Annotated in this window: 51 protein-coding genes, 1 tRNA gene and 2 rRNA genes (1 of these 54 running past the window's edge); 44 read left to right on the top strand and 10 right to left on the bottom strand. The window is 63.4% G+C overall.

The window, feature by feature from the left end:
• A 23S ribosomal RNA gene (locus FURADRAFT_RS07355) occupies window positions 1–146 on the top strand; the annotation flags it as partial.
• A gap of 118 nt (window positions 147–264) precedes the next feature.
• Window positions 265–378: ribosomal RNA gene (gene rrf / locus FURADRAFT_RS07360) — 5S ribosomal RNA — on the top strand.
• A gap of 494 nt (window positions 379–872) precedes the next feature.
• Here rrf and FURADRAFT_RS07365 read toward each other — a convergent pair.
• Complete coding sequence (locus tag FURADRAFT_RS07365; RefSeq protein ID WP_008953502.1) at window positions 873–2192, bottom strand: NAD(P)/FAD-dependent oxidoreductase; 1320 nt, start codon at window positions 2190–2192, stop codon at window positions 873–875.
• A 186-nt stretch (window positions 2193–2378) separates the two neighbouring features.
• On the opposite strand from FURADRAFT_RS07365, the gene gcvA reads away from it, so the two are divergent.
• Window positions 2379–3287 (top strand): transcriptional regulator GcvA, encoded by a 909-nt coding sequence (gcvA, locus tag FURADRAFT_RS07370; protein ID WP_008953503.1) that lies wholly within the window; start codon window positions 2379–2381, stop codon window positions 3285–3287.
• Between the two features lie 135 nt (window positions 3288–3422).
• On the opposite strand, the gene FURADRAFT_RS07375 is transcribed toward gcvA, so the two are convergent.
• Entirely contained in the window at window positions 3423–4097 is a 675-nt protein-coding gene (locus tag FURADRAFT_RS07375; protein WP_008953504.1) for a glutathione S-transferase family protein, read from the bottom strand.
• Between the two features lie 136 nt (window positions 4098–4233).
• Between FURADRAFT_RS07375 and FURADRAFT_RS20695 the strand changes: the two genes are divergently transcribed.
• Together FURADRAFT_RS20695 and FURADRAFT_RS07380 are read left to right on the top strand one after the other, a co-directional pair.
• The gene (locus tag FURADRAFT_RS20695) at window positions 4234–4404 is read left to right on the top strand and encodes a hypothetical protein (protein WP_160165313.1); all 171 of its coding nucleotides are present in this window, start codon (window positions 4234–4236) and stop codon (window positions 4402–4404) included.
• Window positions 4405–4675: 271 nt separating this feature from the next.
• A complete protein-coding gene (locus tag FURADRAFT_RS07380; RefSeq protein WP_008953505.1) occupies window positions 4676–4903 on the top strand; it encodes a hypothetical protein in 228 nt (75 codons plus the stop codon).
• 305 nt (window positions 4904–5208) lie between these two features.
• Here FURADRAFT_RS07380 and FURADRAFT_RS07385 read toward each other — a convergent pair whose 3' ends face one another.
• Entirely contained in the window at window positions 5209–5445 is a 237-nt protein-coding gene (locus FURADRAFT_RS07385) for a hypothetical protein (RefSeq protein ID WP_008953507.1), read from the bottom strand.
• Between the two features lie 546 nt (window positions 5446–5991).
• On the opposite strand from FURADRAFT_RS07385, the gene FURADRAFT_RS07390 reads away from it, so the two are divergent.
• The 15 genes from FURADRAFT_RS07390 to FURADRAFT_RS07460 all read left to right on the top strand — a co-directional run bounded on the left by FURADRAFT_RS07390 (window position 5992) and on the right by FURADRAFT_RS07460 (window position 24614).
• Window positions 5992–7575: an ABC transporter substrate-binding protein gene (locus tag FURADRAFT_RS07390; protein ID WP_008953508.1), complete on the top strand. Its 1584-nt coding sequence runs from the start codon at window positions 5992–5994 to the stop codon at window positions 7573–7575.
• Window positions 7576–8332: 757 nt separating this feature from the next.
• Window positions 8333–11323, top strand: coding sequence for a non-ribosomal peptide synthetase (locus tag FURADRAFT_RS07395; protein ID WP_008953509.1), 2991 nt, complete (start codon window positions 8333–8335; stop codon window positions 11321–11323).
• A gap of 17 nt (window positions 11324–11340) precedes the next feature.
• The gene (locus FURADRAFT_RS20130; protein ID WP_236261564.1) at window positions 11341–12330 is read left to right on the top strand and encodes an alpha/beta fold hydrolase; all 990 of its coding nucleotides are present in this window, start codon (window positions 11341–11343) and stop codon (window positions 12328–12330) included.
• A 144-nt stretch (window positions 12331–12474) separates the two neighbouring features.
• Window positions 12475–13608 carry an HlyD family secretion protein gene (locus FURADRAFT_RS07405; protein WP_008953511.1) on the top strand — a complete coding sequence of 378 codons (1134 nt, stop codon included), beginning with the start codon at window positions 12475–12477 and terminating at the stop codon, window positions 13606–13608.
• 8 nt (window positions 13609–13616) lie between these two features.
• Window positions 13617–15215, top strand: coding sequence for an MDR family MFS transporter (locus FURADRAFT_RS07410; RefSeq protein ID WP_236261556.1), 1599 nt, complete (start codon window positions 13617–13619; stop codon window positions 15213–15215).
• A gap of 31 nt (window positions 15216–15246) precedes the next feature.
• Window positions 15247–16671 (top strand): efflux transporter outer membrane subunit, encoded by a 1425-nt coding sequence (locus FURADRAFT_RS07415; RefSeq protein WP_008953513.1) that lies wholly within the window; start codon window positions 15247–15249, stop codon window positions 16669–16671.
• A 68-nt stretch (window positions 16672–16739) separates the two neighbouring features.
• Window positions 16740–16949: a YgaP family membrane protein gene (locus FURADRAFT_RS07420; protein ID WP_008953514.1), complete on the top strand. Its 210-nt coding sequence runs from the start codon at window positions 16740–16742 to the stop codon at window positions 16947–16949.
• 53 nt (window positions 16950–17002) lie between these two features.
• On the top strand, window positions 17003–18244 hold the full coding sequence (locus FURADRAFT_RS07425) for an NAD(P)-binding domain-containing protein (RefSeq protein ID WP_008953515.1): 1242 nt from the start codon (window positions 17003–17005) through the stop codon (window positions 18242–18244).
• Between the two features lie 76 nt (window positions 18245–18320).
• Window positions 18321–19061, top strand: a complete 741-nt coding sequence (locus FURADRAFT_RS07430; RefSeq protein ID WP_008953516.1) for a 4'-phosphopantetheinyl transferase family protein — start codon at window positions 18321–18323, stop codon at window positions 19059–19061.
• Window positions 19062–19195: 134 nt separating this feature from the next.
• Window positions 19196–19345, top strand: coding sequence for a hypothetical protein (locus tag FURADRAFT_RS07435; RefSeq protein WP_236261557.1), 150 nt, complete (start codon window positions 19196–19198; stop codon window positions 19343–19345).
• A gap of 122 nt (window positions 19346–19467) precedes the next feature.
• On the top strand, window positions 19468–20358 hold the full coding sequence (locus tag FURADRAFT_RS07440; protein WP_008953518.1) for a LysR substrate-binding domain-containing protein: 891 nt from the start codon (window positions 19468–19470) through the stop codon (window positions 20356–20358).
• A 186-nt stretch (window positions 20359–20544) separates the two neighbouring features.
• A complete protein-coding gene (locus tag FURADRAFT_RS07445; protein ID WP_236261558.1) occupies window positions 20545–21297 on the top strand; it encodes an SDR family NAD(P)-dependent oxidoreductase in 753 nt (250 codons plus the stop codon).
• 80 nt (window positions 21298–21377) lie between these two features.
• Window positions 21378–22706, top strand: coding sequence for an MFS transporter (locus tag FURADRAFT_RS07450; RefSeq protein WP_008953520.1), 1329 nt, complete (start codon window positions 21378–21380; stop codon window positions 22704–22706).
• Between the two features lie 54 nt (window positions 22707–22760).
• Window positions 22761–23615: a transketolase gene (locus FURADRAFT_RS07455; protein WP_008953521.1), complete on the top strand. Its 855-nt coding sequence runs from the start codon at window positions 22761–22763 to the stop codon at window positions 23613–23615.
• A complete protein-coding gene (locus FURADRAFT_RS07460) occupies window positions 23616–24614 on the top strand; it encodes a transketolase family protein (protein WP_008953522.1) in 999 nt (332 codons plus the stop codon). It abuts the gene before it with no gap.
• Between the two features lie 103 nt (window positions 24615–24717).
• On the opposite strand, the gene FURADRAFT_RS07465 is transcribed toward FURADRAFT_RS07460, so the two are convergent.
• Window positions 24718–25671 (bottom strand): LysR family transcriptional regulator, encoded by a 954-nt coding sequence (locus tag FURADRAFT_RS07465; protein WP_008953523.1) that lies wholly within the window; start codon window positions 25669–25671, stop codon window positions 24718–24720.
• A 136-nt stretch (window positions 25672–25807) separates the two neighbouring features.
• Between FURADRAFT_RS07465 and FURADRAFT_RS07470 the strand changes: the two genes are divergently transcribed.
• From FURADRAFT_RS07470 to FURADRAFT_RS07485, 5 genes are all read left to right on the top strand, one after another.
• On the top strand, window positions 25808–26353 hold the full coding sequence (locus FURADRAFT_RS07470; protein ID WP_008953524.1) for a flavodoxin family protein: 546 nt from the start codon (window positions 25808–25810) through the stop codon (window positions 26351–26353).
• 13 nt (window positions 26354–26366) lie between these two features.
• Window positions 26367–26771, top strand: a complete 405-nt coding sequence (locus FURADRAFT_RS07475) for a carboxymuconolactone decarboxylase family protein (protein ID WP_008953525.1) — start codon at window positions 26367–26369, stop codon at window positions 26769–26771.
• Window positions 26772–26881: 110 nt separating this feature from the next.
• Entirely contained in the window at window positions 26882–27052 is a 171-nt protein-coding gene (locus FURADRAFT_RS21355; RefSeq protein WP_008953526.1) for an alcohol dehydrogenase catalytic domain-containing protein, read from the top strand.
• A 6-nt stretch (window positions 27053–27058) separates the two neighbouring features.
• Window positions 27059–27931 (top strand): NAD(P)-dependent alcohol dehydrogenase, encoded by an 873-nt coding sequence (locus FURADRAFT_RS21360; RefSeq protein WP_008953527.1) that lies wholly within the window; start codon window positions 27059–27061, stop codon window positions 27929–27931.
• Entirely contained in the window at window positions 27928–28260 is a 333-nt protein-coding gene (locus tag FURADRAFT_RS07485; RefSeq protein ID WP_008953528.1) for a hypothetical protein, read from the top strand. The genes FURADRAFT_RS21360 and FURADRAFT_RS07485 overlap by 4 nt, the downstream gene beginning before the upstream one ends.
• 70 nt (window positions 28261–28330) lie before the next feature.
• Here the strand turns inward: FURADRAFT_RS07485 and FURADRAFT_RS07490 are convergent, their stop codons facing one another.
• Entirely contained in the window at window positions 28331–29305 is a 975-nt protein-coding gene (locus FURADRAFT_RS07490) for an AraC family transcriptional regulator (RefSeq protein ID WP_008953529.1), read from the bottom strand.
• A gap of 173 nt (window positions 29306–29478) precedes the next feature.
• Here FURADRAFT_RS07490 and FURADRAFT_RS07495 point away from each other — a divergent pair, with 173 nt between their 5' ends.
• From FURADRAFT_RS07495 to FURADRAFT_RS07555, 12 genes are all read left to right on the top strand, one after another.
• Window positions 29479–29937 (top strand): (2Fe-2S)-binding protein, encoded by a 459-nt coding sequence (locus tag FURADRAFT_RS07495; protein WP_008953530.1) that lies wholly within the window; start codon window positions 29479–29481, stop codon window positions 29935–29937.
• 13 nt (window positions 29938–29950) lie between these two features.
• Entirely contained in the window at window positions 29951–32161 is a 2211-nt protein-coding gene (locus FURADRAFT_RS07500; RefSeq protein WP_008953531.1) for a xanthine dehydrogenase family protein molybdopterin-binding subunit, read from the top strand.
• Window positions 32162–32163: 2 nt separating this feature from the next.
• Window positions 32164–33168: an XdhC family protein gene (locus FURADRAFT_RS07505; RefSeq protein WP_008953532.1), complete on the top strand. Its 1005-nt coding sequence runs from the start codon at window positions 32164–32166 to the stop codon at window positions 33166–33168.
• Window positions 33165–33779 (top strand): nucleotidyltransferase family protein, encoded by a 615-nt coding sequence (locus FURADRAFT_RS07510; RefSeq protein WP_008953533.1) that lies wholly within the window; start codon window positions 33165–33167, stop codon window positions 33777–33779. Before FURADRAFT_RS07505 ends, FURADRAFT_RS07510 begins: the two co-directional genes overlap by 4 nt.
• 476 nt (window positions 33780–34255) lie before the next feature.
• Window positions 34256–34331: transfer RNA gene (locus tag FURADRAFT_RS07515), tRNA-Ala, on the top strand.
• Between the two features lie 603 nt (window positions 34332–34934).
• A complete protein-coding gene (locus FURADRAFT_RS20515) occupies window positions 34935–35294 on the top strand; it encodes a hypothetical protein (protein ID WP_150105034.1) in 360 nt (119 codons plus the stop codon).
• Window positions 35295–35681: 387 nt separating this feature from the next.
• A complete protein-coding gene (locus FURADRAFT_RS07530) occupies window positions 35682–39434 on the top strand; it encodes a nitrate reductase subunit alpha (RefSeq protein WP_008953534.1) in 3753 nt (1250 codons plus the stop codon).
• On the top strand, window positions 39431–40990 hold the full coding sequence (narH, locus tag FURADRAFT_RS07535) for a nitrate reductase subunit beta (protein ID WP_008953535.1): 1560 nt from the start codon (window positions 39431–39433) through the stop codon (window positions 40988–40990). The genes FURADRAFT_RS07530 and narH overlap by 4 nt, the downstream gene beginning before the upstream one ends.
• On the top strand, window positions 40980–41648 hold the full coding sequence (gene narJ, locus FURADRAFT_RS07540) for a nitrate reductase molybdenum cofactor assembly chaperone (protein ID WP_008953536.1): 669 nt from the start codon (window positions 40980–40982) through the stop codon (window positions 41646–41648). The genes narH and narJ overlap by 11 nt, the downstream gene beginning before the upstream one ends.
• Window positions 41649–41670: 22 nt before the next feature.
• Window positions 41671–42381, top strand: a complete 711-nt coding sequence (gene narI / locus FURADRAFT_RS07545) for a respiratory nitrate reductase subunit gamma (protein WP_008953537.1) — start codon at window positions 41671–41673, stop codon at window positions 42379–42381.
• A 13-nt stretch (window positions 42382–42394) separates the two neighbouring features.
• A complete protein-coding gene (locus FURADRAFT_RS07550) occupies window positions 42395–43129 on the top strand; it encodes a peptidylprolyl isomerase (protein WP_008953538.1) in 735 nt (244 codons plus the stop codon).
• A 125-nt stretch (window positions 43130–43254) separates the two neighbouring features.
• Entirely contained in the window at window positions 43255–43818 is a 564-nt protein-coding gene (locus FURADRAFT_RS07555) for a YIP1 family protein (RefSeq protein WP_008953539.1), read from the top strand.
• A 388-nt stretch (window positions 43819–44206) separates the two neighbouring features.
• On the opposite strand, the gene FURADRAFT_RS07565 is transcribed toward FURADRAFT_RS07555, so the two are convergent.
• Complete coding sequence (locus FURADRAFT_RS07565) at window positions 44207–44692, bottom strand: adenosine-specific kinase (RefSeq protein WP_008953540.1); 486 nt, start codon at window positions 44690–44692, stop codon at window positions 44207–44209.
• A 473-nt stretch (window positions 44693–45165) separates the two neighbouring features.
• Here FURADRAFT_RS07565 and FURADRAFT_RS07570 point away from each other — a divergent pair, with 473 nt between their 5' ends.
• Entirely contained in the window at window positions 45166–45996 is an 831-nt protein-coding gene (locus tag FURADRAFT_RS07570) for an SDR family oxidoreductase (RefSeq protein ID WP_008953541.1), read from the top strand.
• A gap of 201 nt (window positions 45997–46197) precedes the next feature.
• Here the strand turns inward: FURADRAFT_RS07570 and FURADRAFT_RS07575 are convergent, their stop codons facing one another.
• Window positions 46198–47424: a diguanylate cyclase gene (locus tag FURADRAFT_RS07575; RefSeq protein WP_008953542.1), complete on the bottom strand. Its 1227-nt coding sequence runs from the start codon at window positions 47422–47424 to the stop codon at window positions 46198–46200.
• Between the two features lie 194 nt (window positions 47425–47618).
• On the opposite strand from FURADRAFT_RS07575, the gene FURADRAFT_RS07580 reads away from it, so the two are divergent.
• The 3 genes from FURADRAFT_RS07580 (at window position 47619) to FURADRAFT_RS07590 (ending at window position 51929) form a co-directional block, all read left to right on the top strand.
• Complete coding sequence (locus FURADRAFT_RS07580; RefSeq protein WP_008953543.1) at window positions 47619–50435, top strand: valine--tRNA ligase; 2817 nt, start codon at window positions 47619–47621, stop codon at window positions 50433–50435.
• A 194-nt stretch (window positions 50436–50629) separates the two neighbouring features.
• On the top strand, window positions 50630–51301 hold the full coding sequence (locus tag FURADRAFT_RS07585; RefSeq protein ID WP_008953544.1) for an EcsC family protein: 672 nt from the start codon (window positions 50630–50632) through the stop codon (window positions 51299–51301).
• A 349-nt stretch (window positions 51302–51650) separates the two neighbouring features.
• A complete protein-coding gene (locus FURADRAFT_RS07590) occupies window positions 51651–51929 on the top strand; it encodes a hypothetical protein (protein WP_008953545.1) in 279 nt (92 codons plus the stop codon).
• A gap of 100 nt (window positions 51930–52029) precedes the next feature.
• Here FURADRAFT_RS07590 and FURADRAFT_RS07595 read toward each other — a convergent pair whose 3' ends face one another.
• Together FURADRAFT_RS07595 and FURADRAFT_RS07600 are read right to left on the bottom strand one after the other, a co-directional pair.
• Complete coding sequence (locus FURADRAFT_RS07595; RefSeq protein ID WP_008953546.1) at window positions 52030–52764, bottom strand: peptidylprolyl isomerase; 735 nt, start codon at window positions 52762–52764, stop codon at window positions 52030–52032.
• A gap of 215 nt (window positions 52765–52979) precedes the next feature.
• Window positions 52980–53195, bottom strand: coding sequence for an alkylphosphonate utilization protein (locus tag FURADRAFT_RS07600; RefSeq protein ID WP_008953547.1), 216 nt, complete (start codon window positions 53193–53195; stop codon window positions 52980–52982).
• A 243-nt stretch (window positions 53196–53438) separates the two neighbouring features.
• Between FURADRAFT_RS07600 and FURADRAFT_RS07605 the strand changes: the two genes are divergently transcribed.
• On the top strand, window positions 53439–54122 hold the full coding sequence (locus FURADRAFT_RS07605) for a hypothetical protein (protein ID WP_008953548.1): 684 nt from the start codon (window positions 53439–53441) through the stop codon (window positions 54120–54122).
• 79 nt (window positions 54123–54201) lie between these two features.
• Here the strand turns inward: FURADRAFT_RS07605 and corA are convergent, their stop codons facing one another.
• On the bottom strand, window positions 54202–55173 hold the full coding sequence (gene corA / locus FURADRAFT_RS07610; protein WP_008953549.1) for a magnesium/cobalt transporter CorA: 972 nt from the start codon (window positions 55171–55173) through the stop codon (window positions 54202–54204).
• A gap of 257 nt (window positions 55174–55430) precedes the next feature.
• Here corA and FURADRAFT_RS07615 point away from each other — a divergent pair, with 257 nt between their 5' ends.
• On the top strand, window positions 55431–55982 hold the full coding sequence (locus tag FURADRAFT_RS07615; RefSeq protein ID WP_008953550.1) for a TetR/AcrR family transcriptional regulator: 552 nt from the start codon (window positions 55431–55433) through the stop codon (window positions 55980–55982).
• Window positions 55983–56026: 44 nt separating this feature from the next.
• Window positions 56027–56324 carry the 5' portion of a DMT family transporter gene (locus FURADRAFT_RS07620; RefSeq protein ID WP_008953551.1) on the top strand. 20 nt of this gene lie beyond the right edge of the window, so the window shows 298 of its 318 coding nt (coding positions 1–298); it begins with the start codon at window positions 56027–56029; the stop codon falls past the right edge of the window.

The following is a 56324-nucleotide window of genomic DNA, read 5'->3' on the forward strand; positions in this document are numbered from 1 at the left end:
AAGCATCTAGCGGGAACTCGCCTGAGATGAGACTCCTGAGGGCTTGACCCTCTGAAGAGTCGTCGAGACAGACGTTGATAGGTCGGGTGTGGAAGCGCTGTGAGCGTGAAGCTAACCGATACTAATTGCTCGTGAGGCTTGATCCTATCATTTGAGTGGCTTGGGCCACGCGGTGAATAGAGAGTGCGACGTACGATCGATTACCCAATTCGAAATGGAAGCCAGCTGGCTTCCAGGCTTCTTCTAGTTTGTTGACAGTTTATGTCTGGCGGCCTTAGCGAGGTGGTCCCACCCCTTCCCATCCCGAACAGGACCGTGAAACGCCTTAGCGCCGATGATAGTGCGGCATTGCCGTGTGAAAGTAGGACACCGCCAGACTCCCCTTATAAAAGCCCAGCTCATCCGAGCTGGGCTTTCTGTTTTTATGGCGCCGCCATGCCGCCATGCCGCCATGCCGCAATGGCTCCCCTGGCTGATGCATTACGGGTGTTTGTGGCTGGGGATGGCACAGATGCCGCTTTTAGTTGTACATCCTTAATCTTCCCGACAATTCGATCGGCCTGTGCCTTGGGGAGAACCCGTATGCCGCAGGCTTGCTGAACATGCAGACCCCCAGTGCACATGCACTGGGGGTTTTTGTGTTTACAACCCGAACCGCCCGTCGGGGCGCCGACGAGCTGGCGCTTGTCGGCGGCGCTGGCTCCGCGTTCTCCCTCTCCCACTGACGGCTTGGCTGAAGAGCTGGCTGTGGCGTCCTAGCCTACTCCCCACAAGTCATATCATTCGGAAGTAAAGAGAAGCCCGTCACTGAAGGGGAGTGACGGACATGGGGAAGGACAGATGATCGGCCCCCTCACGCCGATCGGGGGATGTCAGTGCAACTTCACTTGGGGTTCGGCGCGCTTGGAAAGCAGCCGGCCTATCGTCGCCAGGCACGTTCTTCCCAGCCCATACAGGGCCATCTTGTGCTTGCTGTAGAGCGACAAGTACATCAGGCGTGCGAACTGCCCCTGGATAAACAGGCTCTTGCGGGACAGGGAGCTCATCAGGCTACCCACCGTGCTGTATTTGCCCAGCGAGATCAGCGAGCCCAGGTCGCGATAGGCAAATGTCCGCAGCGGTTTGCCCTGTAGTTGCCGTTTCAGGTTCGCGAGCAACAGGGTGGCTTGCTGGTGGGCTGCTTGGGCGCGAGGCGGTACCCAGCCTTGCTTCTCTTCCCACGGACAGGCAGCGCAATCCCCAAGGGCGAAAATAGCCGGATCCAAGGTGGTCTGCAGGGTGGGGGTGACCACCAGTTGATTGAGCCGATTGGTTTCCAGGCCGTCCAGCCGGGAGAGGAAGTCGGGTGCCTTGACTCCCGCGGCCCAGACCACCAATTCCGACGGGATGAGCTTGCCACTCGCGGTTAGCACGGATGTCACGGTCACCTCGGTGACCTTTTCTCCGGTCAACACCGTGACATTGAGGTTTTCCAGCAGGCGCCGGGCATTGTGCGACAGTTCAGGGGGCAGGGCAGGGAGGATGCGATCCCCGGCTTCGATCAGGGTCAGGCGGATATCCCGGTCGGGATCGATACTTTCCCGCCCATACGCCACCAGCTCCCGCGTGGTGTTGCGCAGTTCTGCCGCCAGTTCGACACCGGTGGCCCCGGCACCAATGATGGTGATTTGCAGTTGTTCGGGGCGCAATGGCGCATTTTGCAGGCTGGCCCGAACGCAGGCGTTGACCATGCGCTGATGGAAATGCGTGGCCTGTTCCGGGGTGTTCAAACTGATGGCATGCTGAGCAACGCCTCGGGTACCAAAATCGTTGGTGCCGCTGCCGACGGCCAGCACCAGGGTGTCGTAGGAAATCCGGCGGCGCGGAATCAGCTCCTGTCCGTCGGCATCCAGGGTGGGGGCGACATGGATGACCTTCTCGCTACGGTCCAGTCCATCCATACGCCCCAGGCAGAAACGGAAACCGTGCCACCGGGCTTGAGCCAGGTAGTCGAGTTCTTCTTTGGCCGGCGTCATGCTTCCGGCGGCAATTTCGTGCAGCAGGGGTTTCCAGATATGGGTGCGGGAGCAGTCGACCAGGGTGATCTCGGCTTGTTGCCGGCGTCCCAGGGTGTCACCTAGCCGCGTTGCCAGCGCCAGCCCGCCGGCGCCTCCTCCCACAATGACGATTTTCTGCATGTTGGACGTGGGCATCGGTGTCTCCTGAGGTGCGTTTGCCTGGCCATGCTTCCTCGCATGCACAATTTGCCTTGTTGGCGGCAATGCGAAAGGGCCGTTAGAATGGCCTGAAATTAGGCCGTTAGCGGCCAATTTGCCCGGTGTGTGCCACCTTCGGCAAACGATATAAATTCAGCACATTGTGAGTGATGGGAACAATAGGTGAGACGGAAGATACCGAGCATCGAGGCGCTGCAGGCGTTTGAAGCGGCGGCACGGCACCAGAGCTTTACCCGGGCCGCGGAAGAATTGGCTTTGACGCAAAGCGCCGTCTGCAAGCAGATCGCGACGTTGGAGGAAATGCTGGGGATCGCCCTGTTTAATCGCATCAAGCGACGCGTCAGCCTGAGCGAGGCGGGCCAGGTCTATGCCCGGGAGGTGCGGGAGCATCTCGACCGACTGGAGCGCAGCACCTTGTCCATCATGGCGCATCAAGGTTCGGGCGGCGTTATCGAACTGGCGGCGATCCCCACCTTCGCCACGCGCTGGCTGATTCCGCGCCTGCCCGGGTTTTACGCCGAGCATCCCAATATCACGATCAATATCACCACCCGTTCCGATACCTTCATTTTTGCCGACACCGTTTTCGACGCCTCCATTCATTTCGGGACGGGGGTCTGGCCCGGCGCTCATGCCGATCATCTGTTTGGTGAGGAAATGATCCCGGTTTGCAGCCCGCAGCTGCTGGCGCGGCATCCCTGTCCGCAGCCGCAGGACCTGGTCAAGCTGAAGCTCCTGCACCTGTCGGCACGGCACGATGCCTGGCATAAATGGTTCGCCGCGGCCGGGGCCAGCGACCTGAATGCCATGGTCGGCCCGCGCTACGAGCTGTTTTCGATGCTGGTGGAGGCGGCCCGGGCGCAAATGGGGGTCGCCTTGGTGCCGCGTTTTCTGGTGCAGGAAGAAATCCGCTCGGGTTCGCTGGTGACGCCCTTCGATATCCCGATGCAGAGCGAGATGGGCTATTTTCTGGTCTACCCGGAAAGCAAGCAGGAGGCCAAAGTCCTTCAGGCCTTTGTCAGCTGGTTGCTCGAGCAAGCCGAGCAGTATCGTTCACAGCTTCAGCCGTAGCGCCGGCCTGCGTCCACGGCGAGCCCGCCAGGTGCCAACAGACAAGCCCACTGCGCCGGCACGCTTCTGATCGGAGGACGTGTGATGCAGGGGGTGTTGGAGGGCCTTGGCGACACGCCTTGCCAGGATGCAGGGTCAGATCGATATGAAGGGCCGGTCTTTGAGCGAGGCTTTGAACCCCTCGACGACCTCGTGCACCTTGCCCCAATTCGGCAGGGCCTTCATTCGGTTTAACCAGCGTCGCACGTTGGGGTAGTCCAGATATTCGCAGCGTACCAGTTCGCCCACCGCGACCATCTCGGCGCCGACGTAGTCGGCGAGGGTGATCGTGTCTCCGCAGAGAAACCGTCTATCGGGGCCGATCAAGTCCTTGTCGAGGATGCCGAGCCAGTGCTGGGCTCTTTGCTTGCCCCAGGCGATGGTCCCGGCGTGGGCCTCCTCGGTTGGACGTCTGTGGTGAGGGAACAATTGCGGGTAGACCAGACCGTAGCCATGGTCCTTGTAATAGTTGCTGTAGAACCACTCCATGGCCTCGTCGACGCGTGCCCGTTGCTTCAGGTCGGCTGGGTAGGCCAACGACTGGGTCATGCCGGCAAGATAGCGAATGATGGCCCCGCTTTCCGTCAGTACAAAGCCGTCGTCGTCCAGCACCGGTACCAGGCAACTGGGGTTGATGGCCTGGAACTCGGGCTTGAGGTGTTCGCCGGTCATGAGGTCGACCAGCTGATAGTCCAGGGGGATTGCTTCTTCAGCGGCGAACATCATGATGATGCGGCTCGTGGTCGAGGCGGGGTGGTAATAGAGTTTCATCGCGAATTCTCCAAAGGCGGACGTGGGCGTCTCAGGGCCTGGTTCTAGGCGCATTCACCGCAGGGCATGCCGGTTGCTGCTGGAGGATGACGCCACGGAGGCGGGCAACCCCCATCAAATGCGCAGGTGATCGATCATGCGCGATTTGCTGCGCGGCGTGGCCGAACCTCCTGTCCGTGCCGCCACTGCGCCGGCATTTAGCCCGGCCAGCCAGGCGACGATCTCGTGCGCCGATCCATCCTGCCGGAGCGTTGTGGTGTGTTTTTTCGATGCGGTCCGCCGTGGTCGGTATGCCCTGGAAAAATGACATGGCCGAGGGTGCCGTTTCATCCTGATTGGACGCTAGTTGCTGGTGGGGTGGATTGCAAGAAAACGGTCCTCGTCTTTCTCTCTGTCCGGTGTTGGGATGGGAGGTTAGGGCGAGGCAGGTCGTGCCTGGATGCTGCATTGTTTACCGAGAGTAAACAAATTCTTTCTCATAGCATGGTTTTTCAAAATACTCCGAAGCGATAAATTTTACATATGAAATTTGCAAAGAGGGGATTTCCCTCCTGGCTTATTAACACATCGGAGTTCACATGAAAAAAGTTGCATTCGTTGTTGCCGGGCTGCTGGTGGCCGGCTCGGTTTTCGCCAAGGATAGCTACGTTGCGCCCACGGACGCCCAGGTTCAGGCCTGGCAGGCGGAACAGGGTAAAATCAAGGCCAGCTACGCCCAGCTGTCACCAGCCGAACAAGCCCGCCTCAGCCAGCAGAATGCCTACTGGGTGGCACGCTGGGTCAAAGAGAACCAGGCCAGTCGTTAAGCTTTCCTCGGGGCGTCAGTCCCCGCTGCCTGTCTCCAGGCTCGATGGTCGGGCCGCGCGTTGTCAAAAGGCTGAGCCGCACGGCTCAGCCTTTTCCATGTCGGGCAGGGAAGATTCAAGCCCGCCGGCAAGCCCGACGAGCCGGGTCATGGCGCAGTCTCTGGTTGCTTGGGTTTCATTTCCTTCATCAAGGCGAATGCCTCGTCCTGTCCGACGATCTTGATCGTCATCGGGTCCCCCGCAAAAGGGAATGCCCAGGAGCGTCCCGGGCTGTAACCCACCATCAGGTAGTAGGTTTTGCCCGATTAGGCTTCCAACGTGGCGACCCGTTTCCCTTGTGGGAAGGCCTTGAATCGGAATTCGTGATGGCCTGCTCCGATCGGCAGGGTTTTGTAGGTGAGGCGTGGCAGGCTGGCGATTTCTGATCCGTTGTCGGAAATATCCTGGTTGCTGGACACCAGGGTTGGGCCACTGATGTTCATGACCACCAGCGTGGCGGATTCGGCGACCTCCTCCGGGGCGGGCGGTGTCTCTGCCGACATGTCAGTCTGCGCCCAAAGCGCCGTGCTCAGGCCCAGCCCGCAGGCGGCAGCAAACCAACGGCAGTTCCTTCTCCAGTTGTTTATTCCTCCTCCTCGTCAAATCGGTTGCGCCTTAAAACTTTTATTTGCCGCTCCCGTGCTTGTCAACCTCGGAACATCAACATGGCAGGGGTGCCATGTCGCGCCCGGTAAGGCCTGTCGGCGTATGGCATGTCGAGTGAGTGAGCTGCGGCTGCTCTTGCGTTAGGATCGGACAAAAACAGGAGCGTTACATGCCCACATCCATTCCCTCTGCGCACACGGTTTCCAATCGGTATGCGGTGCGTACCGCCTATTCATGAAACGCGTGCTGCGGCGCTTCGGTTGGTGGGCGGCGAGGGTAGGGGATTACGCGGTGAAGACCAAGGCTGTTAAGCTCGCTTTGAAGCACGAGCCGGATTCGAGGCTATGCCGGACTGACCACCATTCATTGGCCCTGGAGATGGCTTTCCGTAAATCGATTCAGCGGCGACCAGTGGCCACCAAGAAAACATAAGGAGAAATCGGATGAAGCGTCGCTTTGCCACCCTGATGGCAGCGTGTGTTGTCAGCATGGCCGCCCCCATGGCCATGGCGGCCAAACCGCTGGTGTTCTGTGCCGAAGCGGCACCCGAGGGTTTCGATCCGGCGTTGTGGGACAGCGCCTTGACCTATAACGTCACGCGGCAGATTTTCCAGGGCCTGGTGCGATTCAAGCACGGCGGCACGGCGCTGCAGCCGGCCCTGGCAACCGGCTGGGAGGTGTCGGACGATGGTCTGGAGTACACCTTCCACCTGCGCCGCGGCGTCAAGTTCCACCGCACCGACTACTTCCAGCCCAGCCGCGACTTCAACGCCGATGACGTGGTGTTCACCATCACCCGCTGGATCAATCCGGAGGCGCCGTTCAACAAGGCGTTCCGAACCCAGCTACTGGGCCCCAACGCCAACGGTATCGCGCAGAGCGTGGCCGCGGTGAAGAAGGTCGACCCTTACACCGTCATGCTGCGGCTGAAGGAGCGCAACTCGACCTTTGTCAATTTCCTGGCGATGGGGTTTGCCGGCATGCAGTCTGCCGAGTATGGCGCCAAGCTGTTGGCCGAAGGGCGAGCCGCCGACATCAACCTGAAGCCGATCGGCACCGGCCCCTTCCTGTTCAAGGGCTATGCCAAGGACGCGGCGGTACGCTATGCCGCCAACCCTGGCTACTGGGGCAAGAAACAGAAAACCCAGAGCCTGGTGTTTGCCATCGTCACCGACCCGCAGGTGCGGCTGCAGAAGCTGAAGAGCAACGAGTGCCAGGTGGCGGCGGCGGTGCGCGAGGCCGACCTGGACGGCCTCAACGGCGCGCCGGGGGTGAAGGTCACCTCCACCGGGGCGATGAACATCTCCTACCTCGCCTACAATCTGCAGCGGCCGCAACTGGCCAATCGCGATGTGCGCGTGGCGCTCGACATCGCCATCGACCGTGATGCGTTGTTCCGCGTGATGTTCCCCAAGGGCGGGGCCATCCAGGCGATCAACCCGTTCCCGCCGTCGGTGTGGAGCTGGAACGGCAAGAACCGGAACGAGTACAACCCGGCGAAGGCGCGGCAGTTGCTGGCCAAGGCCGGCTATCCGGACGGCTTCGCCATCACGTTGTGGGCGCTGCCGGTGCAGCGGCCGACCAATCCCAACGGCAAGTTGATGGCGCAGATGATCCAGCAGGATTGGGCCAAGATCGGGGTGAAGACGACCATCCAGAGCTTCGAGTGGGGCGAGTACCTGAAGCGCGCCGCGCAGGGTGAGCACGATGTCTACATGAGCGGCTGGACCAGCGACGCCGGCGATCCGGATGACTTTTTGTGGGGCACGCTGTCGTGCAGCGTGAGCAAGAATGGCCAGCGCTTCTGCAACAAGGAGTTCGACGAGCTGCTGTTGAAAGCGCGCCAGACCAGTGACCAGCGCCAGCGCAGCGCCTACTACCTCAAGGCACAGGAAATCTTCAAGCGCGAACGGCCGTGGATCACCGTCGCCCATTCCAAGATCTACATTCCGCTGCGCAACGACGTGGAGGGCTTCGTGATGAACCCCAATGGCTCGTTCGACTTCGAGGACGTCTACCTCAAATAACCCCGGTCACGACGCGCCGCGGTCCTCCGTACCCGCCGCCGGCGCGGCGGGTCATGCCCGCTTCATTCTGCTCCGGCCCGCCACGGTGGCGGGCTTTCTCATGCGCCTTCGGCCGTGGCTTCCGAGGGCGACAACGCTTGGGCGAACGCCCCGACCTCGGAGGTGGCAACAGGACCTCCACGCCCAGCGCCGGCGCGTCACGCCGGCCGCTGATCCCGCCCCCAGGCAGACCTTTTCCTCCCAACACCCAGGTCCAAGCTGGCGGCAATCGCTAGGCCGGCCGCTACTGCGGCCGCTATCGGCATCCGTCTTCATCCTCCCGTTGTCGGCCACCTCTGCTCGTAAGCCGCCGCGCGCCATCCGTTGGTGGGCCGTGTCATGAAACCCACCTGCTCTCGAGGTAGGGTGGGGCGATGGTCGGCGGTGGCGGGCAATGACGCTTACGTGTCGCTTCCGTCGAAGACCGTCATTTTGCCGGAGAGGCACAATGCCGGGCGATTGGAGGCAGCCCCGCTGCGTTGCCACACGCCATGGTACCCGGCAGGCCCTGGCGCTGGGGCGATAGCCGGATCGGGCGTCCGGCATCGCGGTGATACTAGATGTTGAAATGTTATAGGTTGAGCTAGATCAAGCTTCATAAGGATGGCATAATCCGGCGCCGGCTTATAAGTGTTACAAGCAAATAATGGCAAATACATTGGCTGTAACTTACAAAATGCATACTGAATAAACCAGCCCACCCGGAATCGCTTAAGTCATGACACACCTGCCAGACCATCAGCCCGATACCTGTCACTCCCCTGTTTCCGCATTTCCCCTGACCGAACTGCAGCACGCCTACTGGCTCGGTGAGCAGGATGCCTACCGCCTGCATACGCCGGCCTTCCTGCATCGCTGCTTTTTCACCGCGACACTGGACGTTCCCTTGCTGGAGCGATCGATTCTCGCGGTGGTGCGCTCGCAGCCCTCGCTCACGGTCGAAATCCTGAGCGACGGCACCCAGCGCCCGTTGCCGCCGCCGGAGCGCATCGCGCTGCCGCTCAACGATTACCGCCATGTATCGCCGGACGGGGCCAGGACCTACCTGGCCGAGCGCAAGGCCACGCTGGAGTCCGAGCTGCCGCCGTTTGGGCGCGGTCTGCAGTTTTCCTGTTTCATCGACCAGGTGGCCGACGGCTACTACGTCCACTTCCTGTTCCGCCTGATCGCCTTCGACGCGATGTCGATGTGGCTATTCCTGAACGATATGTGCGGCGTCTACCTCGGGCGTCCCGCTCCCCAGCCGCAAGCGGCGAGCTTTGCCGATTTCGTCCAGCTGCGCCGCCAGCAGACGCGCACGCTGGGCTATCAGCGTTCGCTGCAGTACTGGCAGGAACGCGCCAAGGAACTGCCCAACGCGCCGGAGCTGCCGCTGGTCGATCACGACGCGATTCCGGAGAAGTCGGAGTTCCGCCGCATCCGCATCAGCCTCAACGCCCGCCAGGTCGAGGCGCTGTACGAGCAGGCGCGCCGCTGCGGCGTCAGCGTCAACAGCCTGTTGTGCACCATGTACGCCGACGTGCTGCGGCTGTGGTCGAAGAACCCGAACTTCATCATCAACATGCTGGCAACCCACCGGCCGAACGACGACGACCGCTTCGCCCACGTGTTCGGCAACTTCGGCAGCACCATGCCGGTCGAGGCGGTGGAGGTAGAGGGCGGCCTGCGCGAGCGCGCTCGTGCGCTGCAGCGCAAGATGTTCCGCGACCTGAAACACATGCAGGTCTCCGGCGTCGAGGTGATCCGCGCCATGGGCCGCAGCGGCAGCGTCGTGCCGGCCATGCCGGTGGTGTTCGCCAGCTCGTTGGGCCTGCCGATGGGCAAGCTGCTGAGCCCGGTCGACCTGGGCTGGGAAATTCGTGCCGGCGGCCTGCAGACCCCGCAGGTGCTGCTCGACTGCCAGGTCTACATGGACGGCGAGCAGCTGACCCTGAACTGGGACTACGTGGTCGAGGCCTTCCAGCCGGGCGTGGTGGAGGACATGTTCCAGTCCTTCGGCGATCAGCTGCTGGATCTGATCGATGGCAGCTCCGCCGACACCCCGCAATTGCCGCTCGTGCCGCCGCGCAACCTCGCCGCGCGCCAGACCGCCAACGCCTCGGCAAAGCCGCTGCCGACCGGCCTGCTGCACAACTTCTTCGCCGCAGCCTGTCACCAGTACCCGCAGCGCCCAGCCATCATCAGCGAAGCGCGCACCCTGTCGTACGACGAGCTGTGGCGCCTGACCACCCGCCTGGCCGCCCAGTTGCGCGACAACGACGTTGGCCGAAACGATCTGGTCGCCATCGTCGCGCGGCGCGGCTGGCGCCAGGTGTCGGCGGCGATGGCCACGGTGCAGGCCGGCGGCGCCTACCTGCCGGTTTCCAGCGAACTGCCGGCCGAGCGCAAGGCATGGCTGCTCGGCCAACAGGGGGTGAAAGTGGCGCTGGTCGAGCGCGATCTGGCCGACGGCTTCGAGCTGCCGGCCGGCGTCACCATGCTGATTCTGGAAGACGTGCTGCCCGACGGTGAACCCGGCCCGGCGGTGGACCTGCCAGCGGTGCAGGGCGAGCTGGACCTGGCCTACGTGATCTTCACCTCCGGTTCCACCGGCCAGCCCAAGGGCGTGATGATCGACCACCGCGGCGCGGTCAACACCATCCAGGACATCATCGATCGCTTCGGCCTGACGCCGGAAGACCGCGTGATCGGCATCTCGGCGTTCAACTTCGACCTGTCGGTGTACGACATCTTCGCCAGCCTGGGCACCGGTGCCGCGCTGGTGTTGCCGCCGTACAGCGAAACGCCGTCGCCGGACGACTGGGCGCGCATGGTGCGCGAGCACCAGGTGTCGGTATGGAACACCGTGCCGGCGCTGCTGGAGATGCAGATCGAGTACCTGGGCGCGCGCGCCGCCAGCGAGCTGGCGTCGCTGCGCCTGGTGATGCTCAGCGGCGACTGGATTCCGGTCAGCCTGCCGGGGCGCCTGGCCGCGCAGCTGCCTCACACCGTGCTGATCGGCATGGGCGGCGCCACCGAGGCATCGATCTGGTCCAACTACTTCGTGGTCGACCGCGTCGACCCGAGCTGGAAGAGCATTCCCTACGGCTGGCCGCTGGCCAACCAGCACTTCCATGTGCTGACCCGCGACCTGCGCCACGCGCCGACCGGCGTGCCGGGCGAGCTGTACATCGGCGGCATCGGCGTGGCCAAGGGCTACTACAACGACCCGGAACGCACCGCCGCCAGCTTCATCACCCATCCGCAAACCGGTGAGCGGCTGTACCGCACCGGCGACATGGGGCGCTACCACGACAGCGGCTACCTCGAATTCCTCGGCCGCAACGACGACCAGGTGAAAATCCGTGGCTTCCGCATCGAGCTGGGCGAAATCGACGCCGTGCTCGACCGCTGTCCGGGGGTGCGCAGCGCCGCCACCATCGTGCGGCAGGGCCACAGCCAGGACCGCCAGCTGGTGACGCTGTACGTGCCGGAAAACGACAGCGTCGCGAGGCGGCGCTGCGCGAGCATCTGGCGCGCACGCTGCCCGACTACATGGTGCCGGCGCAGTTCATCGCACTGGAGCAGATTCCGGTCACGGCCAACGGCAAGGTCAACCGCAAGGCGCTGGCCGACATCGCCGCCGCGCTGCCGCCGGTCGAACGCGAGAAGCGCGCGCCGCGCAACGCCGACGAACAGCGCCTGGCCGGCATCTGGCAGACGCTGCTGAACATCGACGCGCCGGGCATCGACGACAACTTCTTCGAGCAGGGCGGCACCTCGCTGTTGGCGGTGCGCCTGCTCAACGCCATCGCCGCCGAGTTCGGCAAGAGCCTGCCGCTGGCGTCCCTGCTGCGCCACGGCACCATCGCCGCCCAGGCAGAGCTGTTGGCGCAGGACGCGGCGGCTTCGTCCGGGCGCAGTCCGCTGGTCGTGCTGCGCGACGGCAGCGAGAGCACGCTGGTGGTGGTGCACCCGGTGGGCGGCAACGTGCTGTGCTACCGCGAACTGACCGCCCTGGTGCCGGATGGCATGGCCGTGCTGGCGCTGCAGTCGCCGGGCGACGGTAGCGAACGCGAGGTCGGCGAACTGGCCGCGCGCTACATCGAAGCGCTGTCCGGCCAGCTCGGGGCGTGGCGGCCGCTGCATCTGCTGGGGTGGTCGATGGGCGGTGTCATCGCCCAGGAAATGACGCGCCAGCTGGAAGCCCGCGGCATCGCCCCGCTCGGCCTGACCCTGATCGACAGCTGTCAATCGGCCGACAGCCGCACGGCCAGCCGTCTGGAAGGCTACGCGCTGCTGCGCAACTTCGTGCGCGATCTTCTGGGCAGCACCCCGGTGCCGGAGGCCTTTGCCGCCATCGAAACCCTGGACGCGGGCCGGCAGCCCGAGGCCGCCCTGGCCGTGCTGCGCGACACCGTGGCGAGCGCAGGCCAGCTCTCGCTGCCGGAGTTCGTCACGCTGCTCGGCGAATACCAGGCCAACTACAACGCCCTGGTACGCCATGCGCCGCACGCGATCAGCACGCCGACGCGCCTGTTCCGCGCCACCCGCAAGCAGCAGTTCCCACTGCTGACCCCCTTCGCCATGCCGGATGGCGGCCACCTGGAGGTGGTGGCGATGGACGAGGATCACTTCTCCATCGTTCAGGGCGAGGCGCTGCGCGCGATCGTGGCGCAGGTGCTGCGCCAGGGCAGCGGAGCGGACCAAACGTTGGCCGAACAACCGCTGCGTTGAGCATACCCCCGATCAACCACGCGATACGCCCCCGGCCGCTCAATCCCGGCGTCCGCCACTGGTGGCGCCGGGGTGTGACCGTGCCGGACACGGCTGCCCGCCGCTCTGGTGGGCGGCACACCGGATACCCTACGGAGTTGTTGCATGACCAACAAAACTGAGCTTTCTCCCGGCTCGCCCCTGCCGACGGGACAGGCCCCGTCCCACCCCGCGGCTTCCGGCCGCGGCGCTCGCAAGGGGCGCCTGATTCTGGCCCTGATCCTGCTGGCGACGGCGGCGGTGGCCGGCCGCATGTGGTGGCGCAGCCATTACTTCGAAGAAACCGACAACGCCTACCTGGCCGGCCACGTCAGCACCATCTCGCCGCGCATTGCTGGGGTGGTGCACCAGGTGCTGGTGAGCGACAACCAGCTGGTACGCGCCGGCGATCCCTTGCTCGAACTGGATGCGGCCGACCAGGAGGTGAAGATCGCCCAGATCAAGGCGCAGATCGCCCAGACCGACGAGCAGGTGCGCCAGATCGCCGAACAGCTGGAACAGGCCCGTGCCGAAGCGCAGGCCGCGCAGGCGCTGGTGGCGCGCGCCGCGGCGCAGTTCCAGCGCAACGACGCCGAAGCCAAGCGGGTGAGCGCACTGCACGACGTGCAGCTCAAGTCGGTGTCGAAGTCCGAGCTGGAAGGCGCCATCGCCGCGCGCGACAGCGCCGCAGCCGAGGCGCAGGCGCAGCAGTTCCAGGCCAAGGCCGCCAGCGCCAAGAGCGGATCGGTGGCAGCCGCCCGCGCCGCCGCCCTGGCGCAGAAAAAGGTGCTCGCCGCCCAGCTGCGCGACGCCGAACTCCAGCTCAAGTACACCCGCATCGTCGCCCCGGTCGACGGTCGCATCGGCAAGAAGAGCGTGGAGGTGGGTACGCGGGTGCAGGCCGGCCAGCAGTTGCTGGCGATCGTCCAGGACGGGGTCTGGGTGAACGCCAACTTCAAGGAAACCCAGCTGCACGACCTGTACCCCGGGCAGCAGGCGACGGTGAGGATCGACGCCTTCCCGGGGCGGACGTTCAGCGGCAAGGTTGACAGTTTCGCGCCGGCGTCGGGCGCGCAGTTCGCGCTGCTGCCGCCGGATAATGCCACCGGCAACTTCACCAAGATCGTGCAGCGCATCCCGGTGAAAGTGCTGCTCGATCCCAACGACGTCAAGGCGATGGGCGGGCGTCTGGCGCCCGGCATGTCGGCGTTCGTGGAAGTCGACCTGCGCCAGGGTGCCCCAGCCGGCACGGTGCGCTGATGGCGGCCATGGCTGAAAAAACCGCCGTTGCCGCGCGCCCCATGCCGCCGCCCGCCGCCGTGCTGCCGTTGCCCGAACCGGCGGTCGACGCGCGCACCTGGATCGCCATTTTTGCCGCGATCCTCGGCGTGTTCATGGCGATTCTGGATATCCAGGTCACCAACGCGTCGCTGCGCGAGATTCGCGGTGCGCTGTCGGCCACGGTGGAGGAGGGGTCGTGGATGACCACCTCTTACCTGGCGGCCGAAGTGGTGGTGATTCCGCTCACCGCTTTCTTCGTGCGGGTGTTCGGCGCGCGCGCCTACATGCTCGGCAATGTCGTGCTGTTCCTGGTGTTTTCCACGCTGTGCGGCTACGCCTGGAACCTGCCGTCGATGATCGTGTTCCGCGCGCTGCAGGGCTTCACCGGCGGCGCGCTGATCCCGACGGCGATGACGCTGATCCTGACCCGGCTGCCGCCCTCCAAGCGCACCATCGGGCTGGCGTGGCTGATGCTGTCGAGCACTATGGCGCCGGCCTTCGGCCCGACGCTGGGCGGCGTGCTGACCAACTTCTACGGCTGGCCGTCGATCTTCTTCATCAACTGGGCGCCGGGCGTGCTGATGCTGGCCGGGCTGGCCTACGGCCTCAAGCGCGAGCCGCTGCAGTTGAAGCTGTTGCGCGAGGCCGACTGGCTGGCGATCACGGCGATGACGGTCGGGCTGGGGTCGCTGATCGTGTTCCTCGAAGAAGGCAACAGCAAGGACTGGTTCGCGTCCGATCTGATCCGCGCCTGCGCGCTGGCGGCGCTGCTGGGCATCGTGGCGTGGGTGGCCATCCTGCAGAGCCGCGGCAAGCCCTTCGTTAACCTCGCGCTGTTCGCGCGCCGCACCTTCGGCGTGTCGTCGCTGGTCGGCGCGGCGGCCGGCATGGGGCTGTACGGCTCGACCTTCGTGCTGCCCTTGTTCCTGTCCGAGATCGCCGGTTACAACTCGCTGCAGATCGGCGAGGTGATCATGTGGATGGGGTTGCCGCAGATCGTGATGATGCCGCTGGCCGCGGCGTTCGCGAAGCGCTTCGACAACCGCGTCATCTGCTCGCTCGGGCTGCTGCTGTTCGCCAGTTCCTGCTTCATGAATGCCACCATGGACGCCACCACCGGCTACGACCAGCTGGTGTTCTCGCAGGTGCTGCGTGCGCTCGGCCAGCCGCTGATCGTGCTGACCTTGTCGAACTTTGCCATCCACCGTATCGAGGCGGCCAACCTGTCGTCGGCGTCCGGCCTGTACAACATGTCACGGATTCTCGGCGGCGCGGTCGGTACCGCGGTGCTGGCCACCACCATCACCTGGCGCGAGCACTTCCACTCGGCGCGTATCGGCGAGTCGGTATCGCTGTTTTCCGACGCCGTGCAGGAGCGGCTGGGGCAGCTCGGCAGCCAGTTCCTGGCGGGCAGCGGCGACCCGGTGGCCGCCCAGCAGCAGGCGCTTGCCGCCCTCGACCACCTGGTGCGCCGCGAAGCCTACGTTTTGGCCTACACCGACAGCTTTTTCATTCTGGGCTGCGTGCTGTTGGCCTCGATTGCCGTGATGTGGCTGGCCGACCGGGTGGTCGCCGGCGGCAAATGACCGCCTGGCGTAACGATTCAAGAGAAAGACCATGTTGAAAAAAACCATGATCTGCACGGTGCTGGCCTCGCTGCTGGCGGGCTGCGCCACCCCGGCGCTGCAACCGCCGGCGCCGACCGAGCTGGTGCCGGCGAGCTACCAGCACGCCGGCGCGCCCGCGGCGCACGACCTGCCGCGCCAGTGGTGGCGGCTGTACCACGACGCCACGCTGAACCAGCTGGTGGAAACCACGCTGCGCGACAACCCCTATACCCAGGTGGCGCACCTGCGCCAGATCGCCGCCGAGGCGCAGACCCGGCTGGCCAACGCCGACCGCTTGCCGCAGCTGAACGCCGGCGTCGGTTTCAGCAATTCGCGCACCTCGACCAATACCGCGCTGGGCCAGATTCTGGGCCATCAGACCATCAGTGGCGACAAGATCACCGCCGGCTTCGATGCCGCCTGGCAGATCGACGTGTGGAACCGGGTCGGCTACGCCGTGGCGGCGGCCAAGGCCGGGGTGGAGGCGGAGCAGGCCTTCGCCCGCATGGTCGAGCAGACGCTGAGCTGGGAGGTGGCGACCACCTATTGGCAGTACCGCCTGGCCGAATCCGACCTGACGCTGTTGACCGACATCCGCCAGCAGCGCGCCGAAGCCGAAAGCGTGCAGGCCGGACGCTTCGATGCCGGGCTGAGCAGCGAGCTCGACCTGGCGCGGGCGCGCCTCGAACTCAAGAATGCCGATGTCGAGATCGAGGACGCCCGCAAGCGCCTGAGCCTGGCCGAGCACGAGCTGGCCACGCTGACGGTCAAGCCGGTGGCGGAATTCAGCGTGCCGCGCGATGCAGCGTACCGTCTGCCGGATGTGCCCGCGATCAGCCCCGGCCTGCCGGCGTCCATCTTGCGCCAGCGCCCGGACCTGGCGCAGTCGGCGCAGAACATCCGCGCCTTGCTGGCGCAGAAGGAAATCGCCGACACCGCGTTCTACCCGTCGATCAGCCTCACCGGCAACTTCGGCTTCGCCTCGATGGAGCTGCGCAACCTCACCAACAGCGATTCGCGCCAGTTCACCCTGGGGCCGCTGGCCATCTCGCTGCCGATTCTCGACGGCGGCCGCATCCGCGCCAACCAGAAAATCGCCGACGCGCGCTACCAGGAGGCGCTCAACGTCCACAAGGTGCAGCTGTTGATCGCGCTGCGCGAAGTCGACGATGCGCTGACCGAGGTGGAATCGTGCCGCACCCAGGCCGGGCTGCTCGACGCGGCGCTGGAATCGGCGCGGCGCGTGTCCCTGCTGGCCAAGGCGCGCTACGACAAGGGCGCGGTCAACTACCTGGAAGTGACCCAGGCCGAGCGCGACCTGTCGACGGCCGAGCTCAAGTTCCGGCGCAACCAGCTGAAGGGGCTGCTGGCCTCGACCCAGCTGGTGTACGTGCTGGGCGGCGGCTGGAAAGACGAGGCGGCGCCGACGCGCTGAGCGGCGGCGCCCTACAGGAATCCGTACCCAAACTACTTGCTTGTGTTCATTTTTTAACGGGTGAAACCATGTTCTATCAGAAAAATCTGCCGCTCTGGGAGCGGGTGCTGCGCGTCCTCGCCGGGATCGTCGTGATTGCCGTGACCCTGTCTCTGCCGCTGGTGGGCTGGCTGCGCACGCTGATCATCGCCAGCGCCGCGGCCTTCCTGTTCTTCGGCTTCATCGGCTTCTGCCCGGCTTGCGCCCTCGTCGGCCGCAAACTGGACGCAAAGAAATAACCGTCGGCTACCGGGCCGATGCGGCCCGTTACCCTCATATAGAGCAACACACCATGATTCAAACCATCGACACCATCATCATCGGCGGCGGGCAGGGCGGCCTTGCCACCAGCTATTACCTGAAGCAGCAGGGCCGCGAGCACCTGATCCTCGAGCAATCCGACCAGGCCGGTGCGGCCTGGCGCGACGGGCGCTGGGATTCCTTCACACTGGTCACCCCGAACTGGGCGTTCCGCCTGCCGGGAGCGGAGTACAGCGGCGACGCGCCGGGCGGCTTTCTCCATCGCGATGAAGTGGTCGACATCTTCGCCGGCTACGCCGGGAAGTTCGACCTGCCGCTGCGGCTCAACACCCGGGTGAGCGCGGTCGAAGCCTGCCCGGAGGGCGGCTTCTGGGTGCGCACTGCGGACGCCACCTACCGGGCCCGCCACGTGGTGGTGGCCACCGGGCTGTTCCAGACGCCGCGCATCCCAAGGTTGGCCGAACACGTTCCGGCCGGCGTCGTCCAGCTGTATTCGGGCGACTACCGCAACCCGGCCCAGCTGCCCGAGGGTGGCGTCCTGGTGGTCGGCAGCTCGCAGTCGGGCTGCCAGATCGCTCAGGAGCTGCACCAGAGCGGCCGCCCGGTCTACCTGTGCACCAGCGGGGCGGGGCGCATTCCACGCACGTATCGCGGCCGCGACATCTTCGCCTGGGCGGCGCAGATGGGCTTTTCCGACCGCACCGTCGACCAGTTGCCGAGCCCCAAGGCCAAGTTCGCCGCCAACCCGCACATGGCCGGCAAGACCGACGGCGGCAGCCTCAACCTGCACCAGTTCGCGCGCGACGGCATCCGCCTGCTGGGGCGTCTGCAGGATGTGCAGGACGGCAAGGTGCTGCTGGCCGGCGACCTGCACGACAACCTGGCCAAGGCCGACAAGTTCGAGGCCGACATGCTGCAGGGCATCGACGCCTACATCGCCCAGGCCGGCATCGAGGCGCCGCTGGAAACCGTGCCGCACTGGCAGGACGGCTATGCGCTGGAGGCGCTCCGCGAGCTCGACCTCGCGGTGAGCGGCATCCGCACCATCATCTGGGCGATTGGCTACGATTTCGACTTCAGCCTGGTGAAATTCCCGATCTTCGACGAGGACGGCTACCCCATCCAGCAGCGCGGCCTGACTGCGCAACCGGGGCTGTACTTCGTCGGGCTGCCGTGGCTGCACAAGCAGAAATCGGGCCTCCTGGCCGGCGTGGCAGAGGACGCTGCCCACATCGTCCAGAGCATCTGCACCGAGCCGGTCTGCTCCGCGTGAGTCTCGCCGTCGGTCGGGCCTCCTGCGGCCTGGCCGACGGGCTGCGCGGCAAGCTTGAGCCGAAGGGGGCGGGGCGATGCTGATCGACGACACCCCCGTCAGCCTGCGCCTGGAGCGGCTGCGCCCGGGCATCGGGCGGCAGTTGTTCGCCGGGCCGCAGCCCGTAGCCGTGCCGGCCTGGCCGGGAACCGTGTTGCGTCAGCTGCCGCTGCGGCTGCTGGATACGCTGCTGGACGGGCTGGCGCTGGCCGGCGTGGTGCCCGCCTGCGCGCAGGCCATCCGCCCCCGCCAACTGGCCCATCTGGCCGGGCGGCTGTGCGCCGAAGCGGCGCTGTATGCGCTCACCGGTCGCTACCACTCGGTTGGCCGGCAGCCTGACGGCGCGCCCTGCTGGCCGGCAGGCGTGCTGGGCTCGATCACCCACGACGTGCACGGCGCGCTGGCTCTGTTGGCATACCGGAGCGACTACCGCTGGCTGGGCATCGACGTGGAGCCGCTGCTCGATGAGGCCAGCTGCGAGGCGGTGCGCCATGCCTGTCTGACACCCCGCGAGCGCCGCTGGCTGGCGGCGGCCCGGCGGCCGGCGGCAGAAGCAACGCTGCGCTTCTCGGCCAAGGAAGCCTACTACAAGGCCGTGCACCCGGTGCTGGGCGGGCCGATGGGTTTTCTCGACGTCGAACTTGCCCCGCTCGAGCCCGGTCGCCAGACGTTTCGCGTCGAGCCAGCGGCCAACCCCGTGGCACGCGACTGCCTGCCCGTTCTAGAAGGCCGCTTTGTGGAAGAGAGCGGCCGCGTGGTGGCCGTCATCGCGGTCTAGCTGCCGCGAGGCGGAAACCTCCGCTGCGGTTGCCGAAACATGCGCCGGCGCGGGAGCGTTCCGAGCGCTTGCGGGAAGGGGAAACGTCCTACCGGCGTTCGGCCTACCAACCGGGGCGCGCCAACGAGCCGCATTTGGATGCCTACGCCCGTCTGCTGCGCGCCGTGCATGGCGACGTATCCCGTGCGGAAGCGCTGATGAATTATGAAATCAAGCGCGGATCGAAGCGTTCCCGTGCCGCCCTGGATGCGCTCGATCGTCTCATCCGGGATCGTGGCTATTGAGGGCATCCGTTGCGTCGTTCCAAGGTGCGAGGGCTTCGTCTGGCGATACCCAGTCGCTGGTTTGTTCGCTAAAGTGAGCCATTGACCGAAAAATTGCCTCAATCAGGCCTCCGTTAAGCCCTATGCGTATCCCACCGCTGAAAAGCATTATTGCGTTCGAGAGCGTTGCAAGAACAAAAAGCGTCAATCGCGCGGCCGAAGAGCTGGGCCTGACGGCATCCGCCGTGAGCCATCAGATTGCCAACCTCGAATCGAAGATTGGTCGCCCCCTGTTTACCCGCATGGGAAGAGGCCTGGTATTGACCCCCATCGGTGAACAGTATCTCTCCGAGGTAACGGGGTCGCTGGCCGACCTCAGCCGCGCCACGGAACGCGCGGCCAATCAGAGTGAGGTCGACATTCTGCGGGTGCATTCCAGTCCCAGCTTCGGGCTGATGTGGCTGCTGCCGCGCCTGACTTCGTTTCAGGAGATGAACGGCGACATCCAGTTGAACCTGGCCTGCTCGTACGAGGATGTCTCGTTCACGGGCGGCTATTACGACGTCGATATCCGTTATGGCTATGGGTACTGGAAAGACGTCGAAGTCAGGACGCTGCGCAATGAATACATCACTCCGCTGGCCTCGAAGGATTACCTCGCGAAATACCCGATCAAGACGCCGGAGGACTTGCTCGGCCAGCGCCTGATTTTTTCCGAGACACCGTTAGTGAAGTGGCAACAATGGTTCGGCCGCCACGGCGTAGCGGCGGCGCATACCGCGTTCGACTTTTCATTCGACCGCTCCTACATGTCGCTGGAGACGGCCGCGCTGGGTATCGGCATCGCGCTGGAGAGCACGCTGCTGGCCTCGGTGCACCTGCAGCGCGGCACCCTGGTCCCCGTGTTTGACGAACTCTATGCCGTCGAAGTGGGTGCGCACCATCTGGTTTGTCCGCCGCAGAATGCCGATCTGCCCCGCGTGGCCCGATTCATCGAGTGGATTGAAAAGCAGTTGGGCCCCAAAAAAACCTGAGCTTTCGCCTTTTCCGCTCTTTTCTGCCATAACACGCTTCCTGGCCGGGGGCGTGTTTTCTGTCGCGAGCAAATCCGACAACCGATTTCACACCTGAAAATTTCTCAGCAATAGTTGAACGGGACTGCGTTGATCCTCCTCGTTGCCGGATGCAAAGTTGAGCCACAACAAAGTCACCAGGAGACAATGATGTTGCTCGAAAACAAGGTAGTGATCGTAACTGGCGCGGCTTCTCCGCGTGGCATCGGCAAGGCGACCGCCAGAGTGCTAGCCGCCAACGGTGCGCGCGTCGTGATTCTGGATCTGCGCGAAGAGGATGCCGTGGCGGCGGCGCGTGACCTGGGCGAAGGCCACCTCGGCCTCGCCTGCAACGTCACCCGCAAGGAAGACTGCCTGGTGGCCGTGGAGGGCGTGCTGCAGAAGTATGGCCGGGTGGATGGCTTGATCAATAATGCCGGCATTACCCAGCCGCTGCGGGTGATGGACATCGCGGCGGAGAATTTCGACGCCGTGGTCGATGTGAATCTGCGCGGCTCCCTTTACATGTCGCAGGCCGTGATCCCGCACATGAAGAAGCAGAGCAGCGGCAGCATCGTCTGCATGTCGTCGGTGTCCGCGCAGCGTGGCGGCGGCATCTTCGGCGGCCCGCACTACAGCGCCGCCAAGGCCGGCGTGCTGGGCCTGGCGCGCGCGATGGCACGCGAACTGGGAGGCGACAATGTACGCGTCAACTCCATTACTCCGGGGCTGATCCAGACCGATATCACCGGCGACAAGCTCACGCCGGAAATGCGCGCGGAGATCATCAAGGGCATCCCGCTCAACCGATTGGGCAACGCCGAGGATGTGGCCAATGCCTGCCTGTATCTGATCAGCGATCTCTCTTCCTATCTGACCGGGGTGACACTCGACGTCAATGGCGGCATGTTGATCCACTAAAACCGATAACGAGCCCGTCGCTATGAACGGCGGGCCGCTATGCCCGGAATGAAACCGGAGCATCTCTGGAGGAGAAAACCATGAAGTCAAAAAGCATCGCCGCGCCCAGCGCCGGCGGCATCACGATGCCTTATCAATCGGCGGATGCCGAGGCCAGGCTGTACGCCAAGGTGCAGTGGCGGCTGATCCCGTTCCTGATGTTGTGTTACCTGGGCGCCTATCTCGATCGTGTCAACGTCGGCTTCGCCAAGCTGCAGATGCTCAACGATCTGAAGTTCAGCGAGACCATTTATGGCCTAGGCGCCGGCATCTTCTTCCTGGGCTATTTCTTGTTCGAGGTGCCCAGCAACATCATTTTGCATCGAGTGGGGGCGCGCAAATGGCTCGCCCGCATCATGCTCACCTGGGCGTTGATCTCGGCAAGCTTCGTGTTTGTCAAAACCCCGACCTCGTTTTACGTCATGCGCTTCCTGCTCGGCATGGCCGAGGCGGGTTTTGCGCCAGGGGTCATCCTCTACCTGACCTACTGGTTTCCGTCGGTACGCCGCGCCAAGGCCTTGTCGATGTTCTTCATGGCCATTCCGCTGGCGGGGATCGTCGGTGGCCCCTTATCCGGCTATATCATGCAAGCCTTCCAGGGCTATCATGATTTGGCCGGCTGGAAATGGCTGTTCATGCTGGAGGCACTGCCGTCCCTGGTGCTCGGCGTGGCGATCCTGTTCTATCTGGAAAACGGTATCGATGAGGCCAAGTGGCTCAACGACCAGGAAAAGGCGCTGCTCAAGCACAATGTCGCCAGCGAGGGCGCGCACAAGGTCGAGCACCTGTCGATTGCCGCCTTTGTGCAAGACCGCCGCTTGTGGCTGATGGCGGCCATCTACTTCTGCGTCGTGCTCGGCCAGTACGGGCTCACCTTCTGGCTGCCCACCATCGTCAAGAAAGCCGGCGTGCAAGACCCGTTCTGGGTCGGCGTGCTCACCGCGCTGCCGTACATCTGCACCATCATCGCGTTGCCGCTGATCGGCATGAGCGCGGATCGTCGCCGCGAGCGTCGCCTGCATCTGGCGGTTCCCATGATCTTGTCCGCCGCGGCGTTCTTGCTGCTGCCCCAACTGTCTTCCGTCAGCGCCTCGATTGCCTGCCTGAGCGTGGCCGCCGCGGGGATCCTGTCCGCCTCCTCGATGTTCTGGGCCTTGCCGAGCGCCATGCTGGGGGGCGTATCCGCTGCCGCCGGCATTGCCGCCATCAACTGCATCGCCAACCTGGCGGGCTTCTTTTCGCCGGCCATCGTCGGCTGGCTCAATGATCTGACCGGTCATTCCACCGCGGGCCTGGTGTTTATCTCGCTGGTCGTCTTCTTCGGTGTGACCTTGGTGTTCCGCGTCCCTGCCAAGACCGTCAACCGCTAATCACTCGAACCCAAGGCGGGCATTCGCCCGCCTCCTCAATCACTGGAGACCAACATGGACAGTCCGTCGCATAAGCCGACGCCGACTCTGGCTGATCGCGCCTATCGAATTCGCCGTTACGCCCTGCAGATGGGGGAAGTGCAAGGCCAGGGCTACGTGGGCCAGGCCCTTGGCTGGGCCGACGTGCTCGCCGTCGCCTACGGCCACGCCATGAATTACCGGCCGGAAGAGCCGGAATGGGAAGGCCGGGACCGCTTCCTGCTTTCGCATGGCCACTACGCCATTGCCCTTTACGCAGCCTTGATCGAAGCCGGCATCATCCCCGAATCCGAGCTGGAAACCTACGGCAGCGACGATAGCCGCCTGCCCATGTCCGGCATGGCCACCTACACCCCCGGCATGGAAATATCCGGCGGCTCGCTGGGGCAAGGTTTGCCCATCGGAGTGGGGATGGCACTGGGGCTGCGGTTCAAGAACAACCCGGCCTTCGTCTACAACTCGATGTCCGACGGCGAGCTGGACGAAGGCTCGACCTGGGAGGCGGCGATGTCCGCGGCCCATCACGGCCTGTCGAATCTGATCTGCCTGGTCGACATCAACAACCAGCAGGCCGACGGCCCCTCCAGCAAGGTGCTGGGCTTCGAGCCCTTGGCAGACAAATGGGCCGCCTTCGGCTGGCACGTGCAGCGCATCGACGGCAACGATCTGCCCGCCGTGATCGAGGCCTTCGATACCGCCCGCAACCTGCAAACGGCCCAGCCGCGCGTCATCCTGTTCGATACCCTCATGGGCAAAGGCATTCCGTTCCTGGAACAGCGCGACAAGAACCACTTCATCCGGGTGGAGGCCGCCGAATGGCAGCAGGCCATTGCGATTCTCGACCAATCCCAGCAACAGGAGGCCGTATAAATGAACACCGCCGAAAAGAAACCGCGTCTGACCACCTCGGCGATGATTGCTTCCATTGCCGCCGAGGGCCAGCGTGTCAAAAGCGCACCATTCGGAAACGCCCTGGTCGAGCTGGCCGCCTCTCGCCCCGACATCGTCGGCATGACGGCCGACCTGGCCAAGTACACGGATTTGCACTTGTTCGCCAAGGCCTACCCGCAGCGCTTCTTCCAGATGGGCATGGCCGAACAACTCCTGATGGCCGCCGCTGGTGGCATGGCCAAAGAAGGCTTGTTGCCGTTTATCACCACCTACGCGGTATTCGGCACCCGGCGCGCCTACGACTTCATCCATCAGGTCATCGCCGAGGAAAACCTCAACGTCAAACTCTGCTGCGCGCTGCCTGGCCTGACCACCGGCTACGGTCCCAGCCACCAGGCTACCGACGACCTGGCCATGATGCGCGGCGTCCCCGGCCTCACCATCGTCGACCCCTGCGATGCGCTCGATGTCGAGCAGGCCGTGCCGGCCATCGCGGCGCACAACGGGCCGGTGTACATGCGCCTGCTGCGCGGCAATGTGCCGCTGGTGCTGGACGAGTACGACTACCGGTTCGAGCTGGGCAAGGCCAAGATGCTGCGCGACGGCCGCGACGTGCTGATCCTCTCATCCGGCTTCATGACCATGCGCGCGCTCGAAACCGCGGAAGAATTGCGCAAGCACGCTATCGACGCCGCGGTGCTGCACAGCCCGACCATCAAGCCGCTCGATGCGGAAACCATCTTGCACGAAGTGGCGAAACCGGGCCGTCTCGTGGTGGTGGCAGAAAACCATTCCGAGATCGGCGGGCTGGGCGAAGCGGTGGCGCGTCTGCTGCTGTGCTCTGGCGTGCGACCGGCCGCGTTCCGACAGATTGCACTGCCGGATGCCTTCCTGGACGCCGGCGCCTTGCCGACCCTGCATGACCGGTACGGCATCTCGGTCGAGGCCATGGTGACCCGGATCAAGAGTTGGCTATAGACCCTGTTTAGCGATCTCTGATCGAAAAGGCTCCCGGCTCGTTGGGAGCCTTTGTCGTTGCTTGGCGTCATGCCCGTGATCGCCAGGAAATGTCGGCATCCAATCAGGCGGTGAATGCGCGCAAGGCCGTCAACGGCACATGCAGGGCTTCGTCACGGGCAAATGCCTCGAGCAGGTAGTCGACGGTGGCGCGCACCCGTGGCGCAAGCAAGGCGCGGTGCGGGTATTGCAGCGCCATCTCGTAGGTGCCGGGGTGGTGGCAGTCGGCCAAGACCACCTTGAGCGAGCCGGCGCGCAGATGAGGCCAGGCGTGATGGATGCCCACCTGAGCGATGCCGAGGCCGGCCAGCGCCGCCTGCGCCAGGGCCTCGGGTGCCGATACGGTGATGACGGCGGGGGCAGGCTCCCGTTCGTCCAGGCTGCCGTCCGCCAGCCGGAAGCACCACGGCGAGAGCCGTCCGCCAAGAAAGCGCCGGGCGATCAGGCGATGTTGCGGCAGGTCCTGCGGCGTGCGGGGAACCCCGTACCGGGCCAGGTAGGCGGGAGACGCGATCAGTACCATGTTCAGGCGGCAAATCAGGCGCGACACCAGGGCGGAGTCGACGAGCTGACCGCCCCGGACCGCCAGGTCGTAGCCCTCCTGCACCAGGTCGACCCGGCGGTCGTCGAAGTCCACCTCGACGCTCAACGCGGGATGGCGCTCCAGCAAGCCGGGCAGGGCGGGCATCACCTGGTCGCGCCCGAAGGCGGCGCTGGTCGAAATGCGCACGCGCCCGGCCGGCACCACGCGCTGCGCGGCCACGGTATCCACCGCGGCATCCAGCGCATCCAGCGCGATGCGCGCCTGTTCCAGGAAGGCGAGGCCCTCGGCCGTGAGCTTGAGCGAGCGGGTGGTGCGATTCATCAGGCGCACGCCGAGTCCCTGTTCCAGGCTGGCCACATTCTTGCTCACCGCCGCCGAGGAAATGCCCAGGCTACGTGCCGCGGCGGCAAAACTGCCGCTCTGGGCGGCCTGTACAAAGGAAAGGATGGCGCGCACGCGCTGCGATGAATCCATGGTGCCTCAACCGGTGTTGAATGCTTCATTATCAACTTGAAGTTATTGAATCATCAACCATGCCATGAGTTCTGTTCGTGAATCGACTTGTCCATAATCGGCGACATCCATCACCCGATCCGACAAGGAGAACGCAATGCTGATTTCGATCGTTTACGACAGTGTCCATGGCCATACCGCCAAACAAGCCCAGGCCGTGGCCGAAGGCGTAGGCCAGGTGCCCGGAGCCGAAGCGCAACTGATCGCCGTGGCCGACGGCCCGATCCAGTGGGAAACGCTGGCCGCCAGCGACGCCATCATCTTCGGTTCGCCCACCTATAACAGCACGGTCAGCGCCCGCCTCAAGCAAGTCATGGAGGATTCCACGGGCCCGGCGTGGGTGCCGCAGACCTGGCGCAACAAGATCGCGGCCGGCTTCACCAACTCCGGCGCCCTGCACGGCGACAAGCTCAACAGCTTGATCACCATGGCGTTGTTCGCGGCCCAGCACGGCATGATCTGGGTCGGGCTCGACCTGTTCCCCGGCCGCACGCCGGATGAACGCAATCGCATCGGCGGCTGGCTGGGCGCAATGGCGCAGTCCGACGATGTGTCGCCCGAACTGTCGCCAACCCCTAGCGACCTGCAGACCGCCGCCTACCTCGGCCAGCGTGTCGCCGAGATCACGCGCCAATTCAAATAAGGAGGGCACGGCAATGTCCATTTCGAATCCATGCCATGCCGCCATCACCATGGACGATGTGCGCTCGGTCTCGCCGGCGCTGGCCCAGCTCACTCAGGATGCGATCGTCGGCAAGCTGTGGCAGCGGCCCGATTTGCCTGCCCGCGAGCGCAGCATGGTGACGCTGGCAGCCTTGATCGCGTGCAACCAGCCCCTGGGCTTGCCGCATTACGTCAATCTCGCGCTCGAGCACGGCGTCAGCCCTGGCGAGATTTCCGAGATCGTCACGCACCTGGCGTTCTATGCAGGTTGGCCGAACGCCTTTTCCGCGGTGATGGCGATCAAGGACATCTTTGCCCAGCGGGGCATCGCCTTCGACCCGTTGTCTTCGGCTGGTTTTGACCTTGCCGCGGGCACGGTTGCCGGCTTTGGCGAGTAAAATTCCAGAGTTTTAGGCAAGCAATCCGCCGGATCCGGCTATGGGTGGGCACTCGGTACTCGGGACAATAGCGGGCATCGCAACCTCAGCCACTCAACGGAGAAATCGCCATGAGCAAAGCCAAAGCCTATGCCGCATTGAACGCCCACAGCGCACTGGTGCCCTTTGACATCGAGCGCCGCGCCCCGGGTCCGGACGACGTGCAGATCCAGATCCTGTATTGCGGCGTCTGCCATTCCGACCTGCATACCGCGCGCAACGAATGGCACAACACCCTGTAGCCGTCCGTGCCGGGCCACGAGATCGTCGGCCGCGTCGTCGCGGTGGGCGAGCAGGTGCGCCGCTTCAAGGTCGGGGATCTGGCTGGTGTCGGCTGTATGGTCGACAGCTGCGGGCATTGCCCGTCCTGCCACGACGGCGAGGAACAGTTCTGCGACCACGGCTTCACCGGCACCTACAACGGTCCGCTGCTAGGCGGGGAGAACACCTACGGCGGCTACTCGCAGAGCATCGTCGTCAAGGAGTCCTTCGTGCTGCACATTCGCCACCCGGAGCAGGATCTCGCCGGAGTCGCCCCCTTGCTTTGCGCCGGCATCACCACCTATTCGCCGCTGCGCCAATGGGGTGCGGGCCCGGGCAAGAAGGTCGGCATTGTCGGCCTGGGCGGCCTCGGCCATATGGGCGTCAAGATCGCGCATGCCATGGGCGCCCATGTGGTGCTGTTCACCACCTCGGCCGGCAAGATCGACGACGGCAAGCGCCTGGGCGCGGATGAAGTGTGCGTCTCCACCGATCCCGAGCAGATGGCGCGCCATGCCGGCCAGCTCGACTTCATCCTCAATACCGTCGCCGCACCACACTCGCTGGACCCTTATGTGGAATTGCTCAAGCGCGACGGCACGATGACGCTGGTGGGGGCGCCGGCCGAGTCGCACCCGGCACCGAACGTGTTCGGGCTGATCTTCAAGCGGCGCCGCATTGCCGGTTCGCTGATCGGCGGCATCCGCGAGACGCAGGAGATGCTGGATTTCTGCGCCGAACACGACATCACTTCCGACATCGAGCAGATTCCGATGGCCTATATCAACACGGCCTACGAGCGGATGCTCAAGAGCGATGTGCGCTACCGCTTCGTGATCGACATGGCGAGCCTGGCATGACGGCGTTGGCGATGCCGCCTGCCGTCTCGCGGCGGCAGGTGTGGAGCGCCGTCGGCTCGATGGCGCTGTGCGTGGCGATGCTGATCGCCGCGGAGTTCATGCCGGTCAGCCTGCTGACCCCGATCGCCGCCGATCTGCACGCAAGCCAAGGCATGGCCGGACAGGCGATCTCGATCTCCGGCCTGTTTGCCGTCGTCACCAGCCTGCTGATCGCCAGCATCGCCGGGCGCTTCGACCGCCGTCATGTGCTGATGACGCTGACCGGGATGATGCTGGCCCTTGGCCTGGCCGGCGTCGTCGGCATGTATGGGGCCACGGCGCTGATCTAACGCTATCTGTATGGCCTGACGTAATCATTGCTGCGAAGCAGGCGGGGAAGGCCGCCTGCTCGCCGTGGCGTCACGCCGAAAGGGTATCGATCCGTTGCATGTTTTCGTCGGCCGAGGGCTCCACACCCATGGCCTGGAGCAAGCCCATGATGTCGCGAGCCGGCGGCGCGCCGAACATCCGGTGATATTCGCGCCCGAACTGGGACGCGCTTTCATAGCCGACGCGGAAGGCGGTGGTCGCCGCGTCCAGGCGGTCGTTGAGCATCAGCCGGCGCGCTTCGTGCAGGCGCAGTTTCTTCTGGTATTGCAGCGGGCTCATCGCCGTCAGCGCCTTGAAGTGGTGATGGAAGGTCGAGGCGCTCATCTGTACCGAGGCGGCGAGTTCTTCGACCCGCAAGGCCTTGGCGAAATTGGCCTGCAGCCAGTCGATCGCGCGCGCGATGCGGTGGCTCTGGCTGCCGGCCGTGGAGATTTGCCACAGATGGGCACCAAAATCGCTCATCAGCAGGCGGTACAGGATTTCCCGCAAAATCAGCGGAGAGAGCACCGGGATGGTTTCCGGCTCGTCGAGCAGTTCGATCAGGCGCAGAAACGATTTGAGAATCGCCGCGTTGGCCTGGCCGACCGCGATGCCGCGCGAGGTCGGCTGTGGACGCGGGGGAGACAGATTGCCCTCCACCATCAACTCGGCCATCGCCTGCAGGTCGATGGGCATCCACAGCGACAGATAGGGTTGTTCCGGGCTCGCTGTCGTGATGTTCGCAATGGTCGGCACATTCACCGCGGTGACCAGAAGCTGGCCCGCGTGATACGAGAGCGTTTCCTCGCCGAGCAATACCCGCTTGCTGCCCTGGACGATCAGCGCAATGCCGGGTTCGAAAATGCAGCGGATCGGCTCGGACGGCATTTGCAGCCGGTATAGCGTCAGCCTCTGGATGGGTGTGACGTAGGGGGCCGCATCGCTGTCCACCCAATTGGCGATGGCGGCGGCCAGTTCCTGACGTACGGCTTCGAGCTGTTCCTGTTCGCGGGCCTGCTGTTTCAATTTCCACTCCTCAACGCTGCTGGCGGCCATGCTACATCAGCTGTTTCGTACTATCTTTCATTCTGCATGGAGGACGGAGGATTAGGCTAGAAAGTCACAGAATCCGACTATCCCCCGCCTGCGGACAGTCAGGACAATACCTTGAATTGTTTGCGTTCACTCGGAGCCACGTCATGATCACTCTCAACATAAACGGCCAGGCGATGCGTGTCGACGCCGCACCGGACACCCCGCTGCTCTGGGTGCTGCGCGACACGCTGCAGATGACCGGCACCAAGTTCGGCTGTGGCATGGCGCTGTGCGGCGCCTGTACCGTGCACCTCGACGGCCAGCCGATCCGCTCTTGCAGCACGCCGGTTTCCGCCGCCAAAGGCAAGAAGATCACCACCATCGAAGGAGTGGGCCACGACCGGGTTGGCCAGGCGGTGCAGCAAGCCTGGCAGCAGCTCGACGTGGTCCAGTGCGGCTACTGCCAGTCCGGCCAGATCATGAGCGCGGTGGCGCTGTTGCACAGCAACCGCAACCCGAGCGACGCCGATATCGACAATGCGATGGGCGGTAACGTGTGCCGCTGCGGCACCTACGTGCGCATCCGCGCCGCCATCCACGAAGCAGCCAAGCTGCTGGCCTGACCGGGAGAACACCATGACCAGCAGTATCGAAAATGTTAGCCGCCGCCGCTTCCTGCAAGGCGCGGCCGGCCTGACGCTGGCGGTCTACCTGCCGGCAGCCAAGGCCGCCAGCACCGCCACAGCGGCGAAGGCAAGCACGGCCGGCGCCAATGCGGCACATGCCGCCTTCGAACCGAACGCCTTCCTGCGCATCGGCGAGGACAATAGCGTCACCGTCATCTCCAAGCATCTCGAAATGGGGCAGGGCACCTACACCGGACTCGCCACCATCGTGGCGGAAGAACTGGACGCAGACTGGAACCAGGTGCGGGTGGAAAGCGCGCCGGCCGACGCCAAGCGCTTCAACAACCTGTTCTGGGGGCCCGCCCAGGGCACCGGTGGCAGCACGGCCATGGCCAACTCGTGGGAGCAACTGCGCAAGGCCGGCGCCACCGCCCGCGCCATGCTGGTGGCGGCGGCGGCCAAGCAGTGGAACGTGCCGGCCGGCGAGATTGCCGTCGCCAACGGCGAAGTACGGCACGCCGCATCGGGCCGCAAGGCGAGCTTCGGCCAACTTGCACGTGCCGCCGCCGAGCTGACGCCACCGGCAGAGGTGAAACTCAAGGACCCGAAGGATTTCAAGCTGATCGGCCAGCGCATCCCGCGCAAGGACAACATCGACAAAACCACCGGCAAGGCCGTGTACACCCAGGACGTCCACCTGCCGGGCATGCTCACCGCCGTGGTGGCCCACCCGCCGCGCTTCGGCGCCAAGGTGAAGTCGTTCAACGCCGCCAAGGCCAAAGCCGTCAAGGGCGTGGTGGCCGTGCTGGCCATCCCCACCGGGGTGGCGGTGCTCGCCCGCGATACCTGGAGCGCCAAGAAGGGGCGCGACGCGCTGGTGGTCGAATGGGACGAAAGCCAGGCGTTCAAGCTCGGCTCGGCGCAGATTCTGGCGCGCTACCACGAACTGGCCGGCCAGCCCGGAGCCGTCGCCCGCAAGGCCGGCGATGCCGAACAGGCCCTGGCGGGCGCCGCCCACACGCTGGAAGCGTCCTACGATTTTCCCTATCTCGCTCATGCGGCGATGGAGCCGATGAACTGCGTGGTGCACTGGAGCAAAGACGGTTGCGAAGTGTGGAACGGCGACCAGATGCAGACCGGCGACCAGATGGCGCTGGCCAAGCTGTTCGGCCTCAAGCCCGAGCAGGTGCGCATCCACACGCTGTATGCCGGCGGCAGTTTCGGCCGCCGCGCCAACAAGGACGCGGACTACGTGCTCGAAGCCGCCCATATCGCCAAGGCGCTCAACCGGCGCGTTCCGATCAAGCTGGTCTGGCTGCGCGAGGACGATATGCGTGCCGGCTACTACCGCCCGATGTTCCACCATCGCTTGCGCGCCGGGCTGGACAGCCAGGGCCGTCTGACCGGCTGGCAGCATCGTCTGGTGGGGCAGTCCATCCTGGGCGGTTCGCCCTTCGCCGCCATGGTCAAGGACGGCATCGACCCGGTCTCGGTGGAGGGGGCGGCCAATCTGCCCTATACCATCCCCAATATCCTGGTGGATCTGCATACCCCGACTGATATCGGCGTGCCGGTGCTGTGGTGGCGCTCGGTCGGCTCGACCCATACCGCGTTTTCGACCGAGACTTTCCTCGACGAGCTGGCGCATACGGCGGGGCACGACCCGGTGGCTTGGCGCCTGGCCATGTTGGCCGAACACCCGCGCCATACCGCCACGCTCAAGTTGGCGGCGGACAAGGCCGGCTGGGGCACGCCGCTGGCCCCCGGCAAGCCGGGCGAACGGCGCGGGCGCGGCGTAGCGGTGCATGAGTCGTTCAACACCGTGGTGGCGGAGGTGGCCGAAGTGACGGTACAGCCGGACGGCAGCTTCCACGTGGACCGCGTGGTATGCGCGGTGGACTGCGGCATCGCCATCAACCCGGACGTGGTGCGGGCGCAGGTGGAAGGTGCGATCGGCTTCGCTCTGGCCCCGGTGCTGTACGGCGCCATCACGCTGAGCGACGGCAAGGTGGACCAGTCCAACTTCCACGACTACCCGCCGATCCGCATGGCGGACATGCCACGCGTCGAGGTGCATATCGTACCCTCCGCCAACAAGCCGACCGGCATCGGCGAACCGGGCGTGCCGCCGTTGGCGCCGGCGGTGGCCAACGCGCTCGCGGCAGCGACCGGCAAGCGCGCCCGCAAGCTGCCGATCAGCGCCGAACTGCTGAAGGTGTAGCCATGAACAGCACCGACCGGCAGGTATTGGACGCGGCCCTGAGGTGGGCGGCGGACGGGCACCGCTTCGCCTTGGTGACCGTGGCCCGCACCTGGGGTTCGGCACCGCGCCCGCCAGGCTCCTGGATGGCGCTGCGTGACGACGGGCAGGTGCAGGGCTCGGTGTCCGGCGGCTGTATCGAAGCGGACCTGATCGAACGCCTGCTGCGGGAAGGCTTCGCTTCGAGCGAGCCCTATGCGGTGAAATACGGTGTCACGCAGGACGAGGCGCGACGCTTCGGCCTGCCCTGTGGCGGTACCATGGAACTGGTCATCGAGCCTTGGCCCGATCTTGCCGCACTTGAAACCTTGAGTGCTGTGGTCGAGCGTGGAGAGTTGGCCCGACGCACCGTCGTCATGGGGCAGGAGGGCTGTACGATCACGGCGGCTTCGGCAGCGGACTCGCTGAGCTGGGATGAGCATGCGCTGAGCACCGTGCACGGTCCGGCTTGGCGCCTGCTGATCATCGGCGCCGGGCAGATTTCCAGTTACCTCGCACAGATGGCGCAGGCGCTGGATTACCAGGTGTTCCTCTGCGACCCGCGCAGCGAGTACGCCGCGGAATGGCAGGTGCCGGGTACAAGGCTGTTGCCCGGCATGCCGGACGACGTGGTGCTGGAACTCAACCCCGATGCGCACACCGCCGTGGTGGCGCTGACGCACGACCCCAAGCTGGACGACATGGCCTTGCTGGAGGCGCTCAAGGCGCCGGCCTTTTACGTCGGCGCGCTGGGCTCCCGCCTCAACAACCGGCGGCGGCGCGAACGGCTGCTCGAGCATTTCGACCTGACGGCGGACGAAGTCGCCCGCCTGCACGGGCCGGTCGGCCTGCCGATCGGCAGCCGCACGCCGCCTGAGATCGCTCTGGCCGTGCTGGCCGAGATGACCGCGGTGCGCAACGGCGTGTGGTCACCGGACGGCTTGCGCCCGAAACGCGCTGCCGCCGAAGCCGGCTGCCGCGCCGCATGAGCGCCTCGCCCAAATCTCACCCGATCGTCGGCATCCTGCTGGCGGCCGGGGCCAGCCGTCGATTCGGCAGCGACAAGTTATCGCATAGGCTGCCGGACGGCACGCCGATGGCGGTCGCTGCCGCCGCCAGTCTTCTGCCGGTGTGTGCACGTGTCGTGGCGGTGCTGCGCCCCGGACGGGACGAATTGGCCGCAGCGTTGACGGCGGTAGGTTGTGAAATCGTGCTTTGCCCGGAGGCCGAGGGCGGCATGGGGCATAGTCTGGCCGCTGGCGTGCGCGCCACGGCCGATGCGGCCGGCTGGATCGTCGCGCTGGCCGACATGCCGTTCATCGCCAGCAGCAGCCATGCCGCCGTCGCCGCCGCCCTGCAGGCCGGCGCCAGCCTGGCCGCCACGCAATACCGGGGGCGACGCGGCCACCCGGTAGGCTTTGCCCGTACCTGGCAGAACCCATTGGCTGGACTGACCGGTGACCAAGGGGGGAAAACCCTGCTGGAACAACACCATCAGAAGCTAACCCTGTGCCCCGTCGATGATCCTGGCGTGGTCCGGGATATCGATTATCCGCGAGACCTGATCGATGCCGGTTCGGGGACAAGCCCGCATGAGTGACTTGATCATGCCAAGCACGCCACCGCTTTCAGGAAGGTATTTCGGCATGGCGTCATTATCGCGTAAAGCGGATAACTAACAGCCCGACCCTCTGCTCTTGGGCTGCCGCCTAGGCAAAGGTGGGGCATGATGGCTTGAGGTGCGCAGCACGAGCAAAGCAAGGCGGGAGGCATAAGCTGGCCGTTTGGCCACTTTATGCTGCCGGTCACAAAGCCGCTTGCTGCTCCGGCATGGAAAGATGTCGCGCCGAGCCCTGATTGTGCGGCCCATAACCGCCCGGCTGGGGTCATGAGAACGCGGGTACGGTAGCAGAACGGAACTCCGTTACGCACCTACGGCCCGCGCTTATTGCGAAGTCAAAACTTGCCAAGCTCCTCTTGCCGGGCAAAATGAGACATCACATAATAACGGGACACCTTGATGTCGTGACCCTTCGCCTTTACAAGCGAAGTCACACCTGTTCATGACAATCCAAAGGGCCGATAGCTCAGCTGGGAGAGCGCTGCGTTCGCAATGCAGAGGTCGGGAGTTCGATCCTCCTTCGGTCCACCATTCCTATCTTGCCCCTCCAGCTGTTGTGAGCCAAACGGCCAGCTTATGCTTCCGATGAACGGCGGATTCCATCGGTTTTTCTGAGCGACTCCGGCCGTTTGAGTTTCCCCTTCGCCTGAAATCCTTGCCACGCAAGGATTTGATCCGCCAATTCGTTTGACCCAGCCACCCCAGAGCGCGGCCAGCTTATGGTTCCGAATCGTGGTGCGTGGCCAGCTTATGCTTCCGGCCTTACTTGCCTTGCATTTGCGCACCTTTCCTCATGCAGCGAGAGCGCACGAACGTTGCAATTTCGCGAGCTATGGCGAAATGCATTGTTGTAATGCCAGATGCGCTGGCAGCCCATACCCTGCACAGACTTGAAATCACAGGGAAGTTCTCTGCCTCAGCCGGATTACGCAAGTAGAGCCATGCCAAACGTTGAACTCTAGGCAGATCAATACTTTTGACCTATTCATCCAAAAATATTTGAAATCGGCATATCACCAGCATAATTCCTTTGGTCGTCTTCCTAGGAAACCACGGCAGCATATTCTAGTGTTGTAACTGGCTGCACCAATGAAGGGCCTGCCGTGAGTGGAGTGCCGATTACGTACCGAGAGCATGAAGACGAGCGATTCTGGGGCCCGCAAGGTTCGGGTATCACTTGCCGCATTCTGGGGTATTGATCCTCTGCCCGATCCTGGCTTTCTCCTCGGTCATCTGGAGCATCGTGGGTTCTCCGGTTTCTCCTACAGTAAGGCCCAGCTTTTCATGCTGACCGCCGTGCCATCGCTGTCTGGTGCGACGCTACGCATTTTCTATCGCGTTCTGCCCGCCATGACCCGCGGCTGGAAATGGATAGCGATTTCGACTATCTCGGTGGTGCACGGGTGTCGCTGGTCGTATTTGGCGCTGGTGACATTCAATGTGTTGAGGTCCCTGCCTTGGAAACTGTCCAACGGAACGATAGCTGGGAGGTAATCACTGGGGGGCAGGTAGTACAACTGCGGTACCTGTTATCGGGAATTGGCAATCGCTCGGTGTCCCGCATGACCCCCATGGTGTTCACTGCACTGAGCCAGTGCAAGGTCAAGGGCGACAGCGAGGAGTCGTAGCGTGGCCGACCCCATAACGTGACCGAAGCGGCGGAGATAACCGGCTTTGCCGGCGTCATCGGTGCCTACAGCGGGTTTTTCATTCCAAACGGACTCGGCGCTTCGATGAAGCTTACCAGCCGTACGGAAGGTGCACTATATGTATTCATACTGTTCTACCTGAGCTGCACATTGATTTGCTGGGTGTTTTACGCGAGAAAGCACGCCAGCCTGCCCTGTTGAACGGCGGCCGACGCCAAAGAGGAGGAACCTCATGAGCCACTTTCTGGATCGTCTGAGCTTTTTCACCCGGCCACGCGAGCCCTATGCCGACGGTCATGGCGAGGTGCGGGAAGAGGACCGCGACTGGGAGGTGGCCTACCGGCAGCGCTGGCAGCACGACAAGATCGTACGTTCCACGCACGGCGTGAATTGTACCGGCTCCTGTAGCTGGAAGATCTACGTCAAGGGCGGCATCGTTACCTGGGAGACGCAGCAGACTGATTATCCGCGGACCCGCCCCGGCATGCCCAACCATGAGCCACGCGGTTGTTCGCGCGGGGCTTCATACAGCTGGTACCTGTACAGCGCCAACCGGCTCAAGTATCCGATGATTCGGGGGCGTCTGGTACGGTTGTGGCGCGAGGCGCGCAAGACGCTTGACCCTGTGGCGGCATGGGCCTCGATCGTTGAGGATCCACAACGGGTGAAGGACTACAAGTCCATTCGGGGGCGCGGCGGTTTCGTCCGAGTGAGCTGGGATGAGGCAACCGAGCTCGTCGCCGCTGCCAACGTCTACACCATCAAGCACCACGGCCCGGACCGCGTGGTTGGTTTCTCGCCGATTCCGGCCATGTCCATGGTCAGTTATGCCGCGGGTTCCCGTTACCTGAGCCTGATCGGCGGCACGCTGCTATCGTTCTACGACTGGTATTGCGACCTGCCGCCGGCCAGCCCGCAGACCTGGGGCGAGCAGACCGATGTACCGGAATCGGCCGACTGGTACAACTCGGCGTACATCATCGCCTGGGGCTCCAACGTCCCGCAGACGCGCACCCCCGATGCACATTTCTTTGTCGAGGCCCGTTACAACGGCACCAAGGTCGTGGCGATCACGCCGGATTACTCCGAGGTCGCCAAACTCTCCGATCTCTGGCTGCACCCCAAGCAGGGTACCGATGCGGCGCTCGGCATGGCGATGGGCCACGTCATCCTCCGCGAGTTCCATCTCGAACGGCAAGTCCCTTATTTCGACGATTACTGCCGCCGGCTGACCGATCTGCCGCTACTGGTGACGCTAAAGCAGCACGGCGACCAGTTCGTTCCTGACCGCTATTTGAGGGCCAGCGATTTTCCCGACAAGCTCGGGCAGGACAACAACCCGGAATGGAAAACCGTCGGCATCGACCGGAGCAGTGGCAACTATGCCGTACCACTGGGGGCGATCGGTTTCCGCTGGGGCCAGCAACTGGGCGGCGATCTCGGCAAGTGGAATCTCGAACAAAAAGACGGGGCCGATGGCCGTGATCTCGATCTGGCGCTGACGCTGATCGACCGTCGCGACGAGGTGGCAACAGTTGCCTTTCCCTATTTCGGCGCGGTCGAACACCCGCAGTTCCGGCACAACGAGCAGGGGGGCAACGTTTTGCTGCGTCATGTCCCGGTGAAGCGGCTGGAGCAGAACGGAGAGACCATCCATGTCGCGACCGTGTTCGATCTGCTCTGCGCCCAGTACGGGCTGGACCGGGGATTGGGCGGGGCCGTCGCCCGCGATTACGACGACGATGTGCCATATACGCCAACATGGCAGGAATCCATTACCGGCGTCCCGGCAGAACAGGTGGTAGCCGTCGCGCGCCAGTTTGCCGAGACCGCCGAGCGTACTCAAGGCCGGGCCATGATCATCATCGGCGCCGCGATGAACCACTGGTACCACCAGGACATGAACTACCGGGCCGCCATCAACATGCTGATGCTGTGCGGCTGTGTCGGCGTGTCCGGCGGTGGCTGGGCGCACTACGTCGGTCAGGAGAAGCTCCGGCCTCAGACCGGGTGGACGGCGCTGGCCTTCGCCCTCGACTGGGTTCGCCCCCCGCGGCACATGAACGGCACCTCATTCTTCTACGCGCATTCCGACCAGTGGCGTTACGAGCAGCTCCATGCCAGCGAGCTGCTCTCCCCATTGGCCGATCCGGCCCGCTATAGCGGCAGCTTGATCGATTTCAACGTCCGAGCCGAGCGCATGGGCTGGTTGCCTTCATCTCCGCAGATCGATCGCAATCCCCTGTCCATTGCCAGCGCGGCGCGTGCGGCCGGACTGGATGCCAAGGACTACCTAGTCCGTGAGCTCAAGTCCGGTGCGGTGCGTTTGGCGTGCGAAGACCCAGACAGTCCAGAGAATTTCCCGCGCAACCTGTTCGTCTGGCGTTCGAACCTGTTCGGCTCTTCCGGCAAGGGGCATGAGTACTTTCTCCGTCACTTTGTCGGGGCGCAACATGGCATGCAGGGTGTCGACCTTGGCGAGTCCGGCGGAGCCAAGCCGGAGGAGGTGGTCTGGCACGAGAAAGCGCCGGAAGGAAAGCTCGACCTGATCACGGTGCTTGACTTCCGCATGTCCACGACCTGCCTGTACGCCGACGTGGTGTTGCCGACCGCCACGTGGTACGAGAAGAATGATCTCAATACCTCGGACATGCATCCCTTCATTCATCCGCTGTCGGCGGCGGTTGATCCTGCCTGGCAAACAAGAAGTGACTGGGAAATCTACAAGGCCATCGCCAAGAAATTCTCCGAATTGGTGCCCGGCCATCTTGGTGTCGAGCAGGACATCGTGCTGCAACCACTGCAGCACGATACGCCGGCGGAGATTGCCCAACCCTATGGCGTGAGTGACTGGAAAAAGGGCGAGTGTGATCTGCTGCCCGGCAAGACCGCGCCCAGCATCGTGGTGGTCGAGCGTGATTACCCTAACACCTACAAACGCTTTACCGCCCTTGGGCCGCTGATGCAGACGCTCGGCAACGGTGGCAAGGGTATTGGCTGGGATACCGGAGCCGAGGTCGAAGGGCTGGGACGGCTCAACCGTATCGTGTCAGAGGAAGGACCGACCAAAGGTATGCCACGCATCGAAACTGACATCGATGCCGCCGAGGTGATCATGTCGTTGGCGCCCGAGACCAACGGCGAAGTTGCAGTCAAGGCATGGCAGGCGCTGGAGCAATTCACCGGGCGCGAGCACGCGCATCTTGCCGATGTACGGGAAGACGAGAAGATACGCTATCGCGACATCCAGGCGCAGCCGCGCAAGATCATTTCCTCGCCGACCTGGTCGGGCATCGAGAGCGAGCATGTCAGCTACACCGCAGGCTATATCAATGTGCACGAATTGATCCCGTGGCGAACCCTGACCGGGCGCCAGCAGTTTTATCAGGATCATCCCTGGATGCGGGATTTCGGCGAAGGCTTTGCCAGTTACCGGCCGCCGATCGATACCCGCACCGTCGCGCCTCTGGTTGGGAAAAAGCCGAATGGCCATCCCGAGGTCGTGCTCAATTTCATCACCCCGCACCAGAAGTGGGGCATCCACAGCACTTATACCGACAACCTGATCATGCTCACGCTCTCGCGCGGCGGGCCGATCGTCTGGCTATCGGAGGTCGACGCGCAGAAAGGTGGCATCGTCGACAACGATTGGATCGAGCTTTACAACCTGAATGGGGCCATTGCCGCACGAGCTGTGGTCAGTCAGCGAGTGAAGGAGGGCATGTGCATGATGTATCACGCACAGGAAAAGATCGTGAATGTCCCGGGCTCGGAGATCACCGGTCACCGTGGCGGCATCCATAATTCGGTGACCCGCACCGTGGTCAAGCCGACGCACATGATTGGCGGCTACGCGCACTTGGCCTACGGCTTCAACTACTACGGCACGGTCGGCTCGAACCGGGACGAATTCGTCATCGTGCGCAAGATGGACAAGGTGGACTGGATGGATACCCCGCTTGCGGCACGAGGAGAACGCTCATGAAGATCCGCGCCCAGATCGCGATGGTGCTGAACCTGGATAAATGCATCGGCTGCCACACCTGTTCGGTCACCTGCAAGAACGTCTGGACCAGCCGCTTGGGCATGGAGTACGCCTGGTTCAACAACGTCGAAACCAAACCCGGCATCGGCTATCCGAAAGACTGGGAAAATCAGGAACACTGGCGCGGGGGGTGGGAGCGCAAGCCCAACGGCAAGCTCAAGCTGAAGCAGGGCGGGCGCTTGCAGTTGCTGCTCAACCTGTTCGGCAATCCCAATCTGCCGGAGATCGACGACTACTACGAGCCCTTCACGTTCGACTACGAATTCCTGCAAACCGCGCCGGAGATGCCGACCCCGCCGGTGGCCCGGCCGATTTCCATCGTGACCGGACAACGGATGGAAAAGATCGAATGGGGACCGAACTGGGAGGAAATCCTCGGCGGCGAGTTCGCCAAGCGCAGCCAGGACTACAACTTCGAGGCGGTGCAGAAGGAAATCTACGGCGAGTTCGAAAACACCTTCATGATGTATCTGCCTCGCCTGTGCGAGCACTGTCTGAACCCGGCCTGCGTGGCGAGTTGTCCGTCCGGCTCGATCTACAAACGCGAGGAGGACGGCATCGTCCTGATCGATCAGGACAAATGCCGTGGCTGGCGCATGTGCGTCTCGGGCTGCCCGTACAAGAAGATCTATTACAACTGGTCGAGCGGCAAGGCCGAGAAGTGCATCTTCTGTTATCCGCGCATCGAGTCGGGCCAGCCGACGGTCTGTTCGGAAACCTGTGTCGGTCGCATCCGCTATCTCGGGGTGTTGCTCTACGACGCCGACCGGATCGAAAGCGCCGCCTCGGTAGAAGACCCACAGGACCTGTACGAAGCGCAACTGGCCGTCTTCCTCGACCCCCATTCCGCCTCGGTGCGCGAAGAAGCCCTGAAGCAGGGCATGCCGCTGGCGTGGCTCGATGCTGCTCGCGAGTCGCCGGCTTACAAGATGGCGGTGGAGTGGAAGATCGCCTTCCCGCTGCATCCCGAGTACCGCACCTTGCCGATGGTCTGGTACGTGCCGCCGCTCTCCCCGATCCAGGCGCGTGCCAACGCCGGCGAGATCGGCGCCAAGGGCCATATCCCCGACGTCTCCAGCCTGCGCATTCCGCTGCGCTACCTTGCCAATCTGCTCACCGCCGGCAAGGAAGCGCCGGTCGCGGCGGCGCTGGAAAAGATGCTGGCGATGCGCGCCTTCTACCGGGTGCGTCAGCTCGAACGCCGCGACAGTCCGGACATCCTGGCCCAGGCTGGGCTGTCAGTCGCCCAGGCGGAGGACATGCATCGCTACCTGTCCATCGCCAACTACGAAGACCGCTACGTCATTCCGACCTCCCACCGCGAATACGCCGAAAACGCCTATCAGTTGCGCGGCGAGTGCGGCTTTACCTTTGGCAACGGCTGCTCGGACGGCAGCAGTGAACTGAGTCTGTTCGGCGGCAAGATGGGGGGCAAGAAAGTCATCCCGCTCAAAACCATCGCGGGCCACAATCCGGAGAACAGCGTTGATTACTGACACCCCCCGTGAGCTGCACGCGCTAGGCGCGTTGCTAACCTATCCCGGACCGGCTCTGCTGGCGGCGCTGCCGGAAATCGGCGAGCTGCTGACGCCCCTTGTCCGGCGTCTGCCGGCCGAGTCGGGAGAACGGCTGCGGCGGCTGATCGAGGCGCTGCAAGCAGGAGAGCCGCTATCACTGGAAGAAGACTACGTCGCGCTATTCGACCGGGGCCGCCGTACGTCCTTGTACCTGTTCGAGCACGTGCATGGGGAGTCGCGCGATCGCGGTCCGGCGATGGTCGATCTGCATCTGGCGTATGCCCGGGCGGGCTTGTCACTGGTCGAAGGCGAGTTGCCGGATTATCTGCCGGCCGTGCTCGAATTCCTGAGCCGGCGCCCCCTCAGCGAGGCCAATGCGACGCTGACCGATTGCGCCGATGTCCTGCGCAAACTGGGACAGGCCCTAATCGAAAAGGGCAGCCTGTACGCCGCCGTGCCGGACGTTCTGTTGCTGGGCATCCGTCAGCCGGGCCTGGACTGGTCCTGCCTGACGGTTCAGGAAGAAGAGAATCTGGATGCCGACTGGGAGTCGCCCCCGGCCTTTGGTGACGATGCCAGCTGCGTGCACAAACCCGCGACCGCCACGGTCCGTTTCATGCCGCGCCCGCCACGCTAGCAGGATTGAGAGGAGAAGCACCATGAAATCGCTGCACGATTTTCTATTTGGCCTCTACCCCTACATTGCGCTGTCGGTCTTTTTCATCGGCAGCCTGATCCGCTTCGACCGCGAGCAGTATTCGTGGAAAAGCGATTCGTCGCAGATTCTGCGCAAGAGTCAGCTGCGCCTGGGCTCGATGCTATTCCACCTCGGTGTCCTTGTGGTCTTCTTCGGCCACCTGATCGGTTTCCTGATGCCGGAGCCCATCGTGCTGGCACTGATGAGCGAGAGGGCGCATGAGTTGTTGGCGATGGTGGGGGGCGGGGTGGCCGGTGTGTTCTCCATCATCGGGCTCAGCATCCTGATTTACCGTCGGGTCAGCGATCCACGCATCCTGAGCAATAGCCGTACCGCGGACATGGTGGTGCTGGTGATCATCTGGCTCCAGCTCGCGCTTGGCCTGCTGACCGTGGTTTACTCCTCGAGTCATGTCCCCGGTTACGACTTCGGTGCGTTGATTGCCTATGTGCAAGGCATCGTGATTTTCCGGGCAGACAATGCTGCGCTGATCCTTTCGGTGCCTTGGGTGTACAAGGCCCATATCTTCCTCGGGCTCACCGTGTTCCTGATTTTTCCGTTTACCCGTTTGGTCCACATCTGGAGTGGATTTGCAGCAATCTTCTATCTTTCGCGGCCCTATCAGCTGATGCGCACCCACAGAAAGCTGGCGAGCAACCGTCGAATTTCCTAAAGAGCCCTGACTCATGCCCATCGAATCCACCCCTCAATCACTGACTGCACGCATCAACGACGTCGAGATCGTGGCGGGGACGCCGGCCGATCTACGGTTTGCCTCCGTGCAGGAACTGCTCCGCCAGCGCGCCGTGGCGCTGGGTTTGCTGGCGGCGGATGCGGACCAGACCGCTACTGTGGCGGCGCTCGAACACTTGCTGGAGCGTGAAGTCAAGGTGCCGCAGGCTGGCGACGAAGAGGTCGAGCGCCATTACCTAGCGAATCCCGGGCGTTACACGGTGGGCGAACTGGTGTTTGCCTCGCACATCCTGTTGCAAGTGACGGAACGGACACCGATCCAGCCGCTGCTGGCGCGCGCGGAGGCGATACTGCATCAGGCCCAGGCCGATGCCTCGCGTTTTGCCGAATTGGCGCGCGAAATGTCCAACTGCCCGTCGGCGCAGGTTGGTGGCAGTCTCGGGCAACTGCAACGGGGGGATACCGTGCCGGAATTTGAGGCGGTACTGTTTGCCGATGGCTCGGTAGGTGTCTTGCCGCGTGTCGTGCGTACCCGTTACGGCTTCCATATCGTCAAGGTGGAGCGGCGTGAGCCGGGGAAACTTCTGCCCCTGGAGATGGCACGCGATCGCGTGGCCTCCGACCTTGCCGAGCAAAGCCTGAGCCGTTCGCTGCAACAGTACCTGGAAAGGCTGGCATCCAACGCCGAGGTGAATGGCATAGATTTGATGTCAGACCGACGCTATTGAAAAAAGCCGGTCCATAACACGGGCATGACCACCACAGCTGGCGTGCTTGCAAACCGATCATGCCGTTATATAGTCGAAGAAGCCCCCACTGATTTCACTGCCTGTTGTTATCGAGGAGTGTTGCCATGAGACCCCTCTCGCTTTTTCGTATGGTCGTGTCCTCCAAGGAGGGGTGGAACGATATATCACGGACCCATCCTTCGCCCTTGGGCTCGTTCCTGAAAATCGTGCTGATTCCCTCGTTGCTGGCAACCGGCATGATTCTGTACGCCGCCCGGTTCCATGGCGAGGTCTATTCCACCCATGTCACGTTCGAATATTGGGCTGGTATCGCGCTGCTTTTCCTGCTGACCAGTTGGGGTTGTGTGCATGTGATGGCCTGGTTTATCCGTTATGCGGTGCATACCGAATCCCGCCCATCCTATGCCGACTGCTACCGTCTGGCCGCCATCGCACCGGTGCCGATCTGGCTGTCGGCCCTGTCGTTGTTCGCTCCCGTTCCGATATTCAACGCTTTGGCGGCCATACTCGGATTGATGGCCTCGGGCGGCCTGATTTATCACGGTCTTGATGCCCTGTTTGAGCATGATGACTCGGTTCGGACGGAAGCGTTGGCCTACACGGTGTTTTCGGTGGGGGCGCTGGTATGGGCGCTGATCGTTGCCTTGCTGGTCATGCCGCTTCTTTGAAAGAGCGAAGCTCGAGCCAGTAATGGGCTCCCACCTGCTGCATCAGGGTTCCTGATTTGGGATTTGCGGCCGAGATCCCACTCATTTCCCTGCTGCAGCACGTCCCGGTTGAATACCAAATCTTCGATATGCAAACCGTGTCGCGTAGCTACCGCCAACGCTTTGACTCGACGCACGGTAACGTGGCGCTACATGATGCTTTTATCGAAGCTGACAACAACCAATCCTACCCCGAGGCTCCGCAGAAGCTTCATGAGCTCCCTGCGCTCTAGCTGCAAAAGGAAGTCTGGTCTGTCCCGCTCCCCGTGGACACTAACTTAAGGTGGATAATCTCCACCAAGGAGCCGTGTTCATGACCAATACCAGCGGCTGCCATAAGGGCATCTACTCATAGCTTGTAGCCAATCTGCCGCAGAAAATTCTTCCGCCACTGAATATCGTCGTTGCCTTCGATGCCATTGGCGCAGAAGCCATCCACTACGCCGAGCACGCTTCGGCCCTGTTCCGTTTCGGCAAGAATGACTTCCGTTGGATTGGCCGTGGCGCAGAAAATGCGACAGACCTCCGGCACCATTTTCACTGTGTTCAGCACGTTCAACGGAAAGTAGCCGTCCCCCAGGAAAATAATGAAACTATGGCCGGCACCGATGGCTTGGGCATTCTTTTGGGCCAGTTCGATCATGGCGGGGTCGGTGCCGGACCATCGCACCAGGCATTTGCCAGAGGCTTCGCAGAAGGCGACGCCAAACTGGATGCCAGGGACGGTTGCGACCAGGGTTTCGTGGATGTCCTCGACGGACTTGATGAAGTGTGTTTGACCCAGAATGAAGTTGACCGCTTCCGGCTTGTCGATTTTCTGCACGATAAGCTGCATCTTGAGTTTCTCCTTTACCGCTGTGCCCGATGGGGGAATCCGGTGGCGGACGGGGGCTTGCGGTCGCGGCTCGGGCCAAAGTGGGTGGGGCAGGGGTATTTCCATCGACTTCTTGGCCGGGCATTTTTTATTCTATGCAGAGCCTCTCTAAAGTGAATGGCCGGTTTGGTTGGTTTCGTGCGGTTCGGGATCATGGCCAGGGCTTGGGGCGGCATTCCCCGGGCCGGTACGACGCCCCTCCGCGCGTGCCGGCGGCAGGCTGTAGTACACTCCGCAGGCCGGAGGCTTGCCAACAGGGTGTCGCAGGACGCTGCCCCGGGTGGCCTCGACGCCGTGCGGTAGCGTCGACGGGGATGCGGCCTGATCGGGCCTGCTGTCCGGCAAAGGCATGATGCCGTTCTCGCTATCAACAACCTATCTGCTGCCCGTTCGCAGCGTGGCCGTTCTGGCCTGTTTCACAGGATTTCGCTTGCATGGCTCTCCCAACTATTCTGATCACCGGCTGCTCCAGTGGCATTGGCTATACCGTGGCAAAGGGGCTCAAGGCGCGCGGCTGGCGCGTGTTTGCCAGCTGCCGCCAGGCGCAGGACGTGCAAAGGTTGGCCGAAGAGGGGCTGGAGTGCCTGTTGCTGGACGTGGCGGATTCGGCCTCGATCCGCGCCGCGGTCGACGAGGTGTTGGCACGCACCGGCGGTACGCTCGATGCGCTGTTCAACAACGCGGGTTTCGGCCAACCCGGCGCGGCAGAGGACATCACGCGTGCCGCGCTGCGTGAGCAGTTCGAGACCAACCTGTTCGGCGCCTGGGAGCTGACCAACACCGTGCTGACGGCGATGCGGCGCCAGGGGCACGGGCGCATCCTGTTCAACAGTTCGGTGCTGGGCTTTGCCGCGATGAAATACCGCGGTGCCTATAACGCCAGCAAGTTCGCCATGGAAGGGCTGTGTGACACGCTGCGGTTGGAGCTGGAGGGCAGCGGCGTGTTTGTGTCGCTGGTTGAACCGGGGCCGATCGAAAGTCGTTTCCGGCCCAATGCGCTGGCGCGTTTCCTGAAGAACGTCGATATCGAGCACAGCGCACATCGTGCCTCGTACGAGAAGCAGCTGGTGCGGTTGAAGAAGGAGGGGCACGCCGCGCCCTTCACGCTGCCGCCGGAGGCGGTGCTGGACGCGGTGCTCAAGTCCTTGGCGAGCAAACACCCGGCGGCACGCTACCGGGTGACGTTTCCGACCAAATTGTTCTGGTACCTGAAGCGGGTGCTTCCCACGCGCGCGTTGGACTGGGTGCTGCAGCGCGCCGCCTGAGACAGATCTCGCCGCGGGCTCCCTGCGCTGGGGCCATGCTGAGCCTGGAGCTCTCGGCGCGAGTGGCGCCCATCGATGATGGGGCGCCAGGCTCCTCTCATCCTATAAGGGCGACTTGGTCATTCCGGTTCCCGTGCTTCGGCGGCATTCAAGCCGCTTTGGCTCGCTCGCCGACTGCGACGGGTTTGTTCCGAGGATGGTTCAGCTCGCGCAGACGCGGTTACGGCCGTTTTGCTTGGCCTTGTAGAGGCGCTCGTCGGCCAGGCGCAGCAGCTCGCGGATGTCCGGTGCGGTGGCCGCAGCCATGCCGATGCTGATGGTGTAGCGCACCGTGCCCTTGTGGCTGTCCACTTCCTCTCTTTCTACTTCCTGTCGCAGTTCTTCCAGCCGTTGCGCCAGCGGGTGGGCGGCGTCACGCTTCATCAGCACCACGAACTCTTCTCCGCCGAAGCGGGCCACGATGGCGCGCGGGAAGTGCTCGCGCAGCCGGTCGGCCAGGTGCTGGATGACGACGTCGCCGACGTCGTGGCCGAAGCCGTCGTTGATCTGCTTGAAATGGTCGATGTCGATGATGGCGATGCCGTAGGCGCCGCGGATCTTCTGCACTTGTTCGAACAGGTGGCGGCGGTTGGACAGCCCGGTGAGCGGGTCGGCATGCGCCAGATGCTCCAGCGTCATCAGGTTTTCGACGAATTCGATATTGCGCGTGATGCGGCAGGTGAACTCTTCGAAGGTGAACGGCTTTTGCAGATAGTCGTCGGCGCCGGCCTTGAGAAAGCGCGGCGTCATGGTCTTGTCCTGCTGCACCGAGATGCCGACGATGGCGAGCCGGGTATGGGTGTAGAGCCGGCGGATGGCGCTGGTCATCTGTGCACCGTCCATGCCCGGCATGCCGTAATCGGCCAGCACCAGGCTGACGTCGCTGTGCTCGCGCAGGATCTGCAGCGCCGCTTCGGCATCGACCGCCTCCAGCACCTGGTACAGGTGCCGCCGCAGGTAGTCGCGCAACAGCGAGCGGGTGGTGTGCGAGTCATCCACCACCAGCACCTTGATCTGGGGGTTGCGGTCGATGCGCTTGAGCATGCGCATCAGGTAGTCGAGCGCCGAGGGGCTGTCCTTGGGGATGTAGTCCACCACCGGCATGCTCAGGATGTCGTCACGCGTCTGCTGGTCGTTGTGGGCGGTCAGGACGATGGTGGGGATACCGGCCCGGAACAGCGGCGGCAGCGCTTCGCCGCTGGGAGCGTCCGGCAGGCAGTAGTCCGCCACGGCGGCGCTGAAGTGCACCTCGCTGGCGAGCTGTTGCTCGAGCTCGGCCAGGCTCATCACCGGCACCGCCTCGAAGCCCAGCTCCTCCACCATGCGGCAGACCGGACGGATCAGCATGGTGCTGTCCTCGATGACCAGCACGCGTTTTGGGGTTTTCATAAGCAAATCAGGTAGTAATTGCCTTTTTTGAAAAGCAATTTATTGAATATGTTGTTGTTTTGGCTTTCAGGCCGAATAGGCTACGCCTTTTGCATCATGCTGTCCAAATAACACGGTGGACTCGGAAGGTTGGACCGATTCGGTTTATAATCGATCCCATTTTTCTGCCTTCCTCACGGACACGAATTCAGACCATGGAACTCGCCAAGAGCTTTGAACCGGGCGACATCGAACGCCGCTGGTACACCATCTGGGAAAACGCCGGCTATTTTCAGCCGCACATGGATTCCGACAAGCCGTCGTTCTGCATCCAGCTGCCGCCGCCCAACGTCACCGGCACCCTGCACATGGGCCATGCCTTCAACCAGACCATCATGGACGGGCTGACCCGCTACTACCGCATGAAGGGCGACAACACCGCCTGGATTCCGGGCACCGACCACGCCGGCATCGCCACGCAGATCGTGGTCGAGCGCCAGCTGGCCGAGCAGGGCGTGAGCCGCCACGATCTGGGCCGCGCGGCGTTCATCGACAAGGTGTGGGAGTGGAAGAACGTTTCCGGCGGCACCATCACCCAGCAGATGCGCCGCGTCGGCTGCTCGGTGGACTGGAGCCGCGAGTACTTCACCATGGACGAGACCCGCGCCGGCGTGGTCACCGAAGTGTTCGTGCGCCTGTTCGAGCAGGGCCTGATCTACCGCGGCAAGCGCCTGGTGAACTGGGACCCGAAGCTCGGCACCGCCGTGTCCGACCTCGAAGTGCTGTCGGAAGAAGAAGACGGCTCGATGTGGCACATCCGCTACCCGGTGGTGGGCAGCGATGAGGCCGTGGTGGTCGCCACCACCCGTCCGGAAACGCTGCTGGGCGACGTGGCCGTGGCCATCAACCCGACCGACGAGCGCTACCAGCACCTCTTGGGCAAGATGCTCGAGCTGCCGCTGACCGGCCGCCAGATCCCGGTGATCGCCGACGATTACGTCGATGCCGCCTTTGGCACCGGCTTCGTCAAGATCACCCCGGCGCACGATTTCAACGACTACCAGGTCGGCAAGCGCCACAACACCCAGCTCATCAACGTGATGAGCCTGCAGGCCACCATCCTCGACAAGGCGCAGGTGTTCGGCTTCGACGGTTCGGCCCAGGGCACCATCGAGCTGCCGGCCGCCTACGCCGGCCTGCACACCTCCGAGGCGCGCAAGAAGATGGTCGCCGACCTCGAGGCGCAGGGCCTGTTGGTGGAAGTGAAGCCGCACAAGCTGATGGTGCCGCGCGGCGACCGTACCGGCTCGGTGATCGAGCCGATGCTGACCGACCAGTGGTTCGTCGCCATGACCAAGGTGGGCGAGGGCGACGCCACCGGCAAGAGCATCACCGAGAAGGCCATCGACGCCGTCGAATCCGGCCAAGTGCGCTTCATACCGGAAAACTGGGTCAACACCTACAACCAGTGGATGAACAACATCCAGGACTGGTGCATCAGCCGCCAGCTGTGGTGGGGCCACCAGATCCCGGCCTGGTACGACGAAGACGGCCAGGTCTACGTTGGCCGAAGCCTGGAAGAAGCCCAGGCCAAGGCGCCGGGCAAGACGCTGCGCCGCGACGACGACGTGCTCGACACCTGGTTCTCGTCGGCGCTGGTGCCGTTCTCCACGCTGGGCTGGCCGGAGGACACGCCGGAACTGCGCGCCTTCGTGCCGTCGCAAGTGCTGGTGACCGGCTACGAGATCATCTTCTTCTGGGTCGCCCGGATGATCATGATGACCACCCACTTCTGCGGCAAGGTGCCGTTCAAGGACGTGTACATCCATGGCATGGTGCGCGACCACGAAGGCAAGAAGATGTCCAAGTCCGAGGGCAACGTGATCGACCCGGTGGACCTGATCGACGGCATCGCGCTGCAGCCCTTGATCGAGAAGCGCACCACCGGCCTGCGCCGCCCGGAGAAGGCCCCGGCCATCGCCAAGGCCACCGAGAAGCTGTTCCCGGAAGGCATTCCGCCCTTCGGCAGCGACGCGCTGCGCTTCACCATGGCGAGCTACGCCACGCTCGGCCGCTCGGTCAACTTCGACTTCAAGCGTGCCGAGGGCTACCGCAACTTCTGCAACAAGCTGTGGAACGCCACCCGCTTCGTGATGATGAACGTCGAGGGCAAGGACTGCGGCCAGGACGAAAGCCTGCCGCTGGAATACAGCTTCGTCGACCAGTGGATCATCGGCCGCCTGCAACAGGCCGAGGCTGACGTCACCAACGCGCTGGAAACCTACCGCTTCGACCTTGCCGCCCAGACCATCTACGAGTTCATCTGGAACGAGTACTGCGACTGGTACGTCGAACTGGCCAAGGTGCAGCTGCAGAACGGTAACGAAGCGCAGCAGCGCGCCACCCGCCGCACCATCGTGCGCGTGCTGGAAGTGGCGCTGCGCCTGACTCACCCGATCATGCCGTTCATCACCGAAGAGCTGTGGCAGACCGTGGCTCCGCTGGCCAACGCCAACAAGACCGACTCGATCATGATGGCTGCCTGGCCGGTGGCGGTGCCGGAGAAGATCAATGCCGACGCCAACGCCCGCATGGAGGCGTTCAAGGACATGGTCAACGCGGTGCGCAACTTGCGTGGCGAAATGAACATCGGCCCGGCCGTGAAGGCGCCGCTGTTCATCGAAACCACCGACCAGACCCTGGCCGACTTCGTGCCCTACCTGAAGCTGCTGTGCCGCCTCACCGACGGCACGCTGCTGGCCAAGCTGCCGGAAGACGATTCCCCGGTGGCGATCAGCGGCGACGCCCGTCTGATGCTGAAGGTGGAAGTGGACAAGGCCGCCGAAACCGCGCGCCTGACCAAGGAAATCGGCAAGGTCGAGGCCGAACTGGCCAAGCTGACTGCGAAGCTGGAAAAACCGGGCTACGTCGATAAGGCGCCGGCGCATCTGGTGGAACGCGACAAGACTCAGTTGGCCGAGTTCGGCGACAAGCTGGAGAAGCTGAAGGGGCAGTTGGTTAAGCTTGCCTGATCCAAGCAATAGACAAATCAAAAGCCGCCAGTGATGGCGGCTTTTTTGCGTCTGAAGTGCCAGGAGGGGCGTGTCTGATATATGATGTTTGCGTTGTGTTTATCGTAAATTGTCGCAGTAATAACGCGCTGTCAATAGCAGTGAATATGTGAAGATACATGTCTTGATAGCTTTTTTCAAAAAAGGAAAATGACGTGAGCGACGAGGTATCTGTTTTTTCGAAAATTAAGGAAATAGTCCTGGATGTCAATCCGCAAGATGTTTTGAATGATGCGCGGGACTGTGGCTTGGAGGTTTTCTCGGCAAAGGACCTTGTTGAACAGCCTCATAATTATGTTTTTATAGAAAAGCTTGCCACTAAATACGCCAGCTTGACGGCAAGTTATTGTGCGGCAAGTGGAGCAACCAGTGGGTTTGGTGGTGTTGCGACGACGATAGCCCTGGGTGGCGTCGATATCGCCAACATGGCGGCTCAGCTATATAGGCTCAATCAGAAGATTGCCATCTTGAATGGGTTCGATATTGAAAATGCGATCCACAAGGAGAAGGCCCAACTAATATATCTCAAGGCGCTGGGTTTCGATGCGGCAGCTCAGGCCGCCATTCGTACCCAAATGACGAAGGCTGCAGCTGAAAATCTTGCCAAGAGAGGGCCTTCCGCGAATGTCGCTATTCGTCTGATTATGGAGGTTGCCAAATTGCTTGGCATTAAGCTAACCAAGAATCAAGCTGCTAAATTTGTTCCCGTCTTAGGAGGTGTCCTTGGCGGCGGCTTGAATTATATGTTTGCCAAGAATGCGGCAGAAAAAATGATTTCTGAATACAAATCAGATTATTTTGATCGCTGGCAGGTGCGTGCCCATTAATTGATGAATTGGCTGGTAGGATGGATGAAGGCGCGTGCACCGTAACCCATCAATGAATGTTGCCCATGTCGTGATGGGTTGCGCTGCGCTCCACCCATCCTGCAATCGACCAGCCAGGCAACCGTGCGGGGGAATCAGACGACCCCCTGCCGCCACCATTATGTTCCGTATGGTTCCTATTTCTTCACTGCCGGTAGCCCTGCCGGATTGCCGTTCGGCTGCCTTGGTGCGGCACGTCGATCGTTTGCGCAAGGCTTTTCGTGGAGGCAAACGTGATTCCCCTTTTGAGATGCCGGCGGTTGGCTTTGCATGTTTATAATCACGCCGGGTTTTTCGGACGGGGTGGGTGATGAGTTTGTCTTCGGGACGGTTGTACCGCCAACTGGCGTGGTGGGCCTTGGTCAACGTGGTGGCCGTGGTGGCGGTGGAAGTGGTGGGACATTGGCCCGGTTTCTTCGCCGCCGGTGCCTGGGGCGAGGCCGGAGTGTGTTTGCTGGCGTCGATCGTGTACGCCTGGCTTGCGGTGGCGGCGGTGCGTCTCCGTGCGGGGGAGGGGCCGATGCTGCTGGCGGTGGGGCTGATCGCGGCCAATCGGGTCGGACTGGCGCTGCTGGACTGGCTGATCTGAGGGCGGCGCTCTGACGCGGAGCGGGCACTGGCGTCGTTGGCGGCTCAGATAAAAAAACCGGGCAAGAGCCCGGTTTTTCATTGCTGCCTGTCGGTCGGTATTACTGCGCCGACATCGAGTAGCCTTCGATCTTGGCTTCTTCCACCAGCTTGCTCAGGTACTCGTGCATCATCTGGCGGCCGGCCATTTCGTTCAGGTACTGGCCCAGGCGTTCCTTGATGTCCTCGAAGGCAAGCTGGCCGCCGCTCTGGCGGTCGTTGACCTGGATGACGTGGTAGCCGAACTGGGTTTCGACCAGGTTCGGGGTGATCTGGCCGGCTTCGGTGCTGAACACGGCCTGTTCGAATTCCGGCACCATCTGGCCGCGGCCGAACTGGCCCAGGTTGCCGCCTTGCTGGCCGGACGGGCAGGTGGAGTGTTCGCGGGCGAGGTCGGCGAAGCGCGACGGGTTGGCCTGTACTTCGGCCAGCACGCCTTCGGCCTTGGCCTTGGCGAGCATGTTGGCGACGTCGTCACCCTGGCCCAGCGGGAACAGGATGTGGCTGGCCGTGGCGCTTTCGCCCTGGCGGAATTGTTCCGGGTGGTCGTTGTAGAACGCCAGGCAGGTGGCTTCGTCGGCCGGCGTAAACGCCAGTTCCTTGTCGAGCAGGGCGCCAATGGCCTGGCCTTCGTTGCTGGTGTCGAGACCGCTGGCCTTGGCTTTTTGCAGCAGCAGCTCGTGCAGGATCAGCTGTTGAATAGCGGCATCGCGCGGGCTGGGGGCGTCGGCGTGGTTTGCCAGTTCGGCTTGCACCATGGCTTCGGTGATTTCAACGCCGTTTACGGTAATGGCCATGAGGAGGTCCTGATCGTGTCGATGGATGCGCCGCGTGATGCGTCGCGCTGAATAATCCCATTATTAATGGGGGCATCGGCAGCGGGTTTCAAGTGCCGGGCGGCACGGCTTGTTTGGCGGGCGTGGAAGGTTGGCCGAAGCCCGGTTTGCCGGGCTTTCGGCCAACGTGGGTCCGTCTCGCGGCAGGCGGCGTTGGTTCTGCCTGCCGGGGGAAATCAGACTTTTTTCAGGAAGCAGGTCTTCAGCATCAGGCCCTTGATCTTGTCGTTGCGGCATTCGACGTGCTCGTCGTCGTCTTCCTGCAGGCGGACGTTCTTGAACAGAGTGCCGCGCTTGATCACGGTGGAGGAGCCCTTCACCTTGAGGTCCTTGATGACTTGTACCGAATCACCGTCGTTCAGAAGGGTGCCGTTGCTGTCTCTGACTTCCATGCTGTCGTTTCCTTGGCGTTGCTGACTGGAAAGCGTTCATTATATCTTTTTGTTTGGTTATTAAGCCAATAAATTGCTTCTGATTATGTGGCGGATTGGCTAAGGCACGGCGCAGGCCCTTGCGCTGGGCAAGGGTGGGTGTTTGATGGTATAGGGTCTGTGCCGCCGGCCCGTCCCGTTAGTGTGGGAGCGCATGGCCGGCATTTTTCCGCCTTGGCGATGAACATGAGAAGAGTTGGCACGATGAACACCGAGCAGGAAGGCGCTGACCACAGCGAAAAAGCAGCGAATGAACAATGGCGACAGGCGAAGTCGATCCAGCATGCCCTGAACCGCCTGATCGCCGAGGCGTTACCGGCCAGCGGTCTGTGTCACGACGTGGGGCCGGTGATCAATGCCGTGCAGCAACGGGAAGGGGAGGGGCGTAGCGCCCTGGCCGGGAGTTTTCCGCTGATCAAGCGCAAGAAGCGCAAGGAAGTGATCGTGGCCTGGCTCAACTACCAGATCAGCCTGTTTGGCGACGGCGTGCCGCACCGCCTGGTCGATGGCGTCGAGCAGCCTTGCCAGCCGGTGCTGCACGTGGCGCATTGGACCTGCGAATTCAGCTTTGAATACGATTCCTACGTCGGCTTTCCGGCGCAGGGCTGGCAGCCATGGCGGAACGAGGCGCAGCGCCTGTTGTGCTGGGACGATTCCGACTCGCCGTATGGCGACGAGTGGACCTATTCCCTGCGCCTGGCGCAGATGGAGGGCGACGAGGCCCTGCAGCACTGTGTGATTGCCCCGGCGCTGGCCTTGCTGGAGGGGAGGTCGGCGACCGAGGCGCTGCCGGATGACCTGCCGGGTCTGGTGTTTTACCAGGACAAGGCGCTGGGCGACGGCGAGCGTGACCTGCTGGTGATGGACGCGCCGTCCGCGCTGGCCTGATCTCGGGGCGCGGGACCGGGTGCCTTGCCTGGCCGCTTTCGCGGCAGCAACGCGAGGGGGACGCCATGGATGACACGCCCTAAAGCCAGCCCACGCGTTTGAAGCGCCACCACAGCAACAGGTCGAGCACCAGCATCGCCAGCAGTGCCAGCGGGTAGCCGACGCTGGTTTTCAGCTCGGGCATGTTCTGGAAGTTCATGCCGTAGATGCCGGCGATGGTGGTCGGTACCGCGAACAGGGCGGCGTAGCTGGCCAGTTTCTTGCTGACGGCCGATTCGTCGAGCGAGATCATCGCCAGGTTGACCTGGATCGCGGTGGCCAGCATGTCGCGCAGCGAGTCGAGGGTGCGCGCGATGCGGGCCAGGTGGTCGTCGACGTCGCGGTAGTAGTCCTGTACTTCACGGCACACCTCCGGCACGCGCCCACCGTGCAGCCGCGCCACGGCCTCGTTCAGCGGCACCACGGCGTGGCTGACGGTGACCAGCTTGCGCTTGAGCAGGTACAGGTCGTGGATGGTGCGCTGGCCGGCGTCGCCGCGCGCAAACAGTCTTTCCTCCATTTCTTCCAGTTCGTCTTCCAGGCGGTGCACCACGCTGAAGTAGCGGTCGACCACGGAGTCGATCAGGGCGTAGAACACGAAGCCGGCGCCGAAGCGCAGCAGTTGCGGCTCGTGCTCGCAGCGTGCGCGCACGTTCTGGAAGCCCTGTTGCGAACGGTTGCGCAACGACAGCACGTAGTTGTGGCCGACGAACAGGTCCATCTCGCCGACCAGCAGCTCGCCACCTTCGTCGCAGTCCAGCAGCTGCAGCGCGCAGAACAGCATGCCGTCGTATTCCTCCAGCTTGGGGCGCTGGTGGCCGTGGCGGGCGTCTTCCACCGCCAGTTCGTGCAGTCGGAACTGCTCGGTCATGCGCTGCAGTTCGTTGTCGTCGGGGTCGCGGATCGCTACCCAGACGAAGCAGTCGGGCTGGGCGAGGTAATCGTGGATCTGCTCGATGGGCAGGTCGGCCAGCTTCTTGCCGTTCTGGTAGGCGACGCAGTTGATGAGCATGAGCTCTCCCGGGAGTGGTGCCTGTCTCTCTTCATCCAAGCCGGTAAACGGCCGCACCGCAAGGTGTGGCGGTGAGGGCGGGCGAGCTGGCCGGGGCGCAACGGCATCCGGGGGCGCTCCGCACGGGCGGGGGCCGCGTCGCGGTGTGGCTGTCGGCGCAGACGTGGCGCCGCCGTCGGCTGCGGATTTGAGGGTATTGCCTTTCTTTTCAAGCATTAATAGAATACCGTCCAGACGGATAAATTAAGGGGCGCAGCATGGGTCGGACCTCCACTATCGAGCCGGATCGCATCCTCGATGCCACCGAGCGCGTCATCATGCGCGACAGCGTGGTCAGGCTGACCATCGACGCCGTGGCGGCGGAGGCGGGCATCAGCAAGGGCGGGGTGCTCTACACCTACCGAACCAAGGAAGCGCTGATCCAGGCGCTGATGGAGCGCATGGTGCGGCGCTACGACGAGGAGATCGAGCGCTGCTGGCCGGCCGACGCTGAGCCCGGTATCGCCCATCTCAAGGCGTATATCGACGCCGTGCTGGGGCTGACCGGGCAGGACCACCGCACCGCCGCGGCGATGCTGGCCGCCGCCATGAACAATCCGACCCTGCTGGCGCCGATGCAGGATTTCTACGCCCGGCACCTGCCGCGCATCCGCGCCGCGCTGCCCGACGACCGGGCGCTGACGGCCTTCCTGGCGATCGAGGGCATGGTGTTTCTGGAACTGTTCGGGCTGGTCGGTTTCAGCCAGGCCGAACGCGAGCACGTGGTGCAGAGCCTGCACGCCCTGATCGACGGCGCCGCGGCCGGCTGACGGACGACGGCAATCATCAATACGCATTTTTTGAGGAGAAGGATATGCCCTGGATCTTTCTGACGATGGCAGGTTTGTTCGAGGTGGGTTGGCCGCTGGGGATGAAGATGGCGCAAAGCGGCGGCAACACGGTCAAGGGCATCGCCTTTGCCGTGACCTGCATGGCGCTCAGCGGCTACCTGCTGTATCAGGCCCAGCGCACGATCCCCATGGGCACGGCCTATGCGGTGTGGACCGGCATCGGCGCCGCCGGCACCTTTCTGGTCGGGGTGGTGTTTTTCGGCGATGCCTCGTCGCTGCTGCGCTATATGGGGGTGATGCTGATCATGTCCGGCGTGGTGC

Origin of the sequence: Pseudogulbenkiania ferrooxidans 2002 (assembly GCF_000174355.1) — a bacterium.
In the GTDB taxonomy this organism is placed as follows: Bacteria; Pseudomonadota; Gammaproteobacteria; order Burkholderiales; family Chromobacteriaceae; genus Pseudogulbenkiania; species Pseudogulbenkiania ferrooxidans.

Excerpts from the sequence above, each read along its gene's own strand:
- FURADRAFT_RS07365 (WP_008953502.1), bottom strand. The coding sequence starts at position 2,192 with ATGCCCACGTCCAACATGCAGAAAATCGTCATTGTGGGAGGAGGCGCC.
- FURADRAFT_RS07375 (WP_008953504.1), bottom strand. The coding sequence starts at position 4,097 with ATGAAACTCTATTACCACCCCGCCTCGACCACGAGCCGCATCATCATG.
- FURADRAFT_RS20695 (WP_160165313.1), top strand. The coding sequence starts at position 4,234 with ATGCGCGATTTGCTGCGCGGCGTGGCCGAACCTCCTGTCCGTGCCGCC.
- FURADRAFT_RS07380 (WP_008953505.1), top strand. The coding sequence starts at position 4,676 with ATGAAAAAAGTTGCATTCGTTGTTGCCGGGCTGCTGGTGGCCGGCTCG.
- FURADRAFT_RS07385 (WP_008953507.1), bottom strand. The coding sequence starts at position 5,445 with ATGTCGGCAGAGACACCGCCCGCCCCGGAGGAGGTCGCCGAATCCGCC.
- FURADRAFT_RS07390 (WP_008953508.1), top strand. The coding sequence starts at position 5,992 with ATGAAGCGTCGCTTTGCCACCCTGATGGCAGCGTGTGTTGTCAGCATG.
- FURADRAFT_RS07395 (WP_008953509.1), top strand. The coding sequence starts at position 8,333 with ATGACACACCTGCCAGACCATCAGCCCGATACCTGTCACTCCCCTGTT.
- FURADRAFT_RS07405 (WP_008953511.1), top strand. The coding sequence starts at position 12,475 with ATGACCAACAAAACTGAGCTTTCTCCCGGCTCGCCCCTGCCGACGGGA.
- FURADRAFT_RS07410 (WP_236261556.1), top strand. The coding sequence starts at position 13,617 with ATGGCTGAAAAAACCGCCGTTGCCGCGCGCCCCATGCCGCCGCCCGCC.
- FURADRAFT_RS07415 (WP_008953513.1), top strand. The coding sequence starts at position 15,247 with ATGTTGAAAAAAACCATGATCTGCACGGTGCTGGCCTCGCTGCTGGCG.
- FURADRAFT_RS07420 (WP_008953514.1), top strand. The coding sequence starts at position 16,740 with ATGTTCTATCAGAAAAATCTGCCGCTCTGGGAGCGGGTGCTGCGCGTC.
- FURADRAFT_RS07425 (WP_008953515.1), top strand. The coding sequence starts at position 17,003 with ATGATTCAAACCATCGACACCATCATCATCGGCGGCGGGCAGGGCGGC.
- FURADRAFT_RS07430 (WP_008953516.1), top strand. The coding sequence starts at position 18,321 with ATGCTGATCGACGACACCCCCGTCAGCCTGCGCCTGGAGCGGCTGCGC.
- FURADRAFT_RS07440 (WP_008953518.1), top strand. The coding sequence starts at position 19,468 with ATGCGTATCCCACCGCTGAAAAGCATTATTGCGTTCGAGAGCGTTGCA.
- FURADRAFT_RS07445 (WP_236261558.1), top strand. The coding sequence starts at position 20,545 with ATGATGTTGCTCGAAAACAAGGTAGTGATCGTAACTGGCGCGGCTTCT.
- FURADRAFT_RS07450 (WP_008953520.1), top strand. The coding sequence starts at position 21,378 with ATGAAGTCAAAAAGCATCGCCGCGCCCAGCGCCGGCGGCATCACGATG.
- FURADRAFT_RS07455 (WP_008953521.1), top strand. The coding sequence starts at position 22,761 with ATGGACAGTCCGTCGCATAAGCCGACGCCGACTCTGGCTGATCGCGCC.
- FURADRAFT_RS07460 (WP_008953522.1), top strand. The coding sequence starts at position 23,616 with ATGAACACCGCCGAAAAGAAACCGCGTCTGACCACCTCGGCGATGATT.
- FURADRAFT_RS07465 (WP_008953523.1), bottom strand. The coding sequence starts at position 25,671 with ATGGATTCATCGCAGCGCGTGCGCGCCATCCTTTCCTTTGTACAGGCC.
- FURADRAFT_RS07470 (WP_008953524.1), top strand. The coding sequence starts at position 25,808 with ATGCTGATTTCGATCGTTTACGACAGTGTCCATGGCCATACCGCCAAA.
- FURADRAFT_RS07475 (WP_008953525.1), top strand. The coding sequence starts at position 26,367 with ATGTCCATTTCGAATCCATGCCATGCCGCCATCACCATGGACGATGTG.
- FURADRAFT_RS21355 (WP_008953526.1), top strand. The coding sequence starts at position 26,882 with ATGAGCAAAGCCAAAGCCTATGCCGCATTGAACGCCCACAGCGCACTG.
- FURADRAFT_RS07485 (WP_008953528.1), top strand. The coding sequence starts at position 27,928 with ATGACGGCGTTGGCGATGCCGCCTGCCGTCTCGCGGCGGCAGGTGTGG.
- FURADRAFT_RS07495 (WP_008953530.1), top strand. The coding sequence starts at position 29,479 with ATGATCACTCTCAACATAAACGGCCAGGCGATGCGTGTCGACGCCGCA.
- FURADRAFT_RS07500 (WP_008953531.1), top strand. The coding sequence starts at position 29,951 with ATGACCAGCAGTATCGAAAATGTTAGCCGCCGCCGCTTCCTGCAAGGC.
- FURADRAFT_RS07505 (WP_008953532.1), top strand. The coding sequence starts at position 32,164 with ATGAACAGCACCGACCGGCAGGTATTGGACGCGGCCCTGAGGTGGGCG.
- FURADRAFT_RS07510 (WP_008953533.1), top strand. The coding sequence starts at position 33,165 with ATGAGCGCCTCGCCCAAATCTCACCCGATCGTCGGCATCCTGCTGGCG.
- FURADRAFT_RS20515 (WP_150105034.1), top strand. The coding sequence starts at position 34,935 with ATGAAGACGAGCGATTCTGGGGCCCGCAAGGTTCGGGTATCACTTGCC.
- FURADRAFT_RS07530 (WP_008953534.1), top strand. The coding sequence starts at position 35,682 with ATGAGCCACTTTCTGGATCGTCTGAGCTTTTTCACCCGGCCACGCGAG.
- narH (WP_008953535.1), top strand. The coding sequence starts at position 39,431 with ATGAAGATCCGCGCCCAGATCGCGATGGTGCTGAACCTGGATAAATGC.
- narI (WP_008953537.1), top strand. The coding sequence starts at position 41,671 with ATGAAATCGCTGCACGATTTTCTATTTGGCCTCTACCCCTACATTGCG.
- FURADRAFT_RS07550 (WP_008953538.1), top strand. The coding sequence starts at position 42,395 with ATGCCCATCGAATCCACCCCTCAATCACTGACTGCACGCATCAACGAC.
- FURADRAFT_RS07555 (WP_008953539.1), top strand. The coding sequence starts at position 43,255 with ATGAGACCCCTCTCGCTTTTTCGTATGGTCGTGTCCTCCAAGGAGGGG.
- FURADRAFT_RS07565 (WP_008953540.1), bottom strand. The coding sequence starts at position 44,692 with ATGCAGCTTATCGTGCAGAAAATCGACAAGCCGGAAGCGGTCAACTTC.
- FURADRAFT_RS07570 (WP_008953541.1), top strand. The coding sequence starts at position 45,166 with ATGGCTCTCCCAACTATTCTGATCACCGGCTGCTCCAGTGGCATTGGC.
- FURADRAFT_RS07575 (WP_008953542.1), bottom strand. The coding sequence starts at position 47,424 with ATGAAAACCCCAAAACGCGTGCTGGTCATCGAGGACAGCACCATGCTG.
- FURADRAFT_RS07580 (WP_008953543.1), top strand. The coding sequence starts at position 47,619 with ATGGAACTCGCCAAGAGCTTTGAACCGGGCGACATCGAACGCCGCTGG.
- FURADRAFT_RS07590 (WP_008953545.1), top strand. The coding sequence starts at position 51,651 with ATGAGTTTGTCTTCGGGACGGTTGTACCGCCAACTGGCGTGGTGGGCC.
- FURADRAFT_RS07595 (WP_008953546.1), bottom strand. The coding sequence starts at position 52,764 with ATGGCCATTACCGTAAACGGCGTTGAAATCACCGAAGCCATGGTGCAA.
- FURADRAFT_RS07600 (WP_008953547.1), bottom strand. The coding sequence starts at position 53,195 with ATGGAAGTCAGAGACAGCAACGGCACCCTTCTGAACGACGGTGATTCG.
- FURADRAFT_RS07605 (WP_008953548.1), top strand. The coding sequence starts at position 53,439 with ATGAACACCGAGCAGGAAGGCGCTGACCACAGCGAAAAAGCAGCGAAT.
- corA (WP_008953549.1), bottom strand. The coding sequence starts at position 55,173 with ATGCTCATCAACTGCGTCGCCTACCAGAACGGCAAGAAGCTGGCCGAC.
- FURADRAFT_RS07615 (WP_008953550.1), top strand. The coding sequence starts at position 55,431 with ATGGGTCGGACCTCCACTATCGAGCCGGATCGCATCCTCGATGCCACC.